Consider the following 57,671-nt stretch of genomic DNA (forward strand, 5'->3'; position numbering starts at 1 on the left):
GGCAAGTCCTCCGGAGGACCCCCCGGATCCGTCACCATCAGCCGCGGGCTCGAACGACTGGCACCCGCAGCAGAGATGCTACGGGTGCTCAGGGAGAATGGGCTCGCGAGATGAGACCAATGCTCAGAACCAGGGCAAGCCCTGGACCTCAGGGGGAAGAACTGCGCGATGCGCAGTTCTTCCCACAGGCCGGTGGCAAGACCAGGAAGGTGCGTTTCACGCCGTCGGCGTCATGGGTCGAGACGTCCGCGCTGCTGTCTTGGTGGGCAGGATCGTCGTTGGTCTTGACCTGGCCTGTTCGATGAACTGCGCATCGCGCAGTTCATCGACCCCGGGTCCAGCGCTTGCGCTGGTCCAGGTCCAGGGGCGGATAGCCCCGGTGGGGCCTGGGGCAAAGCCCCAGCGAAGCGCCTCCCAGATGAGACCAATGCTCAGGCGGATTACGAGGTTCGGCGCGGCCTGAAACACGCTTTCGCGCCGGTCTTCGTCGCGATCTCGTCGACGAAATGCGAGACCGAGTCGGACTCGTCCCTCACGCCGATTTGACGGACAAGGTCGAGAGTTGCTCCTCGATTTGCCCGATCAGCCACCCGATGAAATCCTCTTTTCGCATGACACGCGAGACGTGGAGCCCCGACCAGACCGGGGAGCGGACCGCGGAGGTGTCGCAGCTCTGCACGACGATGGGCAGATCGCGGGTGCGGGCGTCGTTCCGGATCGCGCGGACGAGCTCCACCCCGTTCATCACCGGCATGTGAATGTCTGTGATGACCAGCGCGACCGGGTGCGTCTCGAGCATGGAAAGCGCGTCGCGGCCATTCTCGGCCTCGAGCACCTGGAACTTCGGCGCCAGCACCGATCGATACACGCTACGCAAAAACGAATCGTCCTCGACGAGCAGGATGGCCCCGCCCGTGGCCCCGCCGAGGACGCGTTCCACCACCGCCCGGAGCTCTGCCGCCGTGACCGGCTTCTCCACGTACCCCGAGACGCCCTGGAGGATGGCCTCGGCCTCGCGCTTCACGACCGTGACGAAGATCGTCGGGATGCCGTGGCTCCGGAGGACGCGGTTGACGGCAAACCCATCCATTTCCGACATCAGGACGTCGAGGATGGCGACGTCCGGTTGCCACGTCGAGACGACCCTGACCGCGTCGCGACCGCTCGGGCTCGTGCGCACTTCGTGCCCGACGTCGGCGAGGGCGGCGGCCATCCAGAGCCTGGTTTCGTCGTCGTCGTCCACGATCAAAAGCTTCGCCATGGCCGGTCCTTCCCTCGGTCTGTCCTTCAGGCCGCCAGGGTCCCTGTCGAGGTGGGGGCCTTGCGGAGGCGGAACCAGAACCGAGCGCCTCCCTCGGGAAGCGTGGCGTACCCGATCGTGCCGCCCCAGCGCTCGACGGTGATGCGGCAGAAGTAAAGCCCGAGCCCCGTGCCCGCTTCGGGCCCGATCCCCCGGCCGAAGCGCTGGAACAGGCGCGTCGCGAGCGAAGGTGGCACGCCGGGTCCCTCGTCCTCGACGCTCACCTCGACGCACCTGTCCTCCTCGCGCGCGCGGACGCGCACGCAGCCCCCGACCGGGCTGTGGCGGACCGCGTTGTCGAGCAGGTTCGCGAGGACCCGCACGAGCCTGGGTTCGTCCGCGATGACGAGGCTCGGGAGCGGCGGCACCTCCCGCTCGATGCGCACGTTGCGGCCGCGCGCGGTGAGCTCGTGCTCGGCGACGACGCGGAAGATCCCGGCGCGCACATCGGAGACCGCGGTCTCCTCGTACGTGGTGTCGAGGTCGTCGTGCTCGGATGCGAACACGCTCAGAATCTCGCGGATCATCCCGCGCTGCCGGAGCGCCGCGTCGAGCGCGAGATCGATCAGGTCGCCGTCCTCGCCGGGCGGATTTCGCTCGTCGAGGGACGAGAGCACACCGAGGATCGTCTGGAGCGGGTTCGCGAGGTCGTGGACGATGCAATGCATGAGGATGTCCTTCTGCTCGATCTCGCGGGCGAGCGCGTCATGCGTGATGCGCAGCTCGCGGGCGCGCTGCAGGACCAGGCGCCGCTCGTGGAAGAGATCGTCGCAGCGGGTGATCACGAGCAGACGGCAAGGGCCCACGAGGAGCGCGGTCGCGGAGAGAGGCAGCTCCTCGCCATCGGTGGCGGTTTCGCACCAGAGGTCGGAGTCGAGCCGCGTCAGACCTCCGTTCGGCGCCTGCCAGACGGACTCCGCCTCGGGCAGGAAGACGGAAAGGAACGGGAACACGCTCTCCACGCGGATGGGCGTGTTCGCGTGGCGGACGCCCCGCAGCATGCGCGAATACCAATCGGGCGCGTTGCCACGTTGCAAGAACGTGCCGTCCGGCTGGCGTTCGAGGACGACCTTCCCGAGGAATGCGAGGATCGAGCTGGCAATCGAGGTCTTCATGCAGGCCTGCCCTTCAGCGCTGGAGCAGTGCGTGGCCGAGCGCGCGGAAAGCTTCTTCGACGCCCGCGCCGGTCTTCGCGCTGGTCTCGAAGACGGGCCCGTGCGCGGCGAGCTCACGCTCGTAGGCGTCGTCGAGCTCCCAGAAGGCGCGCAGATCGGCCTTGTTCAGAACGAGGACACGAGGCACGTCGCCCACGACCTCCGTGGCGGCGTGGTGGAGGGCCATCGCGGTCTCTACCGTGGCGCGGCGGGTCCCGTCGGCGACGAGCAGGTAGCCCGCGGCGCCGCGCAGGTACGAGAGGCGGACGCGCTGGAACTCGTCCTCGCCGCTGAGATCCCAGAGCACCAGGACAATCTCGTGATCGCCGTAGGTGAGGTGCTTCGTCTCGATCTTCGTGCCGATCGTGGTCAGGTACTGATCGGAAAAAATGCTCCGGACGAAGCGCATGACGAGGCTCGTCTTGCCGACGCCCGTCGCGCCGAGCAGGCACACCTTCCGCTTCTCCAGCGTGCTCATGACCCCTCGTTCATCGGCGAAAGGTGCACGTGGAAGGTGACCTTGCGCCCGGCCAGATCCGCGTGACCCACGCCTCGCACGGAGAGCCGATCCGTCGCGACGCCGCGCTCGTTGAGCTCGGCCGCCACGCTCGACGCGCGCTCCTCGCTGAGGCGCTGGTTCTTCTCGGGTGTGCCCGTCGCGTCGGCGTGCCCCACGATCTCGATCCGCGCGGTGAGGCCGCCCCGCGGGGCGGCGTCGAGGAGCGCCTGCACGGCGCGCGCCGCGGCGTCGAGGCGGGCGTGCTCGGCGCGTGGCGGCGTTGCCGAGCCGGGCGGGAACGAGATCTGGAGGCCCTCCAGCGTGGCCGCCGCGGCCCTCGCGGACGTGAGGGCCTCGGCCTCGAAGAGGCGCGTGTCGTCGAGCGCCGTGACGCCCGGCAGGCTCGTGGCGAGCAGACGCGCCCGGTCGATCCATGCGCGCTCGGCGACGCCCGCGGCCACGAGCGTCCCGCCTGCGAGGCGCAGCGAGACCCCGGACGGAGGCCGCAGCACCTGGACCGCGCGTCGCTCCGTGATCGGAGGATCCAGCGAGTAGATCGGCTTGAAGCGCAGCTCGACGTCGGACGCGCGCAAGCCGTGGGGCGCGAGCAGGGCGGCGGGGTTTTTCGCGAGCGGATCCCCGAGCCCTTCGACGAAGCGGCGTCCCCCGTCGCGCCCCGTCCGCGTGACCGTCACGCCGGGCTCCTCGCCGAGCGCCTCCACGTACGCGTCGAACCGCGCGTTTCGGTCGTGCACGACCTTCCACCCGATCCCGGCGCCGACCAGGGCGAGGACCGCGATCGCGGCGAGCGCGAGGGTGCCGCGGCGTCGGCTCTCCGGCTTCTGAACGCGCTCCTCCCGCATGCACCCGACGAGCGCGTCGCGGGTCGGCTCGAACGCGGCCGCGTCCCCTTTGAACTGCTCGAGCGGGGCCGCGTAGGTTCGGTGGATCTGCTCCAGCGTCTCGGCGAGCGACGCCGCCACGTCCTTCGTGGCGACGCCGCGGACGATGGCGACCAGCACGGCGCGCGGCCCGTGCTCGACGACGCCCGTGAGCCCACCGACGCAGAAGCGCGACAGATCCGCCTCTTTTTCCGCGTGAAACGCGTCCCGCGCGAAGTCGTCGATGGCCGCGAGCATCGCCGACACCTGATCGGGATCCTCCGCCGCCACGTTCTCCGCCGCGACGTGCTGCAACACGAGCCCGCTCTCGCGATGCACCAGAAACACGTGCTCCACCCGGTAGGCGAGGTTGTGGAGCATCACGACCTCGACGAACGGCCGGCCGGTGCGGGCCGCCTCGATGCGCCAGCGCAGGCTCTCCAGCGTCATCGTCTGCTGCACCATGTCGTCGAGCCGCTGGAGGAGCGCTTCGACCGCGGCGCGGGCGGCCTTCCGGACGGCGGGGCCGATCGACGGGAAGATGGCGTCGGCGAAGAGCTCCGGGTTTTTCCGGACCGTCTCGTGGATGCTCGACAGCATGAGCGGCTGCATCGCGGACGAGAGCTCCTCGCCGCGCTTCTGGCTCACGACGGCGGCCTGGGGCAGCACCTCGCCGATGGCCTCGGCGAGGGCCTCGGGGGTCTCGAGCTTGTGTTCGAGGGACTTCAGCCGCTCCTGCTCGGGCTTCACGAGGAACGGACGCAGGTCGTCGAGGGTGTAGTCGTGTTCTCGCCGCCGCGCCCGCGCTCGCAGGCGGGCGCTCATGACTGCTCGGCGCGAGGCTCCGGGGTGCGTGCGGCCTCGACGACCCCGCTTGCGGGGCCGGCGGCCTCCGAGGGCTCGCCGGTGTACAGGGCGAGTTCACGCTGGAGCGTGGACATGAGCTCGTCCCTGAGGGAGCGTGATTGCTCGACGAACCCCTTGGCCTCGTCGAGGATTTGCTGCCGGAAATCACGCTGCGCCCGGATCAGCCCGTCCTCGAGCTTCTTGATACGCTGGTCGAGCTCGGCGACGGCGTCCCGCGCCTCGCGCGCGACGTTGTTCAGGGCGGCCATCTGGGCGGTGTGGTCGGCTTCCCGCTGCGCGCTCTGCGCGTCCGTTTCGCGCTTCACGTGGGCTTCGAGCACGTCGATCATGCGCCTCGTATCGGCGCGCAGCTCTTCGCCCTGCGACGCGACCAGGCCCTCGATGCGGGCGATCTTTCGCTCAAAATCGCGAACGTAGGCGCCGAACAGGATCTCGCGCACCTGATCGAGGCTGTTCGCCGGCGACGGCGCGGCGTGCGTGGTCCCCCTGCTTTCGAGCTCTGCTCGTGCACTCGGGTTCATGGCTCCCCTCGTCGTGGACGGCCTCTCGCGTGGATTTTGCCGCGAGCGTTCCGGGCCGCCTTGTCGTCCAGATGCGCTGGAATCCATAGGAAAATGACTCCCTTGGCCGCAGCGGATCCATAAAGCGGTGGACGCGCATCGCCACCCCGCGGCGCCGTGCGCACCCAGCCGCTCACCGATCGGCTCGGCCGGCGATCGCCCCTCGAACGATCCCTCCGGCCGCCCGTGGCTTTCGATTGCTCAGAACTGCTGCTCGATCTCGATCAGCCGCTCCTCGAAATCCATCTTCTTACGAGGGGCGGTGGGGCTCGGCGCGGGCGGTGATTGCATCTGCTTGCGCCGCACGTCGAACACGAGCGACGGCGGGTATTCGACCTGGTACGACACGCGGAACTCGCGCTCCTCGCGCGGCGCGAGCGTCACCTTGAAGCGGACGATCCCCTTCGCGTCCGGCTTCTCGTTCGGGGTGATCTTGACGTTGCTCACGCGAATCTCGGTGTTCTCCGAGACGGGGATACGCTCGGCGAGGACCACCGTGACGGGGCGATCCGAGAGGTTTTTCGCTTTGCTCACGAACGAGAGCTGCATGCGGTTTCGCGCGTTGCGCTGGAGCGAGCTCTGGTGTTTGTCGAGCTCCCGCGTCAGCTTGACCTGATCGGCGACGCTGAAGAAAACGGAAAAGTCCTCGTCTTTCGCGACGAACTCGATGTCGGTCATGCCGAGGAACGCGCCGTCCTGGTACCGCGCGACGCTGCCGGGCAGGAGCGGCTGGCTCGTCTTGTTGGCCATCTCCAGGGTGATGGCGGCATTGAGGGATTCCTCCGGGGCGGCGATGATGTGGCGCTGGGCCTTGATGCGGCTCGAGCCGATGCGCAGCCGGATCGAACGACCGTCCGAGCGGACGATCGCCGGATCCTTCGCGGTGAAATGCGCCGTCGTGCCGCGCGTCTGCAGGCCCTGGAAAATTTGCACCGTCTTGCTTTGCACGCGCTCGAGCAGCGCCAGGTTTGACGAATAGGATTGCTCGAACTGCTCGACCTCGGAGATGCGCTGCGACGTTGCCTGGTTCATCCGGTTCCAGTGGCGGTTCTGCTCCTCGAATTTCTTTTGCGCGGCGCTGAACGACGTCACCTGCCGCGTCACGCTCCGGGTTACCTCCTGGGTCTTGCCGAGCGCCAGCATTTCGAGCTCGGGGATGCGCTCGCTGTCGGAGGAAGATTGCGTGGAGAACGAGAGCTCCGCGTGGCTCCAATCTTCGCCCGTCGTCTGCGTGACCACGGCGAACGACGTGAGCTCCACCCAGTCGGGATCGGCTGCGCTCGCGCGCACCTCGTGCATCGGCTCCCACGTGGCGCCGGGCGTGGCGTACGTCAGCGTCAACGTCGCATTGCCGGCGGCGCTGCCTTGCACCGTCACGAGCACGGTCGTCTCTTCCAGCTTGGTCAGGCGGCGGAGCTCTTCGAGGTTCTTGGCGCTCGCCTCCACGTCGGGGGCGAGCTGCTCGCGTGCAGCCTGCACCTCGCGCCGCGACGCGCTCGTCTTGCGCAGCGCCCCGGAGACGAAATCGATCACCTGCCCGTACGTATCGACCTTGATGTCGCGGGTGACGGCGTCCCCTTCGAGCTTCTGCACGGAAAACACCTTGATCGATTCGACGTGCTCCTGCTGCGCGTCCAGGATCGCGAGCTCGTCGTCGAGCGCTTGCAGCTTCCGGAGCAGCGCCTTGTGTTTTTCCTCGACCTTGCGAAACCCTTCATCCGTGGATCGCGCCAGAAAGCGCCGCTCGACGGCCACGTCCACGATCTTGCCGGTGCTCGTCGACGCACGCACGGAGCCTTCATCGACCCAGCCGGGCAGCTTCTTGAAACGGAAGACCGTGGGCTCGGCCGTGAGCGCTACCGTCGCCTCGCGGCTCACGAGCGCCCGATCCGAGTACACGGTCACCTTCGTGATACGCGACGCCACGCCTCGGTCGGCGGGGTCCTCGACCGTATCTGCGACGGTCGCCGCCAGGGCGAACACGGGCGGCGTGCTCTGCGGTGGAGCTTCCGCGCGTGGTGTCACGGGCGAGGGCGTGCTCGTGCAACCGAGGGCCGCGGAGAACAGGAGGGAGAGGGCAATCCACTTCGAAGGGAGGGGCGGCGTCATGGAGATCCCTACTGTACGAACGAGACGCGCCCAGGATCTATCCGAATGTGTGACGTGGCCAGCCGCACCGGGTAGCATGCCGCCATGTTGCTACCGACGCTGCGCTACCAGCTCGACGTGTCGTGGTCGCTTTTGGCCCTTCACCTCGACGGCTTGACCGACGAAATGTGCTTGTGGGAGCCCGCGCCCGGGGCGTGGACGGTCCGGCCGACGAGCGGACGCTGGGTCGCCGATCTCGTCTTGCCCGAGCCGGATCCTCCGCCCACGACCACCATCGGCTGGGTGACCTGGCACATCGGCTGGTGGTGGACGGGGGCGCATGCGCATACGTTCGGCGCGCGGCGCGGCGAGGCGCTCGACATGATCGAGCACGCGAAAACCGTGGACTGGCCGGGCAGCGCCGCGGGCGCCGCCGCGTGGCTGACCCGCTTGCGTGATCAATGGACGCAGGCGCTCGACGGTCTCACGGAGGCCGAACTGGACCAGCATATCGCGTGGTTCGACAAACCCTTGAGTCACGTGATTGCCTGGGCAAACATCGAGCTCATGAAGAACGCCGCCGAGATCGGCCAGTCACGGCTCTTGTACAGAGCGCGAAACGGCCGCGCCTAGTTGGCAAACCAATCGCTCGGCCGCTGCCGCTGGGTCACGACGATCCGCGCTTTCGTCCACGTCCCCGCGGTGGGCGCGATGGTCCCCGAACATTCGATGGGCCGGCTCGACGAATGATCGTACTCGTCCGTGAGGTAAAGCCAAGCGGAGAACCCGTCTCCGCCCTTTCGCTCGACGTCGTGCGCCCCGTAGCCCTTGAGACCGACATCGACCGTCTTCGCGCGGCTCCCGCGGGAGCAGGCAACACTGCCGCTGACCTTGAAATCCGAGCCGCTCGTGGTCCCCTCGTCGACGACGAGCCAGATGTTGTTGAATGCGTACCCCGTGCCGTCCCATTTGAACTGGACTTTGAAAGGTTTGTCCGGCTCGACGGCGACACTCGCGACTTCGGTATCGGGGACGTGCAGCCCGCGACCCTCCTCCTGATACAGGAGATACCCGCCGATGCTCGCCCCGATCAGGAACAGGGTGAAGCAGCCGGCGCCGAGGAAAAGGCCGACCCGGTTCACTTTCCCGGACGTGGCCGGCCGGACGCCTGGAAACGGGGCGCCCTGCGGGCCGGGCCACGGGGTGGCTTGCGGACCGGGGGGCGCTGCGCTGCATTCCGCGGCGGCCGCGGCGAGGAATGCCTCGGGGCTTATCGCGGGGAGATCGGCGCCCCGAATGCGCATGATCCCTCCGCCGGGCGCCTGCCGCCACTCGGCCCAGTAGGCCCGCTGCGCGCCGCCCTCGCCCTCGATTCCCCGCTCCGCCACAAAATAACGAGGCGGCTGGCCGCCCGCGCGCACGAGCGCGACGTAATGGCATTCGGTGGGCGCCTGCGGAGGCGGTAGGGGGATGAGGAGCGCCTCGACGCCGGGCGCGGGGTACATCGGCGTGATCACGAGCGCCGAACCGTCCGCGCGATCCTCGGGCCCGAGGCCCTCGCCGGCGGCGGCCCACGCTTGCTGCAGCATCGCGTTGCCCTGGTTCGCCGCGGCAGCCCACCACGCCGACGGGTCACGCAGCACGCCACTCATCAAGACTTGATGCGCAAAACGGTAATGTTGTTGTCTCACCGCGGACCTCCGCCGACCCGCCCGTCGGCGACCCTGAGGTCTCACGGGCCCGCCGTCGCGTCAATGGTTCCATCGAGCAAAGGGTCAGGGCAACGGCCCTCTGACGGGAATGTGCTCTTTTCACGAGACCGGCGACCTTTTTCCCGACATGGGGCATCCTCCTCGTGAGGAGGGACGCCGTGGGACCGGACGATTCTCCCGAGGATGCAACGAAGCTCGCTTCGCAGGCCCATGCGTGGCTGAGTCCCACCGCGATCACAGGACGAGCATGACGACCGATGAAAAGGTAACTCTGCGCGAGGAGAAAGAGACCCTTCTCCTCACGGTGTACGGCAAGGCGGAAGAGAGCCGCATGCCCGATTCCCTCCTGCGTGATCGTTTCGCCGCGGAGGCCATCCGCCGGGTCGACTACGATTTTTCGAAGCTGAAGGTCCGCCGCGACGACATGATTTCGCTGGCGATACGCGCGCACCTCCTGGATGGCTGGACCCGCGAATTCATCGCCCAGAACCCGGACGCCACCGTGCTGCACCTCGGATGCGGGCTCGACAGCCGGGTCTTCCGGGTCGACCCGCCCGCAACCGTCCGCTGGTTCGACGTCGACTATCCGGAGGTCATCGCGCTGCGCCGTCGTCTTTATCCCGAGCGTTCGGGCTATACCCTCCTCGGCACGTCGCTCACGGATCCGCAATGGCTCGACGCGGTGCCGTCGGATCGTCCGGCGATGATCGTCGCCGAGGGCGTCCTCCCTTATCTCCGCGAGGATGAAGTGCCCCGCCTCTTCGGTCGGCTCACGGCGCATTTGCCGGCGGGCGAATTCGGATTCGACTGCTACAGCCGCCTCGGCGTGCGGCTCCTCCGGCGGCACCAATCGATCAAAGCAACCGGCGCCTCCGTGCACTGGGGCCTCGATGATCCCCACGAGCTCGAAGCGCAGGTCCCGAAACTCGTGTTCCTGACGGAGGTCACGAGCCACGATCCCGCGCAGCTCGCCAGGATGTCGAGGGCGGCGCGCCTGATCTCCCGCGTCTTCATGGCGGTTCCGGTTCTCAAGAAGGTCGGACGGATGGTGCGATATCGGTTTGGATAGACAATCCGTGCCTTACAGCCGCCTCACCGCCCCGGAATTCGAACCACGTCACGGCGTCGATGTTCTCCCCGAAGCTCGTGCGATCGGGCCTCGATGCGAAGACCGTGGTGCTCGCTTTCACGGGCGTGCCGGTAGCGGGGCCCGCGGGCACTTTGAACGACATTCACCTTCGCTTTCTTTTGGATCCGTGGAGCACGTGGCCGCCGGCAGAGGGGACGAATGTCGGCCTGGCCGACGTGCAAGGGCCCTTCGCGATATCCGAGGGGGCAGGCATCCAGGTCGCCGTGCTCCGCGGCACGAGCGTAGGGCCCGTGCCGTATCAGATCATCCCCGAATTCGGCATGGGGGTCCCGTTCTTCCCGTCCTCCGCGCTTCCGTCCGACGCGACCCAGGCAGCCCTCCTGCGAATGCATCCCGGGGGGCACATCATCGGATATGGGCGTCCCCACGCCGGAGACACGATCGAGCTCCTCGTCGGACTCGGCCATCACGACGGGCCGAAGCCCACCGTGGAGGGATTCACGCCCATCGGCTGCACGAAAACCTCCGTGCTGATGGACGCCGTCCATACGGAGAAAGGGACGCTCGTCGGCTTTGCGAGCAATGACGAGCCGGCGAATGCCAAGGGCTGCACGGGCTCGCTCGGCGACGCCACACGGGTCGTCGTCGCCCGCGTCACCGATGGGAATCCGGTCGGCACCGAGCTCGCCGCGACGACGCCCGACAATCCGGCATCGATCATGGGGCTCGCCATGGCAGGCCGCAGTGAAGGCGCGTGGATGACCGTGGGCCACTCGGGGTGGATCGAGGCGACGGCCACGATTCAAGCGCACTTGCTCGACGCGGCAGGGACCTCCGTGGCAGCGCCGTTCAACTTGGCGGGAGCGAGTGATCTCAATCCGGATTCCGTCGGCGCCAGCAGCATGGCCGGCGATCTCGTCGCCGCGTGGTCCTACGGTGCGCTGTCCCCCGACCGTATCGAGGTGAAGCGCGTCAACGCCGCGGGCGCGGTCGTGGCCACGGCGATGATCGAAGCAAACCTCGGCACTTCCCAACCGATCGCTGTCCTTGGATCCCCCACGGGCGACGCCGTGCTCCTCGCATATTCGGCGATCTCGCCGGAGGACCCGACGGCGCGTATTCACCTCCAGCGGCTCGGTTGCGCCCCTCTGCCCTGAGCTCGTCCACGGGCGGACGCATTTTTTGGTATCCTCCTCCTCGGTGGCCGTTGTAGAGAAGCTCCAATGGTCGCGGGGGTGACTCCCGCGGAGCGAGGGACAGCCGCAATGAACACGTTCAATTTCACGCAAGCCGATGGCTCGTCACGGGCCGTCGTCGGATATCGGTATGCGCCGCCCAAGGCCGCGGCGAAGCGTTACGTCGCCGGCCGCGGCAATGTCTCGCGGCTGCCTCCCAAGGTCGACCTCCGGCCGTTCATGTCGCCGATTGAGGATCAGAAGGCCACGAACAGCTGCGCCGCCAACGCGACGGCGGGCGCCTACGAGTACCTCGTCAAGCGCCACCTGGGCGAAGACGCCTACGACGTGAGCCGCCTCTTCATCTATTACAACGGCCGCGCCGTCGACGATCCCGAGAACATCCAGGACGAAGGCAGCGTCCTGCAATCCGTCATCGCGAGCCTCAAGGAGCACGGCGCGTGCTCGGAGGAGACCTGGGCCTTCGATCCCGAGGCCGTCAACGAGCAGCCTTCGGACGAGGCGTACCAGGAAGCCGCGCAGTTCCGCATCGAAGACACCGAGCTCGTCCCGACGAACCTCGAGGCCTGGAAGATGGCGCTCGCGGAGGGCCACCCGATCATTTTCGGCGTCAAGCTCTTCTCCTCGTTCGACAAGCACAAGAAGGCGGGCCTCGTCCCCGTCCCGACCTCGCGGGAGACCGGGCGCGAGAGCCACGGCGGGCACGCGATGCTCTGCGTCGGTTATTCGGACCCGGACCAGGTCTTCATCGTCCGTAATTCCTGGGGACCCGAATGGGGCGACAAGGGATATTGCTACATCCCTTATCGGTACCTCATGAACGAGGAATACAACTTCGGCGACTCATGGATCATCAAGCGTATCGACGTCTTGCCGCCCGACGAGGAGACCTGGTCCGACGACGAGGAGTCCGTGCTGGAGGACGTATCGAGCGTCCTTGCCCAGCTCGACGAGGACGAATATGCGGGCCTCCTCGAGAGCATGGGCGACGTTCCGCTCGACGTGCGGCTCGCGCTCCTGTTCTTGCGTGCTGCCGGCGCGGACGGGGACATCGCGGACGACGAGCTGCGAGCCACGGCCGAGCACATCACGCCCGTGCTGGAGCAGCTCGGCTCGCGGCAAAGCGCGGAGAAGGTGCTGCGTAATGCGCTGCGCCGCCTCGATGACGAGCAGCTCGTGGAGGAGACCATCGAGGTCCTCGGCGAGGTCTTCTCCCAGGAGGTGCTCGCCTCGATCGCGTCCCAGCTCCAGGAGATCGTCGGCTCCGATGACGACGTCTCCGAAGAGGAGCAGGCCTTCGTCGACGCCGTCGTCGAGCGCTGGCAGATCGAGCCCGCGGAGGACGAGGGCGACGAGGAAGAGGGCGACGAGGACGAGGGCGACGAGGACGAGGGCGACGAGGAAGAGGGCGACGAGGACGAGGAAGAAGAAGACGAGTAGCCCCCCGAGATCACGCTCGGCGAAAAGTGAACGCATCGTTCACTTTTCGCCCCTTGACGTCCTCCTAAAGTGAACGTACGGTTCACTTTAGAGAGCGACGACGTGGCACGACAGCTCAACGAACAGGTGCGCGAACGGGTGTTTCGCGCGGCGGCGGAGGTGTTTGCCGAGGCCGGGTACCAGGGCGCGACGATGGCGGCCATCGCCGCCCGCGCCGGGGTCTCGACCGGCAACATCTACCGGTATTTCGAGCATAAGGACGCGCTGTTTTACGCGGTGCTGCCGGACGAGTTCGCGGCGCAGTTCCTCCGGCTCACCCGCAGGCGCGTGCAGGCGCTCGTGCGCGCGCCCGTGCCGACCGAGCTCGACGCGGGCGCGGAGGAGCGCGGCGAGGAGCTCCTCCGTTTCTGGATCGAGCATCGATTGAAGGTGATCACGCTGCTCGACCGGGCCCAGGGCTCACGGCACGAGGGATTCGCCGAGGCATTCGTGCGGGAGCTCATGCGCCCCTCGCTCGCCAAGCTGCGCGTCGATGCGCCGCAGAGGCGGGTGAGCCCCATCGCGCGTTTCGTCCTCCAAAATATCTTCCGCAACACGGTCCGCACGATCGTGTCGATCCTCGAAGCCCACGCGGACGAGGCGCAGATCCGCAAGGCGTTTCAAGGGTTCTGGAGTTATCAGCTCGCCGGTTTGTCCGGCTTTGCCAAATGGGTGCAGTCATGAGCCAAGATCTCTGGGAGCTCGACGCGGTCGGGCAGGCGGCCCTCGTGAAATCGGGCGAGGTGAGCGCGCTCGATCTCGTGGACGCGGCCATCGCGCGTATCGAAACACTCGAACCCGTGGTCCATGCGCTCGCGAGCGTGGACTTCGACGCGGCCCGGGAAAAAGCCAGAGCTCGGCCATCGGGGCCGCTCGGCGGCGTGCCATTCCTCATCAAGGACGTCCTCGCGTATCCCGGGCACAAGCTCACGATGGGCTCGCGCCTTTTCCGCGATTACATCGCGCCTGCGGGGTCGCCTTATACCGAACAGCTCGACGCCGCGGGGCTCGTCACGCTCGGAAAAACGACGACGAGCGAGTTCGGCCTCCTCGGCAGCACGGAGACGCTTCTCGCCGGGATCACGCGCAATCCGTGGGATCTCACGAAATCGGCCCTGGGCTCGTCCGGCGGCGCCGCGGCCGCGGTCGCGAGCGGGATGGTGCCGGTGGCGCACGCGAGTGACGGCGGAGGATCGATCCGGATCCCGGCGTCCGCCTGCGGCCTCTTCGGCTTCAAGCCGGGGCACAAGCGCTGCGTGCCCACAGGGTATGTCGACACGTTCGAGCTCGTCATCGATCATTGCGTGAGCCGGAGCGTGCGCGACAGCGCGTTCTTGTTGTCGCTGACGGAGGACCCGAGCGCGCATCCGCGGGTCGGATACGTGGATCGACCGCTCGATCGAAAGCTGCGTATCGGCGTGTATTCGACGACGCTCCTCGGCCGGGCGCCCGATCCCGAGGTGATGCGTGCTCTCTCGCAGACGATGCGTCTCTGCGCCGACCTTGGGCACGAGGTGGTGGAAGCGCCGCCGCCGCCCGTCGACGGCGTGCTGCTCTCCGAGGCGTTCTTCGATTCGGCCGGTGCCGCAATGCACGAGGTCGTCCGCACCATGGAGAGCATGCTCGGCAGGCCCGTCGGCGAGGACGACCTCGAGCCCTTCACCCTCGCGCTGATCCACCATTCTCGCAGTTTGCCCGAGGGCGCAGAGGCGCGCGCGAAGGCCACGGTTGCCCACGCGTCCGCGCGAATGCTCTCCTACATGGAGAGCTACGACGTCCTCCTGTGCCCGACCCTCCCCGTTGCGCCGTACGACCTCGGCACGCTCGCGCCGCACCTCGATCGTGAGCTCCTCATTCGCCGCACGGAGGTGCTCGCGGGGTACACGCCCATCTATAGCATGGCGGGTGTCCCGGCCATGTCCGTGCCGCTCGGCTCCTCGGAATCGGGCCTGCCGCTCGGCAGCCATTTCGCCGCGCCGCTCGGACAGGAGGCGACCCTGCTCGGCCTCGCTTATCAGCTCGAAGCGGCCGCCCCGTGGCGGCATCGCTGGCCCGCGGTGACGCGCGCGACGCGGGAGCGCGCCTCCGCGTCCGTGCTAGGGTAGGCGCCATCATGTCGACTGCCGCGTTCGAACCGCCGATCACCGCACCCTCCGACCTCGTGGAGACGGTGCGAAGGCAGGGGTTCGCCGTCGCGAGTTCGTCCTGGGCCCAGGGCCTCCCCGGCGCGCTCCACCCGGATTGGGCGGCGATCGCCGCGGAATGGGACGACATGCCGCGCGACCCGTACCTCAAGGACGGCGGGCACTACCGGCGGCGCCGGCACGCCTCGTTCATCGTCGACGAGGCGTCCTGCCGTCTCGTCCCCCACCGCGCGCACTTTCAGCCGCTGCAATACAATGCGCTCCACGGCGGCATGGAGCGCTGGTTCGAGCCGATGCGGCAAACTCTGATCGGGCAGCCGTTCTGGTCCGACTTGCTCACGGCCCTCGCGCGGGTCTGCTCCGAGATCAAGAGTTCCTTGCCCTGGTACGTCGAAGCACACCAGTTCCGGATCGACACGAGCGAGGGAATCGGGCGGCCCACGCCCGAGGGCGCGCATCGTGACGGCGTCGACTTCGTCGCGCTCTTCCTGATCGGGCGCCACGGGATTCGCGGCGGTGAGACCCGCGTCTTCGATGCGCGCGGCCCGCAGGGGATCCGCTTCACGCTCACCGAGCCCTGGTCCTTCCTCTTGCTCGACGACGAACGCGTGATCCACGAGTCCACGCCGATCCAGCCTCTCCTCGGCGGAGAATCGGGGGCGCTGCCTCACGGGCATCGCGACACGTTGGTCCTCACGTACCGCAGAAATGGGTTTCAGGACCGGTGAACCCGCGCGCGCCTCTTGACAGGGGCGGCCCTGTTCGATTCTCTTGCGTGCATGGGCGCGGGTAACGCGAGCGGAGATCTGCCGGCGGCGTATGCGCTGCACCTGGTCGATCTCGCGGCGCGGTGGGGCGTCGCGCCCGACGAGCTGCTCTCCGGGCTTGGGCTCACGCGTGATTCCCTGACGAACCCGGCGGCTCGGATATCCCTGGAGACCACGGGCACGCTCGTGAAACGGGCGACGGCGCTCACCGGAGAGCCGGGGCTCGCCGTTTTCATGGGCCTACAGATGCGCCTCTCGTCGCACGGATATCTCGGCTTCGCCGCCATGACGGCCGGGACGATCCGCCAGGCGATCGAGCTTGCCATTCGTTTCGTCCCCACGCGCACCACGGCGCTCGGCTTCCATCTGCACGTCGAGGGCGAAACGGCGTCCCTCGTCTTCGAGGAGCGCGCGCCGCTCGGCGAGGCGCGGGAGTTCATTCTCATCGCGCTCATGATGGGCATTGCCCGGATCGGCCGGGACATCACGAAGCAGGAGCTCGGCGGGGACGCGTACTTCGCGTTCGCCGAGCCCCCTTATTTCCAGCGGTTTTCCCACCTCGCGCCGGGGCGGATTCATTTTGGTCAGCCCTCGAACCGCATCGTCTTCGCCTCCTCGGTGCTCGATTTGCCCCTCGACATGGCCGATCCGGTGGCGATGCAGCTCGCGCGCGAGCAATGCGAGCGGGAAATGCAGGCCCTCGGGCGGGATGATCGGACGGCGGCGAAGGTCCGTGAGCTCTTGCCGCTGCCGGAGGGATATCGCTCCCTCGAGGAGATCGCGCAGCACCTCGGCGTCTCGCCGCGCACGCTGAAGCGACGCCTCGCCGATGCGAATACCTCTTATTCCGAGATCCTCGACGAGCTCCGGCAGGAGCGCGCCATGCTCCTCCTCCGGGACGAGAGCCTCTCGCGCGAGCAAATCGCCGAGCGGCTCGGCTATTCCGACGCGGCGAATTTCGCGCGGGCCTTCCGGCGCTGGACCGGACGAACCCCCGGCATGCTCCGCAAACCGTGACGGTTACGGCGAGGTCGCGGCTCGATACGAGGCCTTCCAGCGATCGAGCTCCTCGCGGTTATCCATGTCCCAGGGATGGAAGCCGGGCCGGTAGTAATCGAGGTAGTGCAGAAACAGCTTGAACATGCCGCCCGGACGGAAGAAGAGGAAATCGACGAGCGATATCCATTCCCGGACCGAGAAGAGAATCCCGTTTTCGTGCATGAGCCGCGCCTGGTGCTCGATCACCTTCGCCCAGAAGATCAGGGTCGTCGGGATCATCAGGGCACAGCGCTCGAACGCGTTGCCGCCCGACGCGAGGTAGACGTCGAACGCGACGGCCTTGTGCTCGTTCTCCTCGGCGGCATGCCAGCGCCAGAGCGCGGCCATCTCCGGGTGCGCGCCTTCGAGCAGGCGCGGATCGCCGAGGATGAAATGCCCCATCAGCGCGGTGAAATGCTCGAGATTACACGTCACCGCGAGCCGCCAGCGCGGCGGCAAAAGCTTCGTCGCGCGGCGGAGGATGCGCTCGACTCGCTTCTCCATCGCGTCGATCGGATACCCCTCCTTGCGTAGCATCTCGTTGTATCGGTCGTGCTCGCGGCCGTGAATGCCCTCCTGGGCGACGAAGGCTTTGATCTCCGCGAGGAGCCGGGGATCTTGGACCCTGTCCCGATGGGCCTTGACGGCCGCAATGAAGAATCGCTCGCCTGCCGGGAAGAAGATGGAGAGGTTGTCGAAGAAGAGCGTGACGGCCCGCCGCTCTCCGTGCCAAAAACGCGGGATCCGCTCGTTGGTCTCGAACCGCAGATTCCGAACCTCGATCGTCGGGGAAACGGACATGGCTCACCTCGTGCCGGACATGCGGATCGTGACACGATGCGCCAAGCGTCGGCAGGTTCGCGCGTGCCAGATCCGTGTCATCTGGGGCCACGGCAGGAGGCCGGCGGCGGCTGGCTTGCGAGGCGGAGCGGTCCGCGAGGGTTTCGTGCTACGGTCGCCCGCACGGAGGTCTTGTCATGAGATTGCTTGCGTTCGCCATTCCTTTCGCCGTTGCCCTCGCCCTCGCCCCGCGCGCCGCGCACGCCGGCTGCCCCCAGGCCGCCGGTGATGGATGCGATGCCATCATCAAGATCGAAGCGCGCCTCGAAGGCGCGCCCGCGTGCGCCAGCCTCGATCAGATCGAGCCCGAGAACGGCTGCGTTTGTCACGGCACCGTCTCCTTCGTGAACAATTGCGCCTTCGAGATCGTGGCCCAGGATTTCTCGTTCGGCAGCGACAAGACCCTGGTCCTTGCCGGCGAGACGGCCTTCCTCGACGTCGAGGGGAGCCCCTCGGGCGACGCCGTGGGCGGACCGCCGGGCGTCCACCACGACGAGCTCAACCTCCAGGGCGACGGGCAGGCCTTCAAGCTGATCGTCGATTACACCGTCGAGCACCGCGTGCTCGAGACCGGGTGCAGCATGTCCGGCGCCGATCGGCCGGGCCTCGCCGGCGTGGGTCTGGGACTCGCCGCGCTTCTTTTCGCGCGCCGTCGCCGGGCTCGTTGAGGCTGCGGAGGAAGGACGGAACGATGCGAATCGGAATGCGCATCTTCATGAGCGCGCTCCTCCTCGTCGCTGCGCGGGCCACAGCCGGCTGCTCCGGCGGCGGGGAGGGCGGAACCGGAGCGGGCGGCGCCGGAGGAACAGGCGGCGCTGGTGGAATGGGCGGCGCGGGCGGCGCCGGAGGAATGGGCGGCACCGGAGGAACGGGCGGCGCTGGTGGAATGGGCGGCGCGGGCGGCGGTGATCCCGGGCCGAGCGTCGATACGACGAATCCGCAGCTTTACAAGGTCTCCTTCAAAGCGGACCAGGCGGATGCGGCCGCGACGCAGGCCCTCGGCACGCAGCTCGCGCACCTCGATACGCGGGTCACGTCGCGGGGGCAGCTCGTCGTGTATCTGCACGGCGCGGGCGCGCCTTCCACGTGTGGATCGAATGCCCACGGCGAGGTGCTCGCGGGCCTCGGCTTCCACGTGTTCGGCCCCTGTTACCTCAGCGATTACGGCGTGGGGAACTGCGGCGACGACATCGAGGGATGCCGCCTCGAAGCGTTCGACGGCACGGATCACCACCCGTTCGTCGACATCACCCCGCCGGACAGCCTCGAGACGCGTATCGTCAAAGGGCTCGCCTATCTCGCCGAGCAAAACCCCCAGGGCGACTGGACGTATTTCGTCGACGGCGACAAACCCCGCTGGGACAAGATCGTCATTTCGGGGATTTCTCACGGCGCGAGCACGTCCGCGGTCATCGGGAAACACCGGCTCGTCCACCGCGTGGTGAGCCTCTCCGGGCCGCTCGACAGCAACCAGGCCTGGCTGAAGGCGCCTTCGCTCACGCCCATCGATCGGTTTTACGCCCTCACCCACACGGCCGATTCACAGCACCCGGGGCACCTGACATCGTTCGAGGATCTCGGCCTCCCCGGCATGCCGACCTCCGTCGACGGCGCCATGCCGCCCTACGGGGACAGCCATCGCCTTCGTTCGTCGGCCGAGACGAGCGACGGTCACGTCTCCACGCAGGCCGGCGGCCCTTCGCCGAAGGACGCGGACGGGAACTACGTGTTCCTGCCGGTCTGGATCTACCTTTATACCGGATCGCTCTGAGCGCTTCTTCCACATCGACGCGCTTCGCCCGCCCGCGTCTCCAGTGCGAGGCAGCGGCGAAGCGCCTCGAGGAAGTATCGATCCCCGAAGGAGAGGGATTGCTGCGGCCATCCGTAGGAGGTGGATCCGCGTGCCAGGATGCCTCGATGGGGAGAATCCACCGCGAGATAGGCGAGCTTGCCGTCGGGGGCGCGGAAGGTGAGCAGGGAATGCAGGATGTTCTCGGCGGCGCCGAGATACCGCTCCCGCAGGTTGGGGTCGTCGACGAGCGTGCCGAGCTCGAGCAAACCCGACGCTGCAATCGCGGCAGCGGACGAGTCCCGGGCCGTGAACGCATGCGTGCCCGGCCGCCGGTCGCCGAGGACGCCATCGCCGTTCGCGTCGTTCCAGGGCCCCTCGGGCTCCCCGAGCGCTGCGTCGAAATCGCTGGGCGGCACGAAGTCGCCGGGAACGTGGTTATAGGGATCGCGCGTATCGTTCGGCAGGTGATCGATGAAATAGTCGGCGACGCGTGAGGCGGTTTCGAGGAACCGGACCGGCTCGACCGAGGCATCGTCCCTGGTGAAGCGGTAGACCGTGGTAAAACCATGAAGGGCCCATGCCTGGCCGCGCGACCAAGTGGATTCCGCAGCAAAACCTTGATCACTTATCTTCTTGTGGATCCGACCCGCCCCCGGCCCCGCGCCCTCCTCGTGCTGGACGATGTGGTAGGTGCTGCCGTCGGAGCGAACGTTCTCGGCCATCACCGTCATCGCGTGGGTCACCGCGTGCTTGTAGAGGAGGCGCAGGGGCCCGGACCCGGGACGATCGGCGAGGTCCCAGGCGAGCAAGGGGAGCTCGACGTTCATCATGCTGTCGATGTACACGGGATAAGGCGCGAGGTAATCGTTGGAGAGCGGAAAAGCTCGGTAGGCCCCCACCGGCGTGGAGCCCGCATTGAACAGCCGATCCAGCGAGAACGCGCTCCGCTCGATCGCGGTCCGCGCGCGTCCGCGCCAAACCCCGCCCGGATCGTCGCCCTCGTCCAGCACGGAGAGCGCCTTGCCAAACGTCGAGAGAAAACGAAAACCGAGATCGTGGTCGCTCGCCGTATTCTCCAGCGTCGCCATGTGCGAGGTCCATGCGAGCGCGGCTTGTCGCATCCGCGGATCACGCCCGTGGCGATAGAGCTCCCACACCACACCCGGGAAAAAGCCGCTGCGCCAGTCCTCGACGGGCTTCTGCACCCAGCTCCCGAGGTTGGGCGGCGAAGGCTTGGTCACGACCGGGTAAAGCGAGGCGAAATGGTCGGGATCCGCGCCCGCGAGCTCGTCGATCGTGGCGCGCGTCCGTTCTTGAGCGAAGACCAGCGCGTCGTCGATCCGTGGGCGAAGCGGAGATGCGGCGGATTCGCTCGGCGGCTCCTCGGGCGCACACGTCGGGAGCGTGAGGCAGAGCGCGGCGATGACGGGGAAATTCCGACGAAGCCGGTTCACGGGCGCGTGCATGCCCTATGTCTCGTGCCCGCGAGGGTCGACGTAAAGCCGACTTACGGCTCGGCGAACGCAGGCGCGGCGCTCTGCCCGGAGCCGAAGGAATCCGCCCCTGCGCGCCGTGCCGCGTGCGCGAGCCTGTGCTCCCGCGGGCCTTGGCCGTGGGCGCGCGTAAAAGCCCGCGTGAAGGCCGCTTCGCTATCATAGCCGACACGCGCCGCGATCACCTTGATGGGCAGCGTCGTTCCCGCGAGCAGCGCGGCCGCGCGGTCGAGGCGCAGGCGACGCACGTAGCTACCGAGCGGCTCGCCGAGCAGGGCGGTGGCGCGTGCCGCGAATGCCGAGCGCGAGAGGCCGACGCGCCGCGCGAGCTCCCCGAGCTCCCAGTTCTCCTCGGGCGCGGCCCGCACCTCGGCGAGCGCGGCCGCGATGGGCTCGTCCTGCAGCGCCTCTCGGCCGGGAAGCGGCGAGGCCAGCGTGCGGAGCGCGCAAGCAAAGAGCGTGTGCCCGAATGCCTCCACGATCCCGTCGCGCAGCGGCGGCGAGAGATCAGGCGCCTCGGCGAGCAAATGCAAGGTCTCGCCGAGCCACCGGGACAAACCCGGATTCGAGCCCTGGAGGTGCACGAGCGAGGGCAGGAGCGAGATCCACGGCGCGCCCGCGGCGTCGAAGCGCAGATCCACGACGACGAGGCGCGTCTCGGGCGGCGCCTCGGTGCGTATCGAGGTCGGGCCCGTGGGCCGGAGGGCCTTGCAATAAACGTCGGAGAAGCCGCAGAGCGAGGTCGTGGGTTTGTCGCGGATCGAATGCGCGTCGCCGCGGGGCAGGAAGACGATCTCGCCCTCGCGGAGCGCGAGCCGCTGGTCCTTCTGGCCGACCCAGCCACCCCCGCGCAGCGCCGCGTAGACGCGAGCCTTGCCTTGCGAGGGGAGCTGTTTTCCCCATCGATCGCCGAGATCGGCCTGCTGCACCTCGGTTCCTTGCAGGCGGAGCGTCCGTGCCAGCTCGTCGAAGGCTGCCGACATGCCCGGGAGTCTAGCGTGGCGGGCGCTTGACGTCACGTGTGGACGCGCGGGCGTGTGATCCGGACGCGCGGCAAAGCCCTCTGCCGTTACCTTCTGGGCATCCCTCGAACGGAGGAGGTATCCCATGACGAGCACAGGACATCGTGACGCTGCGCAGGCCCTCGACGAGCACCTCGCGCTCATTTCCCAGGACATCCAGCGCTGGATCGAGCTCTTCGCGGACGACGCCGTGGTCGAGTTCCCTTACGCCCCGCCCGGGCTGCCGGCGCGCCTCGAAGGCAAGGCGGCGATCGACGCGTATTTCCGCCCCACGCCGCAGACGTTCGTCGGGCTCACGTTCAGCAACCTGCGCCGGTATGTCACGACGGACCCCGACGTGGCGCTGGCCGAGGTGCACGGCACGGCGTTCATCCCCACCACCGGCAAGCGGTGCGAGCAGGACTACATCATGGTGCTGCGGACGAAGGCGGGGAAGATCGTTCATTATCGCGAATACTGGAACGTCGGGCTCGCGCTCGAATCGTTTGGCGGGACAGACGAGGCGCGCAAGGCGGTGGGTACGCCATGAGCGGCCATATCTTGATCACAGGCGGGACCGGCAACACCGGTCGTCGGATTGCCGCGCGCCTCGGCGAGCTCGGTGTGTCCGCGCGCGTGGCGAGCCGCGCGGCCAGCGGCAGCGATCACGTGGTGTTCGATTGGGCCGACCCCTCGACACACGCGCCCGCGCTTTCGGGCGTGGATCGGGTGTATCTGATCGCGCCGGGGATGGTCGAGGATCCTTCCACGCTGATGCTGCCGTTTCTCGAGCGTGCCCTCGCGAGCGGGGTCGGGCGGTTTGTCCTGCTGAGCTCGTCTGCCATTCCCGAGGGCGCACCGGGCCTCGGCACCGTGGATCGATTTCTGCGCGAGCGCGCGCCGGGCTTTGCGATCTTGAAGCCCTCGTGGTTCATGCAGAACTTCGTCGAGCCGCGGCACCCGCACGCCGCGAGCCTGATCGGCGAGGGAAAGGTGGTCACCTCGACGGGCGCGGGGCGGGTCGGATTCGTGGACGCGGACGATATCGCGGAGGTCGCCGTGCGCGCGCTCGTCGACGAGACGTCACATGATACGGCGCACGTGATCACCGGGCCGGAGGCGCTTACGTATGCGGAGGTGGCGGCGATCCTGGAGCGCGTCACCGGCAGGCCGATGCGGCACGAGCACGTGGACGACGACGAGGCCCGGCGCCGCCTCACGGCCGCGGGCATGCCGGAGCCGTATGCCGCGCTGCTGGTCGGGCTCGACATTGCAATCCGGGACGGCGCGGAAGATCGCGTCACGGATACGGTCCTCCGCGTCACCGGGCGCGCGCCGCGTTCGTTCGAGGCGTTTGCCCGGGCGCATGCGCGGGTCTTTCGGGGGTGAGCCACCAGGGCGGGCGTTCGCGCCCGACCGCCGCGCCGGCGTCCGGCGCCTCACTTTCGCCGCCGCGCGCCGGCCCGACGTCCCGCCGCGCTGAGCCATACGATGATCGCGCCGGCGAGCGGAGCGAGCGGCGTCGGCCCCTGATCTGCCGTTTGGCAGGTGCAACCGCCGCCCACGGGGATGATACGAGGCTCGTCCTCCCCGCCGGCGCCCGTCGTTGCGGCCATACCACCGGCGCCAGCCATTCCGCCGCTGCCGGTTGCACCCCCACTGCCGCCTGCGCCGCCGGAGCCACCCATTCCGCCGGAGCCACCCATTCCGCCGGAGCCACCCATTCCGCCGGAGCCACCAGCACCTCCAGCGCCGCCCATTCCGCCGCTACCGCCCGCGCCGCCGCTGCCGCCCATTCCACCCGAGCCGCCCATGCCACCGGCACCGCCCATTCCCCCAACTCCGCCCGCGCCACCGCTGCCCGTGCTCCCCGTCCCGATCCCCTCGTTCAAGCAGATCCCGCTCACGCACTGGCCGCCGCTACATTGTGCGTCCGTCGTGCACGACGTGAAATCGATGATCCGCGCCTGAACCCGCGCGCTGCCGAACGGAGCTTCGAGGTGGAACGTCGAATACGTGACCAGCACCTTGCCGCCGTTCGTCGACGCGAGCGACGGGATGCCTTTTGGCATGTCGTCCGTGGTGATCGGCAAGCTCGTGATGACCGCGAGATTGCTGTCCAGCACGACGGCCGCTTCGTCGGTCAGTGTGGGGCCGCAAGCCCGGTAGGCGACGACGAACCGGTCGCCGTCTCTGATCGCGCCGCGTTCCTCCAGCCCGAGGTAGGCGCAGCCGGGATGGCTCGCGAGCTCGATCGGCGCCGCGTCCACGAGCGTGCCGGCCGGGCTCACCCGTACCCCGAGGAGCTTCTTTGCGTCGCTGTCGATCCAGAACACGACATGGTTCGTCCCGTCGAACACCGTCGACATACCGGCGACGCCGCCGGGGCCCGTGAGCGCGAGCGGCGATGGATCCACCGGCGCGCCCATCGAATCGACGCGCGCCGCGCGCAGGCCCGAATCATACCACACGACGAGGTGGTTCGTCCCGTCAAACGACGCGCTCACGACCGAGGATACCGCTCCCAGCGCGACGATACTGCCGGGGGAGACCTGTCCCCCGGTATCGATCGTCTGCGAGGCGAGCACGAGGTCCCCGATGCCATTGTCATACGTGGGGCCCACGAGGAGCGTCCGGCCCGCGCCGACGGAGAGCGCCACGCGCTGGGTCATCTCGTTGAACGTCGGCAGCGCGATCGAGGGGGAATCGATCACGACGCCCTGCGTATCCATTCGGTTCACGAGGATCGCGCAGTTGTCGAAATCATACCCATGGGTGCAGCTCGAAAAGCCGAGGAACGTGCTCGTCCCGTCGAACGCGGCGCTCGTGTACTCCACGTCGCCGACTCCATCCTCCACGAAGATCCCGTTCGGATCGAGGGAGACGCCTTCTGGGGTAACACGCGCTGTATAGAGGTTCGTGCCCTGTCCCAGCACGAAATCACGCGCGTCGGACCACGCGACGACGAAGTTCTGCCCGTCGAAGGCCGCCGACGGCGACCGCTGGTCGTTCGCGCCGCCCGAGACGAGGAGCGGCGACGCGTCGAGCGCCACGCCGGTCGGCGCGAACCGCCGCGCCTGGATCGAATAACCGCCGGGGTTGAAGCCATCGAAGTACGCGTTTTGCCACACGACGAGCGCCTGCGACCCGTTCGAGGCGCCTTGCCCGTACGCGCCGAGGTCCGTGTACGTCACGCCGCCCGGATCGAGCACCGCGCCCTGCGGGGACACGCGCGCGCGGCGCAGCGGATACGCGACGAAGTCGGTCACGTAATCGCACCACGTCACGACGGCGTTCGTCCCGTCCACCGTCACGTCGATCTCCGTCGCATCGTACACCGGCGCGCTGATGGTGATCCCCGCGGGATCCAGCACCGTTCCCTGCTGCGCGTCGAAGCGCGTGCCCATGATCGTCGTCGCATACGTGTCGTCGTCGTATTGCCCGTACGCGATGAAGTAATTTTGCCCGTTCCACACCGGCACCGGATCCCACGTGGAAAGGACCGGCGCGGGCGTCATGATCTCGATGCCCGCCACATCGACGAGCGCGCCCTGCGTATCCACGCGGTGCGCATACCCGACCCCGCCCGACTCGCGCAGGAGGAGCGCCCCCGCGCCGTTCGATGCGACGTCGAGCCGGTAGCTCGGGCTCACCGCGATCCCGCCCGGATCGAGGGCCTGCCCGGCCGGCGAGACGCGTCCGTATCGGCCCGTGCCATTGTCGACCCACGCCACGAGGTAATTCGCGCCGTCGTACGCGACCCGCGTCTTTTGCTGGATCTTCGTCGACGTCGAGAGCGTGATCGGCGCGCCCACGGGCTTGCCGTCCCCGTCGAGGCGCTGGCCGTAAATGCCCGTGTTATAGATCATGTTCGCGGCGCCCTTCTGGTATGTCAAGAAGAACCCGCTCCCGTCGCTCGCGAGCGCGGGCTTGATCGCGCCTGCGTCCCCCACGACGGGAAAACCCGTCGCGTCGAGCACGGTGCCGTCGGCGGCGATACGCGCCGCGTAGATGCGGTTGTCCCCGGTCGGATCGAGGTAACGATTCTCTTCCCAGGCGACGAGGTAATGGATGCCATTCCACGCGACCGCCGGCCGGAACCGCCGCCTCCCCGCGGGCAGGCCCGCGATCGGCGTATCGATCCCGAACTCCGGCGTGAGCCATGGATCCAGCACCGCCGGATACGCCGACGACGCGACCACGCGCTCGGGCACGCGCATCACGAGCCGCCCCTCCTCGACGCGCACCGGGGTTCGCGTCTTTTTCCCGGTCGCGTCGATCCATGTCGCCCGGCCAAACCGCACGCCGAGCCCCGTGGCCGCGTCCATGAAATGGTAACCGCCCGACGTCTCGCCGACGAACGGCTCGCCCCCCACGTCGAGCGTCACCAAAAGATCGCCCGCGCCTTCGGGCGCGTGCGCGAACGAATACGAGAGCTCGACGCCGCCGTCCCGATTCTCGAGGTGCTCTTCCACGTCCCCGCGCGAAACGACGAGGTGCCCATCCCTCTCCACGCGCCCCGCGCCCGCTCCGCGCCCGAGCGTGGTCCCGCCCCGCGTGATCCGCGCTTTTTTCAGCCGCAACGGCGCGCCCGCCCGCGGCGACGTGTTCGGCGACGCCGCCGGCGCGACCGGCACGATCTCGAACCCGTCCACCGTCGCCGCGATCTGGTGCGCCGACCCCGCGCCGAGAAAGCGTCCGTTCTCGGCTCGGAACCTCGCGCGGGACGCGCGAACGCTCGCGTCGAGGTCGAACGAGGGCGACATCTTCACGCCCGCTGTCTCGCGCCCGAGCGGACGGCTCTCGGCGGGCGTGGGGCTCGCGCCGCGCGAGCATCCGGCGAGTAGCGCAACGGAGAGGAGGAGGCTCGATCGCTCGGCGAGGAAACGGAGGCGCGAGAAAGTCCGGGGCATCATCCCATATCGATTACCACGAAGCGGACGGGGGCGGGAAGAGGCGTCACGCCCGTGTTTGAGCCCGGACTCGCGCAGTCGTCAAAGCCTCAGGCCGCGTGAAACACGATCGGGAGCGAGCCGGGGCCACGCACCAGAAGCGTGCGGTGCCAGGCCATCGGCTCGGGGCCGGGCGCGATGCGGCGTGCGCGATCGAAGAGCGCCTCCAGGGCGAGGCGCCCTTCCATGCGCGCGAGCTGCGCGCCGAGGCAGAAGTGCACGCCGTGGCCAAAGGGTAGGTTTTTCGGGCCGGGTCGCTCCAGATTGAATTGGTCGGGGTCCGGGAATTGCGATTCGTCGCGGTTCGCCGAGCCCGTCATAACGAGCAGCGGCGCGCCTTTGGGCAATTTCACGCCGCCGAGCTCCACCTCGGCGGTCGTCGTGCGTGGCACCGCGTGGAGCGGCGGCTCGTACCTGAGCACCTCGTCAATGAACGCGGGGATCCGCGAGCGATCCGCGCGGAGTTTCTCCCAGAGCTCCGGCCGTTCGAGGAGGACCACGAGCGAGGCGCCGAGCATGTTCACGGCGGTCTCGATGCCGCCCACGAGGAGCAGGGTCATGAATGCAATCAGCTCGTCCTGCGTGAGGGCCTCGCCGTCGACTTTGGCCGCGAGCAGGTCACTCACGAGATCCTCGGCGGGCGCGCGCCGGCGCTCCTCCAGGAGCTCGCCGAAATACCGCCGCAGGTCCGCCACCGCGCCCCGCGCGAGCTCTTTGCGATCGTGTTCGTCCGGACGCACCGTGGTCACGCCGCCGGTGATGAGGTCCGCCCATCGCTTGAGGCGCGCGTGCAGCGAGGGCGGGAGCCCCATCAAGTCGCCGATGACGAACGCCGGAATTCGCAAGGCATAGGGCGGCATGACGTCGACGGGCTCTCCGAGCGGCAACTCGGCGACCGCTTGCTCGGCAAACGCCCGCACACGCGGCTCCATCCGCGCCATGGCAAACGTGCCGAAGGCCCGCGAGATGAGGGCTCGCAGCCGCCCGTGCTGGGGCGGATCCATGGTGATCATCGAATCGGCGAACGGGTTTCCGCCGAGCCACGGCGGGTTCACCGCCAGGCCAAAGCCACGTGAGGAAAAGAGCTCGGGATTCTTGAGCACGAAGAGGACGTCCTCGTGCCGCGTGACGGCCCACATGCCGCCCGGATCCACTTGACACACGGGAGCGTTGCGGCGCATGTCCGCATAAACCGGATAAGGATCGTTCCTGAACTCCGGGGAGAACACGTTGTAACGAACGGTCATGAAGTCCTCCGAAGAAGCGGGGCCCATGATACCCGCGCCCGGGTGTTTTGGGTCGGCGAAAACGTGCGTTGCGAGGGCATGGGCGCGCGCCCACGTGGTTCGGAAGGGGAGCGGGGCGCTACGCGTTGGCGCGGCGATGATCGAGCCCCGCCGGACCGGAGATCCCACGAAGACGCTCATCGCGCTGGCCGCCGCGTTGGCCCTGACCACGTCCGCCTGCTCTCGCCCCGCGACACGAGCTGACGACGTCGCAGCCGCGCCCGAGCCCGTCGCGTCCGCGGAGGTGCCTGCGCCTTCCGAGGTCTCTTCGAGCGCCGTCGCGCCCCCGCCGAGCGCCTCCGCCGCTGCGGCAGCGCCGCCGTGCGCGGGCGTTCCGGCGCGCCCCGGCGTGGAGGCGCACGAGGGCAATATCTATTTCTGCGCGCAGGATGGAGCGGCGCGCAAGCTGACCGCGTCGGGGAAAGACGATTCGCCGGCGCTTTCTCCGGACGGCAAGCGCGTGGTCTTCGTGCGGGCCGAGGGGATTGCGTCGGTGGAAGCGGACGAGGCTCGGGTCACCGACAACCGCATCCTGCTGTTCGATCTTGCGTCGGGACAAACGCGCGAGATCGCGAAGAACGGCACGTGCCTGAGCTTGTGGTCGCCGGTCTTCGCGTTCGACGATTTCGTCTTGCTCGATGCGCGGGGGTACGAGATCCCGCGGTATACCTACACGAGCGTCTGCGGCGTCGACCTCCGGAAAAAAACGCCGGAGGTGAAAACCGTCGCGAGCGGGACTGATTGCGTGACGGCCATTCGCTCCGGGCCCCATCGAGGTCACCTCTACGCTGAGGGCTATCGCAGCCCCGGCCCCACGGAGTATTTCGCGATCGTCGACCGCTCCGGCCACATCGTCCGCGAGCTCGAAGCTTCGGCCATGACCGAAGATCCCCCCGAGGGCCCGGTCGCCCAGACCGGGGCTTTCTGTCGTCCGTCGCGGCGGCTCGATTTCCGGAAGAAGTGAGCCCGCCGTGATAGAGTGCGGACGATGCTCCGCCACCATCGCCTCCTTCTCGGTGCCGCGCTGTCCGCATTTTGTTTGAGCTGCAACGTCATCTCGCCACCGCCGCTCTTGCCGAACCTCGCGCGGATCGCGCCGAACGAGCCGGGCGACACGCGGATCATGCTCGTCGTGGGGCTCGGGGCGGGGATCTGGGTCGACGGAGGGGTCGGGGCCGAGCTCAGGGTCGAATCGCAAGTGAACGAGTGGGCGACGGTAGGCGGCGGACTCTCGGGCGCGCTCAATCTGGATCACGACGAGCCCGAGCCCGGATCGAGACGCGGAGCGCGGGATAACCATCCGCGCTGGCTTTATGGTCTGCGGACGTGGGGGCGGTTCAATCCCGGCGAGCTCGATTGGCTCGCGCTGAAGGCAGGCGCGGGGATCGCGGGCACGAACAAGGGGACGGTCGCGCTGACGCTCGATGGCGCCCCGCTGTTTGGCCATTCGTTCGAGGTCGGCGGCGAAGCGGGGAGCGCGCCCTGGCTCGTGAGCCCGTATGGCGGGCCCGTCGTGGCCCTGTCAGTGCCTTTGCGGCAGGGAGAAAACATCATGGACCAGCAGATCAACTTTGGGCTCGGGCCCGATATGCATACGACGAGCCATATGGAGCCCATCCCCTTCACCACGACGTTTTTCGTGGGTGCGCAAGGAGGGCTCGCCGTCGACGCGCCCGGCGCCCCGGCCTGGACAGGGGCGCTGGAGCTCCTCACGTTGCTCGGGATCTCCGATACCCATGCCGCGGTGCTTCTTGGCATTGCCACGGGGCAGGGCGTGCGTGTGCGCCCGTGAGCGGGCGAGCCTTCACCGCTTCGGCCGGCCCGCCACGGTGCGCGCGAGCGCGAGCACGCGGAGCGCGACGATCGGCGATTCGCTCTGATCCTGCTGCGGCAAGGCCTCGACGATGAGGCGGGCCGAGAACCTCGAAAAGAGCGGCAGCTTTTTCGAGAGCTCGATAGGCAGGTAGGTCGGGATACCCTTGTCCGCCATCGGGCCGTGGAGGAGCGCCCGGATCCATTCGGCGCCCGAGAGCTCGCGTTTCTGGTACTTGCGTTGCTCGAGCAAGACACGCCGTGAATGCACGTCGAGGTAATCGGGCGGGAGCATGCGGTTCGCCTTGGCCCACGCCTCGCGCACGCGGAGCGAGAAATTCGCCGCCACGTCGGCGGAGCTCCCGAGCGGCGTGCCGAGCGCCTCGTTCGCGAGATCGAGCGTCTCCTTGAGCTTCTTGTCGCCCACGGCGAGCGGCGCGGCGGCGCTCGACAGGACCTTGAGGACCTCGATTTCATCGAAAGGCAATTCGAGCTCCCCCGCGACGACGAGGAGCGGAGGTTCGAGCACGCCGTCGTCGTTGACCGCCGAGAAGAGCGCATTCTCCACGTCGAGCGTGGGGATTCCGCGCGTGAGGACCTTGGAGACGCGGGATTTGTCCTCCTTCGCTTTTTCTTCCGGGGTCTTTTCTTTCTTGCGCTCGGGCTTCTTGCGAGGTTTCGGCGGCGGAGCTTCCGGGTCCTCGTCGTTCCACGGGTCTTCGGAGGCTTCGTCCGCGGGCTCTTCGGGCACCGCGGGCGCCGTCGGCTCGAAGAGCGGCTTCCATGTTTCGTTTTCGGGGAGCCGCGGGGGAAGCTCGGGGGCGAACCACAGGAGATCGACGAGAAAACCCACGGGCGCAGGTGCCGCGGCGGGCGTCGTGACGGTTGGTTTGTCGCGCCGCTCCTTTTCGCGATCGTCCTCCGTGGGCGCCGTGGCGGCGGCATGGGAGGCCTCGGCCGCGCCGAGGAAGGCAGCCGTGGCGAGGACGCGTGGATCACTTTTCCCGGGGCGGGAACGATCCTTTTCGAATGGCGCGGGCGGTGCGGCGGGCGGCTCGGGGCGAGCCTTTTGCGCGGCGAGCACCGCCTCTTGCCCCACCGTGGTCCCGGATGGCCGCGTGACGGGCGGCGGCTGTATCGGGAGGGCGGGCGCGGGCGGCGCCGAATGCGGGACGACGACGCCCGGGAGCGACGGAACCTGCGGGCGTGGGGGCGCGGGCGCGAGGGGCGCCTGCAGCGGCGTCGGAATGGGCGGAGGCGGCGCGGCAATGGGCGGAGGCGGCGCCACGATGGGCGGCGGGGCCGGGGCTGCAGGTTCGGCCGGGCGCCGGAGCTGCGTCATGGGCGGCGGCGCGACGGGCATGGCCGGCGGCGGCGCGGCCATGGCGGGCGCAGGCGCAGGCACGGGCGCGGGCGGGTTTTTCTTCCCCGCGAGCCACGCGGGCATTGCATCGCGCGGGATGGTCCCGACAAACACGGCGGTGTCGTTGGCATCCTCTTCGGGCGGCGGCCGTGGGCGCGGCGGCGCCTGCGAGGGCGGCGGCTGCGGCGCGGCCGCGCCCGGCGCGAACGGCAAGGCAGGCGAGGCCGCAAAGGGCAGAGGATTGACGCCGAGGCCCCGGAGGCTGTCGGCTGTCGTCTGCGTGAGGTCGAGATCGTCGTCGTCCTCGTCGATCGCAGGCGTCGGTTCGTGCGCGGAGCGTGTCGGCTCGGGGAACCGCACGGACTCGCCGGGGTATTCGACGCCAATGAAGATGCGGCCCGGCTGATCGCGGCCGTCGAGCGGAATCTGGGCGCGGAACGTGAGGCTCGCGATCGCGCGGTTCGTGTCGATCCACAGGGTATCGGGGACGAGATCGGGCTCCCAGGGCGGCAGGCCCTCGATCTCCACGCGCATGTGCGGCTTGATTCCCGGCAGCCGCGTGGAGAATCGTTCGATCTCGGGGTGCATGTTTTCGAGCAAAATTGGCTCATCCGGCCGCAGCTCGGAGACGAGCTGATCCGATGGCGCGCTCTGGAAATACGAGCCGTCGAAATCCATCCCGAGCGGCGTCTCGGCCCACGTGCCATTCGCGAACGCCCCCACGAGCGCGCCGAGCTTGGCGCTGCGCACGAGCCATCGCGAAGCAATGGGCCCGAATCCGACGGTGGGGATCGGGCGGGGGACGTCCGCAGCCATCATCCCGGGGGGCTGCAGGTTTGGCAAGGTACGTCGCCCATATGCATCGACGACGGACGGGTCGATCCCGACGGGGTTCCACGACTCATCGCCGCCGGCGGCCCGCTCGTAGCGGAGAGGCATTTGCGTCCATTTTTGCGCCTCCGAGACGGCGCCGTCCCGCGCGACCGTGCGCGCGCCGAGGACCTCGATCGATTTGTCGACGTCGGCGACGACGAGCCGCGCGAAGAGCGATCGCAAAGGCTCACGGCGCGGCGCGAACGCGCTGCCGACGAGCAAGACCTCCGGCCGGGGTTTGTAGGGCGCGAGGTCGCTCGGGGCATAGACGCATTTGCCCGGATCGTCGTCCCAGTGGTTGTCGCGCTCGTTGACGCCCTCGGGCTCGGTCGCCACGATCGACGTGCCCGGCTTCAGCGCGTACGTCACCTTGCAGACGACCGTGAGCGACCATTGCCCCGGTTGCTCCTGCCACGTGACGGAGCTCGTGAGGAAAGGCGGGATGGTGATGATGTCCATGAAAAATGATTCCTGCCCGCCGCTCAGTCCCACTTCAGGCGCTTCGAAAAATACCGCGCCCGCGCCCATACGTCGCGCGAGTAATCGTCGCCGGCCGAGCCATCGTCGAGCTTGGCCCAGCTCGCCGCGTCCTTCGGCTGGGTCCGGACGTTGCCCGGGCCGAAGTTGTATCCAGCGATGGAGCCCGCGAGGAGCTGCTCCCGCGTCCAGTTCGGGTGCGCGGCCTTCACGGACTTGTACGTATCGCTCCAGATCTTCATGGCCTGCTCGGCGTGATCCATGCTGAAAGGACCACCTTTCGGTTTGTGGAACTCCTTGTCGACCTGGAACATCCCATACCCGTCTGGATCGTACTTGCCGTACCCGTCCGCGCGGAGGTGCCTGCCGAAGCCGGATTCGCGGCTCGCGAGGCCGAGCAGGAGCGCCGGGGGAATGCCGTATTTCGCGCCGAGCTTCTTCGCGAGCGGTACGAGCTTTTGCGCCCGCGCCCGGTCCATCGGCGCCTCCACGCTTGCCCGGGGCATCTTGCCAGGCTTCATCTTGAGCAGGACCTTGTTTTGCCGCTCGGCCCGGTTCGGGCGATCCTCGGCCTCCTCCGGCTTCTTCTTCGGCGTCTTTTTCCCGCCGGCATACAGGGCCATGCTGCCGGTCTTCACGACGCTGCCGCAGTCGAGGCAATCCCCGACGCGGACGACGGCCTTGCCATTGACGTAAATCTCGTCGGATCCCTCCTCCGCCACGCTGTCGTGGTGCGGGTGGTCGGGGCCGTCGTGCGGCTCCCAGAGGTCGCCGACACGGACGACGGCGTATCCGTCGAGGAAGACGTCGGGGCTACCCTCGAGGGCCTTGCGCGGCGGGCACCCGTCGTGGCCGCTGCATTCGTCGATGCCCTTGCGAGCTACCAGTGTCATCGACCCCTCCCGTCACCACTTCAGGTTCTTCGAATACCACTGCGCCTCGGCCCAGACGTCGCGCGAATAATCGTCGTGCGCGGTGCCGTTGTCGAGCTGCGCCCACGCCGCCGTGGACGAGGGGCGCGTTTGCGCGTTGCTCGGGCCCGAGTTGTAGGCGACGAGGCCGGCGGCGAGGTACTCCTCCTCGCTCCAGCCGGGGTGCTTGTCCTTGATCTGGCCAATGTATCCCTTGTAGATGTCCATCGCCTGATCGATGTGGTGCCAGTCCGAAGGGCCGCCTTTCGGCGTGTGATACCGCTTGTCGACCTGGAACAAACCAAAGCCCATTCCGTCGAACTTGCTGTAGCCGTTCGCGTCGAGGAACTCGCCGAACGCCGATTCGCGGTTCATCCAGGCGAGCGCGAGGGCCGGCGGGATGTCGTACCGTTCGCCGATCTTCTTCGCGAGCTCCTTGTAATGTTCGGCCTTCGCTTTGCGGGCCGCGGCGATCTGGTGGTACTTGCCCGCGGGGCCGGGGTTCATCTTGCCGAGCAGCTCGTTCTGCTTCGCGGCCTTCGATTTCCCGTGGTGCTCCTTGTCGTGGTCGCGCTTCGGGTGCTCTTTTTCTTTCTCGTGCTTGGGAGGCTCGTGCTCGCGTTTCGCGTGCTCGTGCTTCGTTTCGTGCGGATCGTGTTTCGCGTGCTTCTTTGGCCCGTGCCCGCCGAGCTTCTTCGGCTTGCGCCCCGCGGGCACCTCCACGGGTGGGTTGAGCTGGATCTTCGGACCGCCCTTGACGACGAGCTCTTTGCCGGCCTGGATGATGACGTTTCCCTTCGCCGAGAGAATGAGATCGCCCTCGACCGTGACGTGCCTATTACCCTTCGTCTCTTCGAGCTCGTCTTCCTGCACGACCTTGTGCAGGTCCTTCGTGGCTTCGACGTAAAAAAGCTCCCCGTCCGCCTTGTCGTCGAACGTGATCTCGTTGCCGCCGTTTTTCGAGCTCGATTTGAGCGTCGTGCGGGTCTTGTGCTCCGGGATCGAATAAGGCACCGGCGAGATCGTTCCGAACAGGCGGCCCACGACGACCGGTAGGTCCGGATCGCCATCGAGGAACGCGACGAGCACCTCCTGCCCGACGCGCGGCAGGGTGACCATGCCAAACCCGGGCCCCGCCCAGGCCTGGGAGACGCGCACCCAGCACGAGCCCTTCTCGTCGCCCTTCGCCTCGCGATCCCAGGGGAATTGCAGGCGCACGCGGCCATGCTCGTCGCAATGGATGTCCTCGCCCGGAGGCCCGACGACGACCGCGCTCTGGACGCCGTGGATGCGCGGCTTGCTCGCCTTGGAGAGCGGCTTGAACGCGCCGTCCTCGCCGCTCCGATGCGCGTCGCCGTGGCTCGTCGCGGTGAGCAGGGGCCGGTAGGGCTTCTCCGCCGAGATGGCCTCGCCGCCGGCGTGCCAGTCGTCGTCGACCTCGCCCGAGATGAACGACGAGAGGACGAGGAGCTTCTTGCCATTCTTGAGATCCCGGTGCGGATGTCCCTTCATCGAAAAGACGGTGCCAGGCCCGACGTCGGTCGCCGACGTGGAGAAGCTGATGCGGCTGGCCGCGCCGCGCATGGCCTCGACATGCCGCTGCGCTTTCTTCGTGGCCTCTTTTTCGTTGTGCCGGTAATTGCCCTCCGCGTCGCCGACCGGGGTGCTACCATCGCCGTCGCCGGCGACGTGGCTCGATCCGGGGAGGAAAAAATACTCTTCGAGCAAACTGTCCGGACCGTCGTCGTCCGCGCTGTGCGCGCCGGCGAGCGGGAACGTCGGGCGCCGGAAATCGAAATCACGCACCACCGCGCGCCCCGGCCGCACGTCGTGCCCGATGCTCACGTCCGTGATGTGTTCCGATTTCTCGGCCAGGCTCGAGGAGCGCACGAACGGCAGCGCCTTCTCGCGTGGCTCCGAGGTGGTCGGCGCGTCGGTGAGGATCATCTTCGTCTCCTTCTCGCCTTCTGGCGTGGTGAAGAAAAACGAGATGCCCGCGTCGACGAGGAGGCGCCGCACGAAATCGTGGTCCGTCTCGCCGTATTGCACCTTGAATTCGCGCTTCGGGTAATCGTCCTCGTCGATCCGGAATTCGAAGGGCAAATGCCACTCCTTCAGGACCTTTTTCACGATCTGCGGCACCGATGCGTGCTTGTAGACCCGGTGGTTGCGGCGGTGGGTGAGCAGCCAGAACGCGGGGACAATGCGGAGCGCGTACGTCGAGAGCCCGTCGGATTCGACCTCCGTCTGCGCGATCCTCGCGCAGACGCCCGTCCAGATGCGCGGGCCGCCGTGGCCCACGAGCCCGAACGACGCGGGGCGGCCGCTGATCTTTTTCAGGTCGACGTCGTCGTCGCCGAGCGCGATCACGTCGATCTGAAACGAAGCGCCGAGCGCCTCGTGCACAGCGAAGCTGCGGACGTCGAGATGTTCCCCGGATTCCAGTGAGATTTTCACGTTGCTCATGGCTTCATCGTTCTCCGCGAGGGTGTGTCCGAGGAGCGCTCACTTGAACGTCAATCGATAAAGTTTGTCGACGAGCTTCGTCGGGTTCTTGAGGGCGGGGTGCCTCCGATATGGGCCGCTCATCTGCGTGAGCGCCTGGCCGCGCGCCCGCTCGCCGAAGAGCTCGAAATGGATCATCGACATGCCGAGCGAGTCGAGCAGGCCGACGTACGCGATGTGCTCGCCGCACTTGACCTTTTGCCCGGCCCGGACGGGGACGCGCTTGCTGCTCGAAATCTCGCCATACCGGACGACGCCGACGCCCGGGTGGAAGACCTCGAGCGCGTTCGTCCCGTCATAGAAGAAATACGGGGGGCGGATGATGACGCCGTCGGCGATCGCGCGGATCTTCGAGCCAAACGGCGCATACAGGTCCACGCCACCGTGCTTGCGGCCGCCAGAGCGTGGGCATCCGAAGTACCGGGGACCGTCTTTCCAGCTCGCCGTGGGTTTTTTCCAGAGCGGGAAGATGAGTTTGCGCTCGGTCTTCGAATCCTTGTCGTCGTCCTTGTCGGCAGCGGGTTTCTTCGACGGCGGCTTTTTCGGCGGCGGTTTGGGCTGGCTCGGCTGCGGGGAGGCGCCGCCGGTGCCGCTCGACGCGCCGGAGAGCTTGATCTGCTGCCCGACGGAGATCTGATTTGGATTCGTGATCTGCGGGTTCGCCTTCAGGATCGCGCTGACCGTGGTGTCGTGTTTCTCGGCGATCGCGCCGAGTGTATCGCCCGACTTCACGGTGTACGAGCCCGGCGCTTTCGCCGACAGCGCCATCATCTTCTGCGCCTGCGCGGGCGCGGCGGGCGCCGGCGTCTCCGGTACGATCGCTCGCGCGGCGAACGCGACGGGCGCAGGCGGCGGCGCGCCGGCAACGGGGCCGGGAGGCGGGATGAAGATCGGAGGCGGCGGCCCGAGGTCGAAAGGCGTGTCGTCGTTCGACATGAGATCTCCGGCGCAAGCAAGGTCGTTGCCAACGGCGCGTCCTCGACAAATACGCGAAAGGACGTCGGCTGAAAATGGCGGGGAGGAGGCAGGGGTGGATCGACCCTGATCCATCCCTGGGGTTTGCGTTCCCCAGGACGGCTCGGCGCGCGGAATTGACGGGCGGGGCGGGGCTCTACCCCGCGCACTCCGCGCAGAGCTTGCCGAGCGTGCGAATCGCGTGATCGAAGAGCTCCGACCACGGGTGCCCGCACGAGAGGCGGATGTACCCCGAAAAGCGCTGCTTCGCCGAGAAGAGCGGACCCGGCGCGATGGAAATGCCCCGAGCGAGCGCACGTTCGAAGAGCAGGTGCGCGCTCGTGCCTGGTGGCAGCTCGACCCACAAGAGGAACCCGCCCGCCGGACGCGAAATGCGCGTCCCGGGCGGGAAGTATGCGGCCACGGCCTCGCTCACCCGCTCGACCTGCGCCGCGAGCTTGCGCCTGAGCGCGCGCAGGTGGTGGTCGTAGCCGCCATTATCGAGGAAATCCGCCACGGCCATCTGCGGCAGGGTCGCCGTGGCCACGCTCTGGGCGAACTTGAGCTGCTCGACCTCCTCTCGGAAGATGCCGGGCGCGGCCCAGCCGACGCGATACCCCGGCGCCAGCGTCTTCGAGAACGAGGAGCAGAGCATCACGAGCCCGCGTTTGTCGAAGGCCTTGGCCGGCCGCGGGCGCTCGTCGCCGAAATGCAGGTCGCCGTAGATGTCGTCCTCGATGAGCGGGATCTCCCGGCGCCCGAGCATTTCCACGAGCTCTTCCTTCGCCTCGTCCGGCATCAGGGAGCCGAGGGGGTTGTTGAAGTTCGGGATGGCCATGACGGCGCGAATGCGGTGGCGTCCCATCGCCTCGGCGAGCGCGGCGAGGTCCATGCCCGTACGGGGGTGCGAGGGGATCTCGATGACCCGCATGTTGAGGCTCGCGAGGAGCCGCAAGAGCCCGTAATACGCGGGGGATTCGACGGCCACCGTGTCGCCCGGCCGCGTGGCGGCGCGCAGGCAGAGGTGGAGCGCCTCGGCCGCGCCCACGGTGGTCACGATGTCGTCGGCCGAGAGCGCACAGCCCCATTCGATGGATCGACGCGCGATCTGCCGGCGTAGTGCGAGCAGGCCCGGCGGCAGGTCATACGAGACGCCCGCGCCGCCCGCGCTCCGGGCAATGAGGCTCGCGGACCGGTTGATGCGCTCGGTCGGCAGGAGGTCGGGATCGAGGAAGCCTGCGCCAAGCGGCACGATGCTGGGATCACGCCCGGCGCCGTAGAGCTTCGCGACCATGCTCTCGATGCTCGGGCGGCTCGTCGTCGTGCACGCGCGCGCCGCGCGTGGCTCGGGCGGGAGCGGGGCGCGGCGGGCCCGCACGTAATGCCCCGATTGCGGCCGCGCCTCGATGATCCCGCGATTCTCGAGCTCGAGGTACGCCTGCAGCACCGTCGCGATGCTGACGCTCTGCTGGCGCGCGAGCCTTCGCACCGAGGGGATCCGATCGCCGGGGCGGAGCGTACCCCGCTCGATCAGCTCCTCGATGTGCGCGGCGACGCGCTCGTAAAGAAGCCCCTGCTCCACGGCGACGGTTTCTTGCTGCACGGGGATGAAGGATACCGCGTGGAGGCCTCCCGTGCACCGGTACAGTTGCGGCAGGGGGCGACCGGTACAGTGCGGCTACGGGCCAACTGTACCGGTCGCACATGCCGAGCAACTGCATCTGTGCTGGGTACCTGTCCGAGGTCAAGCTCCAGGCATGATGACGACCGTGCCAAGGTTCCGCGCGGGCGTGGCGTCCTTCGCGCCGCGCCCTTTCGAGCTCGATCTCGCCAAGGGAGCGCTGTGGGCGCAGCGTCTCCGGGGGCCGTTCGCCCTCGCGTGTACGAGCGGTTCGGTGTGGTTGACCCGCGAGGGTGATCCGGACGACGTGGTGCTTTCAGCGGGCGGCTGCTACCGTGGCGCCGATCAAGGGCTCGTCGTGGTCGAGGCCCTGTCGCGAGCGCACATCACGGTGTCGAGAGAAGGTTTTTCAGGGAAACTCCGGCGGCTCCTCGCCGTGCTGAGGCAGCAGTGGCTCGTTCTGGTCTCGCTGTTCTCTCTGTACGTCATCTGGGGCTCGACGTACCTCGGGATGCACATCGCGCTGGAGACGCTGCCGCCGTTTTTCATGGGCGGGACGCGGTTCGTGCTCGCGGGCGGCATTCTGTACGGGGTGCTCAGGCTGCGCGGCGAGGCGGCGCCGTCGCGGAAGCAATGGGCCGGGGCCGCGCTCGTGGGCTCGCTCCTGCTCGCGTGTGGTAATGGGTTTCTGGCGATCGGGCAGCAGCGAGGGTGGGTGAGCTCGGGCGTGGCCGCGGTCGTGGTGACGACGATGCCGCTCTGGATGGCCGTGCTCGGGAGCGCCGCGGCGTTCGTGCAGCGCCGCATGGGCCGTGAAGGGACGTCGGCCGCGCCTTCGGCCGGAGAATGGACGGGGCTCCTCGTCGGCTTCACGGGCGCCACGCTCTTGCATCTCGGCGGCGCGATGGGCGGATCGGGCGGCGGGATCTTGCTGCTGATGCTGTCGCCATTCGCCTGGGCGCTCGGCTCGCTGCTCAGCCGCTCTTTGGACCTGCCGAAGGGGCTCATGGCCTCGGCCGCGCAGATGATCGCGGGCGGGGTCATCATGCTCTCGCTCGCGCCGCTGCTCGGCGAGCCGCTGCCGCTCGCGCCCTCGGCCCGCTCGCTCGCGGCGCTCGCGTATCTGACGGTGTTCGGCTCGATCGTGGGTTTTTCCGCGTACGGTTATCTCATCCGGAACACGCGGCCGGCCATTGCGACGAGTTATGCGTACGTGAACCCGCTCGTCGCCATCGCGCTCGGGATCTGGCTCGGCGGTGAGGCGGCCTCGGCGACGACGTGGCTCGCGGCGATCATCGTGATCTCGGGCGTCGTGATCGTGTCGATGGCGCGGGCGCGGCCTTCGACTTCGTGATCGATTTGGCCTCAAACCTTCGGGGCGCAGCCGCCGTGCGCCCCGCTGTCGCACGTGCAATCGATGCAGCCGTGCTCGGCGCATGTCCCGCACGAGAGGGCGACCTGCTTCCGTAACGCCTCGCGCGCGCGGAACACGCGTACGGCCGCGTTCGAGGGCGTGATCCCCTGCTCCTCGGCGAAATCTTTCACCGCGATACCTTCCACCTCGATGCGCTCGAGCGCGGCGCGGTATTCGGGTTTGAGCGTCTTCGCCAGGCGCGTGACGCATTGGCAGATGGCGCCGTGGACCTCCTGGTTCGGCTCGGCGTGATCTTCGACCTCGGAGGCGAAGGCGTCGAGCGCGCGCCGCGCGGAGCCCTGGCGGCGGCGGTGATCGACGACAGCGTTGCGCAGGAGGCGATAGAACCAGGCGATCGCGGATTCGTCCTTCTGGAGCGTGTCGAGGTGCTGGAGCCCGCGCGTGAAGGCCTCTTGCAGGATGTCCTCGGCGAGGGCGCGGTCGCCGAGGCGGCGCTCGAGGAACGCCAGAAACTCCCTGTGGTTCTCGACGAGGACACGCGCGACGTCGCCCTCCACGGGCAAGGTGGCGGTCGTCTCCGAGGTCGGGCCAGGATCTGCCATGGGCTCGTTTGTCGCCTCCGCGGGCGCTCCTGTCAACACGGCGCGCGTGCTCATCGTTTGGTTCCATAGGAACGAAGCCGCAAGGAGCTGAGGAGGACGGACACGCTCGACAAGCTCATGGCCGCGCTCGCCAGGACCGGCGAGAGGAGCCAGCCGGTGAGCGGAAAGAGGGCGCCCGCAGCGATCGGGATGCCGATCACGTTGTAGACGAAGGCCCAGAAGAGGTTGCGACGGATCGTGCGCAACGTGGCGCGCGCGAGGCCGAGCGCCGTGGGGAGCGAGGCGATTCCGCCGCGGAGGAGCGCGATGTCGGCCGCCGCGACCGCGATGTCGGTGCCGGTCGCGACGGCGATGCCGACGTGGGCGCCGGCGAGCGCTGGAGCGTCGTTGATACCGTCGCCGACCATCGCGACGATGCGCCCTTTCGCGCGCTCCTCGGCGACGATACGGGCCTTGTCCTCGGGGCGGACGCCCGCGTGGACCTCGTCGATTCCGAGGGATCGCGCCACGGCGCGCGCGGTGGCCTCACGATCGCCGGTCGCCATGGCGACACGCACGCCGAGCGCGTGCAGGGCGGCGATGGCTTCTTTGGCCTCCGGCGTCGGCAGATCGGCGACCGCGACGAGGCCGGCGAGTTGTCCCTCGATGGCGACGAACGAAGGCGTGTTCCCGGCCTCTGCGAGCGCTTCCGCAGCGTCTTCGAGCGGAGCCGCATCGATGCCGTGCTCGGCGAGGTAACGCGCGGTGCCGATTCGAACCTCGCGCTTCGCGACACGCGCAAGCACGCCGCGCCCTGCATCCGCGCGGAATTCCTCGGGCGAAACGAGGGCGAATCCACGCGCGCGTGCTCCCTCGACGAGCGCCTTCGCCACCGGATGCTCGCTGCCGAGCTCCGCGGATCCCACGAGGTGGAGGACGTCTTCCTCGCGGAAGCTCGGCATGGTTTTCACCGCCGAGAGCGTCGGGCGGCTGGCCGTGACCGTGCCCGTTTTGTCGACGATCACCGTGTCCACGCGGCTCGCGGCTTCGAGCGCGGTGCCGCCCTTCACGAGCACGCCGAGCTCGGCGCCGCGGCCCGTGCCTACAGCAACGGCGGCCGGCGTGGCGAGGCCGAGCGCGCAAGGGCAAGCGATGACGAGCACCGCGACGAACCGCTCGACCGCGGCGGCGAGGCCCGTCGTCGTGGGATCGGCGATGAGCCACGCGGCAAACGCGAGGGTCGCGATGCCGAGCACCACCGGGACGAACACCCCGCTCACCGTGTCCGCGAGGCGCGCAATGGGCGCCTTCGAGCCTTGCGCTTGCTCGACGGCCGAGGCGATCTGCGCGAGCGCTGTCTCCGCGCCGGTCTTCGTGATGCGCACGGTGAGCTGTCCGCTCCGGTTCAGCGTGCCGCCGAAGACAGCCGAGCCCGCGGTTTTGTCGACCGGAAGGCTCTCGCCGGTGAGCATCGATTCGTCGACCGCGGATGCGCCCGCGATCACGTCCCCATCGCTCGGGAGGCGTTCGCCGGGACGAACCCGTACGACGTCGCCCGGCACGAGCTGCGCGAGAGGGATCTCCTCCTCGATGTCGCCGATGCCGCCGCGGAGCCGCCACGCCGTCTTCGGCTGGAGCGCGACGAGCCCACGCACGGCGTCCGTGAGGCGCTTTCGCGCGCGGGTTTCGAGGAGCTTGCCGAGCAGGACGAAGCTCACGATGGCCCCGACGGCCTCGAAATAGACGTGCGGACGCAGGCCATGCGCGGCGTGCGGGAAGAGGCCGGGCGCGAGGACGGCGATCGCGGAATAGACCCACGCGGCGCCGGTCCCGAGGCTCACGAGGGTGTTCATGTCGGCGGCGTGGTGCCGGAGCGCGATCCACGCGAGGCGAAAGAATCGGCGGCCGGGGCCGAGGATCACGGCCGTCGCGAGGGCGAGCTGCACGAGGCGGCCGAGCGTGCCGTCCGCGCCGGGGATCCGGCCGTGTGACATGCCGAGGACGAGCAATGGGACAGAGAGCCCGAGCGCAAAGGTGAAGTCGCGCCGGAGCACGCGGCGCTCGTGGTCGAGGCTCGCGTCGGCTGCGTGGGTTCGTTCAGCGGGCGCGGCGGCGGAGGTTTCCGGGGCGGCTGCTTGTTGCGGGACGCTGTAGCCCGCGCGTTCGATGGCCGTGATGAGCGGTTCGGTTCCGGAGGCCGTGGGGTCGTACGTGATCGTCGCGGTGCGCGTGACGAGGTTGACCTTGGCCTCGCGGACGCCTTCGGTCGCGAGCAAGGCGCGCTCGATGCGTCGCACGCAGGCGGCGCAGGTCATGCCTTCGACGGGCAGGTCGATGCGGCGAGCCGCAGGGGCGGCGGTTTTCTCGGGGAGGAGAGCGGGAGTGGATGCGGTCGACATGGGAACCTCGCTTCGACCGCGCAGACGCATCACCGCCCGGCGCATTACACCGGCTGGCGGGGTGTAATGAAGCGCGGCGGCTGCGTCTTCAGGGGTGCGAGCGGCGAACGGGCCGCTCCCCGGAAAGGAAGGACGCCATGAAGGAAACGTTGCTCCATGTCGACGGGATGAGCTGCCCGTCCTGCATTCGCCACATCGACGGCGCGCTACGCGGGATCGCCGGCGTCGAGAAGGTCGACGTGAAGCTCCGCGAGGGCACCGTTCTCGTGAAGCACGATCCGTCGAGCGCGCCGACGAACGTCCTCGTCGAGGCGCTGCGCGACGCCGGCTACGAGTCACGCCCCCGCGCCGCCTGAAATGGGGGCGAGCGCCGGAGCTCTCGGAGATTCCCGCGAGCTCCGGCGCTTCGGGTTTCACCCGCAAGAACCTTCCCCGCAGCTCATCTGCGCGCCGTGCTTCTGCGCGGCCGTCGGGGCCGGCGCGGGTTTTTCGGTGGGCTCGGACGGCGTCGCGGTCACGGGAGACGGGGCGGGAGGCGCTGTCGTCGAACGTGGCGTCGCGGTGGGTTTGGCTGCGGCTTTCGCTGGGGCCGCGGAGGGCGCGACGGCCGCGCTCGGGGGCGCTGGGATGGGGGCCGCGGGCGTCGCGGCCGCGGGTTTTTCGTTTGCCGGTGGAGGCGGCGCGGCGGGCGTTTCGGCTACCGGTTTCACGTCCGGGCCGTCCGGCGGCGCCGGGGACGTGGTGCAACCGGTGATCAGGGCGCCCGCCCCGAGGGCGGCCAGCGCCTCGTAGATACGCTTTGCATTCATGACCAAGCTCCTTCGTGGTTCTCCGTCGGATCGACGGAAGGGGTACGACCCTGCCGACGCAGGGGGGCGCCGCCCATTACAGTCGTCGATCGGAATTTTCGCGGCCGGGCGGGCACGGGGCGAGGCCCTTTGAAAGCAGGTCCGGACGGTGTAGACATGGGCCATGGCGCGAAGGGAGAGCCTGTTCGTCCGGCTGACGGTTTGTCTGGGCCTGCTTCTCCCCGGGGGCTGCGGGGGCGCGCCCGCGGCGAAGGCGAGCGCCGTGATGGGGGACGCGCCGGAGGTACATTATTCGTTCGTGATCGATGCCGAGCTCCGCACGCTTTCGGCCACCGTTTGTCCCCGCGATCTGAGGCTCGCGCGGCTGCGCATGACGGTGCCCGAGCTCCTCGAGCGCGTGCGCCGGCCGCGCATCCTGCGGGCCGCCGGCGACGTGCCGCTCACATTCGAGGAGGATGCCGTGCCCATTGCTTCGGCGACGGACGGCGCTTGTATCGGCTACGACGTCGACCTCGGTCCGCCGGGGGAGGGTTTTTGGATCACGCACGGCGATGCCCACGTGCTCGCGGCGCCCGACGTGTGGCTGCTCGCGCCCGAGCCCCGGCCCAGAGGGACGCATTTCACCGCGAGCTTCACGCTCCCGCCGGGCGTTCGCGCCGCGCTCCCCTGGCCCGAAGATCCACGAGGGTATCGGGTGCCGACGTCGGCCTTCACGATGCGGAGCGCGGGTGCGTTTGGTCAATTCGAGCGAGAGACGCTGCGCGTGGGCGGGGCCGAGCTCGATGTCGTCGCGCTCGGCGGCGGGTTCGGCGAGCGGGCGCCCCTCGTGACGGAATGGCTGCAAAAGAGCGCGTCCGCGCTGACCCAGCTCCACGACGGGTTTCCCGTTCCGCGGGTGATGGCGCTGCTCGTCCCGCATCCGGGGTCGGAGGTCGGATTCGGCATGGCGCTGCGTGGAGGCGGGCCGACGGTGATGATCATCGTGGGGTCGTCCGTCACGCCCGAGGCGCTCGACGAGGACTGGGTCGGCGTGCACGAGCTTTTCCATCTGTCGGCGCCGCGGTTTCTTCCGAGCGACGCCTGGCTGTCCGAGGGGCTCGCGACGTATTACACGGACATCCTGCGGGCGCGGGCGGGGGCATTGGATGAACACCGCGCCTGGGACGATCTCGTGGACGGCTTTCGGCGCGGGAGCCGGCGCGGGACGGGGCGGACGCTCCGGCAAGAGAGCATCGACATGCACGAGACGCACGCTTACCAGCGGGTGTATTGGGCCGGCGCGGCGCTTTCGCTCCTCGCGGACGTGGAGCTCAGGAAGCGGGGCGTGGAGGACGGCCTCGATGGGCCGCTGCGTGAGCTCGCGCGTTGCTGCGCGCGATCCGAGGAGGCGTGGTCCGCCGAGCAGTTCGCGAAGTTCGTTGATGAGAAGACCGGTCAATCCGTCGTGCAGCCGCTGTTCGAGCGGTACCTCGATCGAGCGGATTTCCCCGATACCACGGAGGTTCTCGCGGCGCTCGGCGTGAACGGGACTGGGCGGGAGATGACGCTCGCAGCGGAGGCCCCGCGCGCCGGCGTGCGCAGTGCGATGATGGCGCCCCGCGCCGGGAGCACGAGACGCTGAGTTTGTCCGGGCTCAGGCGGTTTCGGGCTTCGGCGCGGCCTCTTCGGGCGCGTGGCGCTCGATTTTCCGGCGGAAGACGAGCATACAGACCGGCGCCGCGATTGTCATGAGCCCGATGACGAGCCACATCTGCCGCGAGTCCCGCGGGCCGGTCGGTGGGCAATACACGGAGAGCAAATACCCGCTGAGGAAACCCACGAAGGGTTTGGCGAGGAACAGGGGGATCTCCGAGAGGCCCATGTAGCTCGCCTCGCGTCCGGGCGGCGCGATCGTCGCCGTGTATTCGTAGAGCCGCGGCGACCAGAGCGCCTCGCCGATCGAGAGCAGGACGATGAACACGATGCTCGCCGTGACGGTCGTCGAGACGGCCATCGCGAGCACCGAGAAGGCCGTGATCGTCGCGCCGATCGAGATCACCGGGTAAGGCGGGTATTTGCGCGTGAGCGCGGTCGCCACGGGCGTGAGGACGATGATCATCGCAGGGTTGATCGACCAGTAATAAGCGAACGGGAAGTCCTGTCCGAACTCGCGGAGCGTGTACTTCGGCCAGGTCAGATGCGCGTGCTGGAGGACGAGGCGGACGAACGTGAGGAGCGCGACGAACCCCAGGAAGATCCAGAAGGCCGGCTCGCGCAAAACGTCGCGGGCAATCGCGAGCGGGTTTTTCGTGGGTTTGTCCGAGGTGGCCGGCTTCGCCTCGCGCATGGAGAGCGCGAGGATGACATTGATGCAGGAGGCGACGAACCCGACGAGGAAGACCAGCTGGCTCGACGAGAACGTGATCCCGGCGATCGTCGCGCCGCTCTTGAACCACTTCCGGAACTCGGTGATGAGCGGCCCCTGGGCGAGCGAGCCGACGTTCATGAGCACGTAATAAAATGAGAATGCGAAGGAGACCGTCGCGGGGGTCGTGTAGTTGCGCACGGCCGCGTTCATCGTGGGCTTCATGCAGGCAATGCCCCAGACGGACGCGGCGAGCGCCGCATAAATGGTCATCTTGTCGCCCGCGAACGCGAGCATGCCCCGGCCGATGGCCGTGGAGAGGGCCGCGATCACGAGCGCGCGGCGGACCCCGAGCCCGTCGGCGATGAAGCCAGCGAGGAACACGACGAGGCTGATGACCGTGAGCCAGGTGCCCGCGACGGAGCCGGCGGCGGTATCGGAGAAGCCGTGATCGTCCGACAAGAAAATCACGAGAAGCGACCAGATGGCGAAATACGCGACGGACTCGAGGAGCTTCATCGCGTACACGGTCCAGAGCTCGCGCGGGGAGGCGACGAGCGCGCGCAGATCGGCGGAGAGGGAGCCATCGGCGCGTGCTTCGGGAGGGGCTGCCATGGGCGAACGATACACGCGCTCGGGCCGGGATCCACGGGGATCAGAGCCCCGGGCGTCGCGAGGAGCACCGGGCTCCCGTTGACAGAGGGCCTTTTGCTCTTCTATACAGCGCGTTGCTTTTTCGGACGACCCCGATGCGCGCTCCTCGATCCAGGCTCCGCCGGCCCCTCCTGCGCATGGGGCTGCTCGCTGTCGTCGCCGGGGCGTTCGCCGTGCCGGCGTGCCCCGTCGCGTGGGCCGACGAGGTGGCCCAGGAGGGCGAGAGCGGGGCTTCGCTCTACGCGCAGATCCTGAAGCTCGTCGAGGCGGGCCGGTATCCCGAGGCCGTGCGCCTGGCCGATCGCGCGGTGAAGCTCCTGGAAGATGCCCCGAACGATAATGGGCATTTCCCTTTTTTGCTCGGGAGCACCTACACGCTCTACGGCGATTATGCGCGGGCCGAGCCGATCTTCGTGCGCCTCTTGGCAGCCCAGGATCCCCGCGAGCCGAATCCGGCGGTGTACGAATCCCTCGGTCGCATTCGATTCGCTCTCGGTGACCTGGAAGGCGCGGCGCCGCTCCTCCGGCGCGCCGTGGCTATTGCAGAGGAGCGTTTCAGCGCGGAATCGCCGTATGCCATCGGCGCCGTCGAAGCGCTCGCCGCGCTGCATCGGCGCCGGGGCGAGCGAAGGCGCGCCGAGGAGCTCCTCCGCGATCTCGAAACCCGCGTCCGCAATGCATCGAGCATTTCCCGTGATGTCCTGAGCTTGCCCGCGCTGCGTCTGGGCGAGCTCGCGCTGGATCGAGGGGAGCCCGATGTGGCCGAGCCACTCTTGAAAGCGGCACTCGCGGGGGCGGAAGAGTCCCTCGACGAAAACCACGTGCAGCGCGCGGAGTACCTCCAAGCGATGGGGCTTTTGCTGGCCCGTCGAGGAGACTTCGCCGCCGCCGAGGCGCGGATGAAACGAGCGCTCGAATTGCGGGAAGCCGTCTTCCACCCGGACCATCCCGACATCGCTCGCACGCTCCGCGACCTCGGGGATCTTTACGTGGCCCAGGACCGCATCGAGGACGCGGTGCGCGTGCGGGCACGCGCGGCCGATCTCGCGGACCGCGCCGCGCGCGTGCATCTTGGGCGTGGATCCGAGGACCAGAAACGCGCGCATGCCGCCTTGCTCCAGGAGGATACGGACGCGCTGGTCTCGCTGCACATCCAGGTCGCGCCAAAGCATCGCGCGGCGGGCCGCCTCGCTCTGACCGCGATCCTCCGGCGAAAGGGAATCGTCCTCGACGCCGTGGCCGGGAGCCTCTCCGCCTTGCGGCAATCACTCGATTCGGCGGGGCGCGCGCTTTTCGACGAGCAGGCCCAGGTCGATGCGCGCCTGTCTGCAGCCGTCTCGCGCGGGCCCATCGACGTGCCGCCCGAGGAGCACCTGGCCGAAATCGAAGCCCTGGAGCGGCGCCGCCGCGAGCTCGATGCGCGCCTCTCGGCCCATCCGCACGCCGTCCCCGACGGCGGCCCTTCCGCGCTGCTTTCGCTAGAGGACGTGCAGCGAGCCATTCCCGCGGGCGCCGCGCTCGTCGAGCTCGTCGTGTATCGCCCGTACGATCCTTCGGGTCCGCCCGTTCGTCCCACCTGGGGCGCGCCGCGTCTCGCCGCGTACGTCCTCCGCCGCGAGGGCGAGGTCGCGTCGATCGATCTCGGCAATGCCGAGGGCATCGAAGAGGTCGCGGCGGGACTTTTGCGGGATCTCGCGACCACCCGTCGTGATCCGCGCCCCGCCGCGCGGTACCTCGATTCTCTGGTCACGGAGCCGCTCCGTGGTTTGCTCGGGGATACCCGCTGGATCCTCCTCAGCCCCGACGGCGCATTGAACCTCGTGCCCTTCTCTGCGCTCGTCGACGAAAAAGGGACGTCGCTCGTCCGGCATACGTCGTTCACGTATCTGACGAGTGGTCGCGAGCTCGTCCGCCTCGCCAAACCTCCGGCCGAAGCCCGCGAAGCGCCGCTCGTGGTCGTCGATCCGGCATTCGGGGCACGCGGCGAAAGCGCGTCGGCAGGGGAGGGGCGCGGCGCGCGGTCTGCGAGGATGACACGGATCCGATTTTCGCCGTTGCCAGCGACGCGGAGAGAGGGCGCCGCGGTGAAACGGATGCTGCCCGGCGCGAGGCTTCTGGAAGGGACGGCAGCGACGGAAGAAGCGCTCATGGCGGCTCGGGGGCCGCTCGTGCTGCATGTCGCGACGCATGGGTTTTTCCTTCCGGATCAGCATGCGGCGGGCGGGCGGGACGAGGGTGAGCGGGGAGGGGAGCGGTCGGCGTTCGTCTCGGAAAACCCGCTCCTCCGGGCGGGGCTCGCGCTTTTTGGCGCGAATGGGCGGCGGAGCACGACGGACGCCGCCGACGGCGTGCTCACGGCGCTGGAGATTTCGGGGCTCGATCTGCGCGGCACGCGGCTGGTCGTGCTCTCGGCGTGTGAAACGGGCGTGGGCGAGGCGCTGCGTGGCGAGGGGGTTTTTGGGTTGCGCCGCGCGCTCGCCCTTGCAGGGGCCGAGACGCAGGTCATGAGCCTGTGGCAGGTCGACGACGAGGCCACGAGCGAGCTCATGACGGCCTATTACGCAGGCCTCGCCGTCGGCGGGGGGCGGAGTGAGGCGTTACGCGCGGCCCAGATCGCCGTGCGCGAAAAACATCCGCATCCGTATTACTGGGCGAGCTTCATCGTCTCCGGCAATGGGGCCGCGCTCGACGGTCATTCCGTCCCGCCCCGCTTCGAGGTCGCGCGCGGGCCTCGCGGGTGCGCTTGCCAGGCCGCCGGGGCGCCCTCCGAAATGGGAATCGGGGCCGTCGCGCTCGCCGCGGGCGCCCTCGGCCTCGCGAGGCGGAGGCGCCGCACCTGGAACGTTCATTGAAAGGACCTCGCGTAGATCGCGACTCGCTCCCGAGGGAAACCGTTCGAGGGTCGCTTCGAGATTGGAGATTGTCATGCATCATCCCAGATTCGCCGCCATCCGTCCGCTCTTCCTAGGCCTCGCCGCCGCGCTCCTCGTGGCGTGTGGCGGCGCGCAGCAGCCCCCCGCGGAGTCCGGCGCCGGCACGGCATCCGCGGAGGTCACGTGCACGACGCCCGAGGTCACGGACCCGAACACGCCGCCCGAGTGTCCGAACCCCGAGCAGTGCGAGTGGAGCGCGGAGAACAAGAAGTGCCAGCCGAAGCGCGGGATCATCATGGAGGACGCGAGGCCGAAGCCCCCGCCGCCCCCGCCGCCGCCCGAGAGCTGACGCTTCCCCGCCCCCGACCCACCTCACGTCCCGCAGCCGGGCGCTCCCCGTCCGCGCCATCCCCTCCACCACCCATCCACCGATACACGGCGCCCGTCGCGGCCGTCCCCTGGCCGCTCGCGTCCGTCCATCACGCCCGACGTCACCGGTCGGGGACACTGTCATCAACTGGCGACATCGAGCAGGGACCCTGTCCACGGGTGGTGACAGCGATCGACGCCGGCTGGCTACAGCAGCGTCGCGCCCTCGTCGGTCTGCGTGAGCCACGCTTCGGCCTCTCGCAGGAGCCGCCTTGGCAAGGCGCCGAGCGACATCTCCGCCGCGCGTCCTTCCTCCACCACGCGCGCGAGCTCCGTCCGCGCGACCTCGCCCTGCTGCACGAGGCGCAAGACCTCCCAGAGCTTCGCGCAGATCTCCATGCTCCGATCGTGGTGCTTCTCGGCCACCACCCGCGCCGTCCGCGCGTCCGCGATCGCTTCGGGCATCCGTCCCATCAATCTCAGGATCTCCGCGCGGCGGAGGAGCGTCAGGGCACGGCTGCGGGTGCCTCGCTCTCGTTGGATCGTGTCCGCCTCGTCCGCGCTCTCGAGCGCGTCGACGAGCGCGCCGACCTCGGTCAGGGCCGCCGCGCGGAGCGACAGCGCCGTCGAGCGCAGCACCGGATCCCCGGCTTGCCGTGCGAGATCCGCGGTGCGCGAGGCCGTCTCGGCCGCCTCCCGAGCGCGGCCCTCGCGCAGGAGCATCACCGCGAGGTTTTGCAGGAAGAGCCGCTCCTGCCCGCGCATGCCCCGCTCGTTCGCGCGCGCGGCGAGCCGCTGGACACGCTCGATCGCGGCATCGATGCGCCCCGCCTCGGCCTCCAGCACCGCCAGATCCCCCTCGATGTGCACCTCGTGCCACGCAGATCTCGTCGACGAAGCGATCGCCACGGCCCGCCGCAGATCCTGCTCGGCAAGGCCGAGATCCCGTGGATCGAGCGCATAACAGAGCTCGCTGCGCAGCACCCGCGCCGCAAGCTCCATCGCCGGCCCCGCGCCCGCCGCGAGATCCACGGCCTCGGTCACGACCGCCATCGCGCGCTCCGGCAAGAGCACGCCCGCCACCGCGAGGCGCGCCTCGCAGCGGAGCCGCACATCCGCGAACGCGTCCGCATCCGCGACGAGCGTCGCATCCGCAACGCCGCTCTCCCGGAGCCCGCGCGCCACCTCGAGCCGCGAGACGCGCCGCCACAGATCGAACCGGCGCGCTTCCGGCCCGTCTCCCGCGAGGATCGGCAGCCGATCGAGCCTTTGCTTCGCCTCCTCGAACTTGCGCCCGCGGATGAGCATCCGGACCCCTTCGAACGCGAGCCGCGCCTGCGTCTCGGCGTCGTCCGTGATCGCCGCGAGCCTGTCGCCGAACGCCGCCGCCTCCTCGAAGAGCCCCGCCGCGCCCGCCTTCTCCATGGCGCGGCCGAGCCAGACGCGTGCCTCCGCGAGCGCGCCGAGCCGCTCGTACCCCGTCGCCAGGAACGCCGCGTCGAGCTCTGCCGGCGCGCCCTCGGCCATGCCGTCGAGCAGCGCCCGGTGGAGCCTGTGAAACCACGGGCGCGGCCTGAGCAGGTTGAGCGCCGCTTGTCGCACCATCTCCTGCGCGAACCCGTACTCCTGCCGCTCGCCGTGCGCCGTCAGGATCCCCGCTCCGACGAGCGCTTCCAGCGCCTCCTCCGCGCGATCCGCGTCCCCGGCCACCCGCAGCGCGAGATCCACGTCGAGCCCTCCGCCCGCGAGCGCCACCGCCGCGAGGACACGCAAGAGCGTACGCTCGGAATCGCTCCCCGGCGGGAGACACGCGCCGAGCCGCGCCTCCAGGAGATCGGCCACGCCCGGCACGTCGCCTCGCAGGATTTGCTCGTTCGCCGCGCGGTAGGCGCCGTCTTGCCAGACCATCGCACCGCCTTCGCGCCACGCGACGAGCGCGTGCACGAGGTAAAACGGCACGCCCGCCGCGCCCGCGACCACAGCCCGCTCGACCTCCTTCGTGATGGGACAGACGCCCTGCGCGAGGCGCGCCGCGGCCGCGGGTTCGAGCGGGCCGAGCGAGACGTACGTGAGCCCGGGGCTCGTGCGCGCCCGCGCCTCGCCGAGGAGCTTGCGCAAGGGCGCGCCCGCGACGGGATCCGGCCGCGCGGCGAGGGCCACGAAGAGCCGCCCCGGCGCGCCCGCCGCCGCGCGATGCACGAGGAGGCGCACGACCTCGCGCGTCGGCGTGTCGCTCCACTGGAGGTCGTCCACGAGCACGAGGAGCGGCGCCGAGGCGCTCACCCGCACGAGGCCGTCCTCGATCGCCTCGACCGCCTGCGCGAGCTCGTCCGGGCCCGGGACGAGCCCCGGCGAAAAGGCCCGCGCGAGGGCGCGCGCGAGCGGCTCGAACGAAGGCGCGATCTCGGGCGGGAGATCCTCGACGGCGCGGCGGAACGGGTAGAGAGGGCTCTGCTGCTCGGGCGGGCAATGGACCCTGAGGATGCGCGCGTCCTCGAAGGTCCAGCGCTCGGCAGCAGCATCGAGGAGGCGGCTGCGGCCGATGCCCTGCGGCCCCGTGAACACCACGACCTGGCAGCGTCCCTTCTTCGCCTCGTCCGCGGCGCGCTGGAGCGTCGCGAGCGCCTCGTCGCGGCCCACGAGCGGGGGGCACGTCTCGGGCGCGGGCGCGGCCTTGCGAGCGGGCGTGGAAACCGGCGCGGGTCTGCGGACGGAGAGCGGCGCGATCGACGTGACGGGCGCGAGGACCGCGGGATCGAGCCGCGCGAGGAGGCGTTCGAGTTCGCGCGCGACCCATTCGGCATGGCGAGGTCTGAGGAGCGGATCGAGCGCGAGCAACCGATCGACGAGGAGCGAGAGCTCGGCCGTGATCACGCTCCGCGCAGGGACGCTCGTCACGAGCGATGGCGCGGGCCCCTGGGGCATGGGCGTCTCGTGTGGGAGGCGGCCCGTGACGAGGTGGAACATGGTCACGCCGAGCGAGTACAGATCACTCGCGGGCGTCGGGAGCTGCGAGAGGCACTCGGGCGCGAGGTAGCCGAGCGTGCCCGCGACGCGGAGGCCTGGGCGGGCGCCGGGGCCCGGCGCTGCCGCCGCGATCGGCGAGGCCGTCATGGTCATCGTCTGCGTGTGCGTGTCCGGATCACGCGGAGCGGCCGCCGCGGGCGCGGGAGGCGGCTCCGCGCGCGTCGTGTCCGCGGCCGCGAGCTCCGCCACGGTCGCGGGCGTCGCGGCCGCGAGTTCCGGGGCCACCGCGATCCCGAAGTCGATGAGCTTGTAGCCGGAGGGCCCGCGCACGATGTTCGCGGGCTTCACGTCGCGGTGCACGAGCCCCGCCGCGTGCACCGCCGCGAGCGCCCAGGCCACGGATCGCGCGGCTTCCAGCACGACCCGCTCGTCGAGCCGCCCGTGCGCGCCGGCGAGCATGTCGAGGCTCGCGCCCGCGACGTGCTCCATCACGAGGCCGATCCGCGCGGACGCATCGTCGCAGAGCAGCGCGTAGAACCGCACCACGTTCGGGTGCTCGACGCGGCAGAGGGCGCGCGCCTCCTCGATGATCTCGTCGCGCCACCGGCTCACGTCGTGGCCCCGCGCGGCGGCCGCGTCGAACGCGAACAGCTTGATCGCCACGTGGCGCAGCAGCTTGCCGTCGTACCGCTCCTCCGCGAGGAAGACCGGGGCGAACCCGCCCTTCCCGAGCTGCTGCACGAGGAGGTACGGCCCGATCTGCGGCGCCACTCCGGGCGGAAGACGCGCAGCGAGACGCGAACTCGGGGGCATGCAGCGCGGATGATAGCGCGGCGAAGCGGGCACGCCGGGCTTGTCTTGACGAGCTTTCGAGATCTGCAACGATGCGCGGGATGACGCGGGCGGAGGAGCCTGGGTGCACGCTCTCCGATGTCACGGACAACGCTGTGCTCCTGCCGGCGCTCCGGGTCCGCGTGACCGCGCCCGACGGCACGATGCGCGAGGCCCCGCTCGGCATGGAGACGCTCGTCGTCGGCACGAGCGCCGAGTGTGATCTCGTCGTGTCGGATCCGCGCGTCTCGCGCCGGCACTGCGAGCTCCGTCTCACGCGGAAAGGCGTCGTGCTGCGTGACCTCGGCAGCAAGAACGGCACGCTCATCGGCGATCTCGCGGTGATGGAGGTCCTCCTCCCGCTCGGCACCGTCGTCACGCTCGCCGGCTCGCGCCTCTCGACGCACCTCGCGGGCGCGCCTTCGATCGTGTCCTTGTCGACGTCCACGCGGTTCGGCGAGGCGATCGGCGAGAGCCTGCCCATGCGCGCGCTTTTCGCCGCGCTCGAGCGCGCCGCGGCGTCGTCGGAGACGGTGCTCCTGCTCGGCGAGTCGGGCACGGGCAAGGAGGTCCTGGCGCGCGCGATCCACGCCGCGAGCCCACGCAAGGACGGCCCGTTCGTGGTCTTCGACTGCAGCGCCGTCGCGCCGAGCTTGATCGAGGCCGAGCTCTTCGGCCACGCGCGCGGGGCCTTCACGGGCGCGGTCTCCGCGCATGCGGGCCTGCTCGAACAGGCCGATCGCGGGACCTTGTTCATCGACGAGCTCGGCGAGCTCCCTCTGGATCTGCAGCCGAAGCTTCTCCGCGCGCTCGAAGCGCGGCAGGTGCGGCGCGTGGGCGCGGTCGAGTGGCGCCCCTTCGACGCGCGCATCGTGGCCGCGACGCACCGTGATCTCCGCGCGCGCGTCGCCGAGAAATCGTTCCGCGAGGACCTCTACTACCGGCTCGCGGTCGTCGAGGTGAACATCCCGCCGCTGCGCGAGCGCAAGGACGACATCCCCGCGCTCGTCGAGCGATTCCTCGCGGCGCAAACGCCGAAGCGCACGCTCGCCGATCTGCCGCCGCACGCGATGTCCTTGCTCCTCGCGCACGACTGGCCCGGCAACGTCCGCGAGCTTCGCAACGTGGTGGCGCGCCTCTGCCTCTTCCCGGACTTCGCGGTGTCGGCGCTCGGCGCCCAGGCACGCAAGCCGCCCGCGGCCGCCGCGCCCGAACCTGCGCGTTCGCCCGAGCCCGCCGCTGCGGCGCCTGCGGCCGCGCCGGAGGCGCACGAGGCTCCGGCGGGGGAGGCCGAGGAAGGTGATCTCGGCGGGCTCCTCGGCCTGCCGCTGCTCTCGGCGCGCGAGATGGTGCTCGAGCGCTTCGAGCGGCAGTACCTCGCGACGAAGCTCCGCGAGCACGGGGGCAACATCTCGCGCACGGCCGAGGCGATTTCCGTGTCGCGACAGTTCCTCCACAAGCTCGTCGACCGTTACGGGCTCCGAAGCTCCGCGCGGTAGCCCCGCCCCGCGCCCGATCGGGCTTGGCACGGTTCGCGCAATGGCTCCTCGCGCTACCGGACGACAATCGAGTCGCCGTCCGGACGAGGGAGCCAATTGTCATGACACACCAACGAAGCCAGAGGTTTGCGCCCTACCGCCGCATGTGCGGAGCGACGCTCATGGCGCTCGCGCTCACCGCGGCCCTGGGCAGCGGATGTGCCGAGGGCGAGCTGCGCGACGTGAACGAAGAGGCCACGGCGGAGGCCGAGCATGCCATCAAGAACGGCACGGTCTGGGACCCGTGGACGCAAAATACCCAGACCTGGACGCGGAATGTGGTTCGGCTGCCGGGCTGCACGGGGACCCTACTCAACCGCGAATGGGTGCTCACCGCCGGCCATTGCTTTCCGGATGGGACGGGCACCGATCCCGCGACCATCACCGCGCGGCTGACGGAGGACGACGGCAGCGTGACGTCCTCCGTGGGCGTCGAGCTCCTCTTCCACCCGCAGACCGCCGCGGGCGTGGACGTCGCACTCCTCCGCCTCGCCAATCCGATCGACCCGGGAAACGCGTCGCTGCCGCTTTATACGGGCACCACGGCGTCGCTGATCGGCGATACCGTGTTCTGCGCCGGGTATGGCGCGATCAACTCGGGCGCCGCTTGCTCCGCGTCGATGCCGTGCCCCGCTGGCCAGTATTGCCACGACTGGGGCGTATGCCTGACGCCGACGGACGGCAACTTGCGGACCGCGTCGTTCAGCATCATCGAGGACCCGATCGATCCGGTCATGTGGTATCGGTTCCAGGTCCCGAACGCACTCGGTCAAATGGAGCTGCCGGGGGACTCGGGTTCGTCCTGCTGGAACGGCTCCGGCCTGACGGGCGTGATGAAGGCGGGCAACACGACGAATTACAACCGCCAGACGAGCGTCGAGGCGTTTCGTGACTGGGTGAACGGCATCGTCAACCCGACCGTGGTCAAGCAGGTGAACCAGGCGGGCACGTATTGCCGGCCCGTGGGCAGCGCGCTGGTCGATCACGGCAGCGACGGCGAGGCCTTCAATTCGAGCGTGTGGTCGGGCCAGGTGGTATGCCCCATGCAACGGCCCGGGGGTGAGGACGGGTATCCGAACGTGGTCGACGTGCCGCGGCTCTTCGTGCTGGATCGCCACGCGAGCCAGGACGTGTGCTGCAAGCTCCAGTCGAAGAACCCGACGGGGACGCACATCGAGACGACGACGGTCTGCTCGAGCGGCGCGAGCGCGGATTACCAGACGCTTCAGCTCCCGTCTCTGTACGACCCGTACACGTGGAGCCAGTTCAGCCTGAATTGCACGCTGCCGGGAAGCGCCGCGCTCGGCCTCTCGGGCATTCAGGGGTACCGGTCGCGCCAGTCGATGCGCTGAGCGCCGAGCGACCGAAGAGAAACCGAAGATTCAAACGTAGATAGATACGACGATTCGAAAGCGAAGGACGAAAGCCATGATGAACAAGAAGCACTCCCCCCTCAAGGGTCTCCTCATCCTCGTCGGAGGGCTCCTCTACGCTGGCGTCGCGCTCGCGGCCTCGACCCAGAACGCGCCCGGCTCGGCTTGCGTGGCCACGAGCGGCCAGGCCCTCACCGCGCGCGCCGACGGGGAGGCCGAAAATCAGTCCGCCTCGCTGGTCACGGCGATCTGCCCGACGGAGCGTCCGATTGGCACGGGCGTCACGACCACGAACCTCAGCGGCACGGTCTTCGTCGTCGACCAGAACGCGGGGGCGAACGTGTGCTGCCGGGCGGTCTCGAAGAACCCGGACGGCACAAAGATCAACGGCACGTGGTCATGCTCGAGCGGTTCGAGCTCGAGCTACCAGACCTTGAACGTCGCGTCGATCTCGGACACGTACACGTTCAGCTCGTTCTATCTCGAATGCCAGGTGCCGGCCATCAGCGGCGGCAATGCCTCGCGCATCCAGATGTACCGCGCGATTCAGAACTGACCCACGCCGCCGCTCATCGCAAACCGTCGCGCCGGGGCGCTGCCCCGGGCCCCGCGGGGGCTGTTCGCCCCTCGACCCGAACCAGGGCAAGCCCTGGACCGATTGGGGAAGAACTGCGCGATGCGCAGTTCTTCCCACAGGCCGGTGGCAAGACCATGGAGGTGCTGGCGACGGGCACGTTGCCTGTTGAATCGTCAACGACGCGGTTTTGATGGGCAGGGTCGTCGTTGGTCTTGACCTGGCCTGTTCGATGAACTGCGCATCGCGCAGTTCATCGCCCCGGGTCCAGCGCTTGCGCTGGTCCGGGTCCAGGGGCGGATAGCCCCTGGTGGGGTCTGGGGCAACGC

The 57,671-nt window shown here is 68.9% G+C and carries 44 protein-coding genes; 22 read left to right on the top strand and 22 right to left on the bottom strand.

Translation table 11 applies throughout. The features are described 5' to 3' along the window. Window positions 1-532 precede the first annotated feature (532 nt). From KEG57_RS45815 to KEG57_RS45840, 6 genes are all read right to left on the bottom strand, one after another. The gene (locus KEG57_RS45815; protein ID WP_272427395.1) at window positions 533-1,261 is read right to left on the bottom strand and encodes a response regulator; all 729 of its coding nucleotides are present in this window, start codon (window positions 1,259-1,261) and stop codon (window positions 533-535) included. Between the two features lie 26 nt (window positions 1,262-1,287). After that, entirely contained in the window at window positions 1,288-2,415 is a 1,128-nt protein-coding gene (locus KEG57_RS45820; RefSeq protein ID WP_272427397.1) for a sensor histidine kinase, read from the bottom strand. 13 nt (window positions 2,416-2,428) lie between these two features. Continuing rightward, on the bottom strand, window positions 2,429-2,932 hold the full coding sequence (locus tag KEG57_RS45825; protein WP_272427399.1) for a Rab family GTPase: 504 nt from the start codon (window positions 2,930-2,932) through the stop codon (window positions 2,429-2,431). Next, window positions 2,929-4,659, bottom strand: coding sequence for an OmpA family protein (locus KEG57_RS45830; RefSeq protein ID WP_272427401.1), 1,731 nt, complete (start codon window positions 4,657-4,659; stop codon window positions 2,929-2,931). The genes KEG57_RS45825 and KEG57_RS45830 overlap by 4 nt, the downstream gene beginning before the upstream one ends. Next, window positions 4,656-5,222, bottom strand: a complete 567-nt coding sequence (locus tag KEG57_RS45835; RefSeq protein ID WP_272427403.1) for a hypothetical protein — start codon at window positions 5,220-5,222, stop codon at window positions 4,656-4,658. The genes KEG57_RS45830 and KEG57_RS45835 overlap by 4 nt, the downstream gene beginning before the upstream one ends. A 240-nt stretch (window positions 5,223-5,462) precedes the next feature. Further along, window positions 5,463-7,370: a mucoidy inhibitor MuiA family protein gene (locus KEG57_RS45840; RefSeq protein ID WP_272427404.1), complete on the bottom strand. Its 1,908-nt coding sequence runs from the start codon at window positions 7,368-7,370 to the stop codon at window positions 5,463-5,465. 84 nt (window positions 7,371-7,454) lie between these two features. Between KEG57_RS45840 and KEG57_RS45845 the strand changes: the two genes are divergently transcribed. Further along, entirely contained in the window at window positions 7,455-7,982 is a 528-nt protein-coding gene (locus tag KEG57_RS45845) for a DinB family protein (protein ID WP_272427406.1), read from the top strand. On the opposite strand, the gene KEG57_RS45850 is transcribed toward KEG57_RS45845, so the two are convergent. Beyond that, the gene (locus KEG57_RS45850) at window positions 7,979-9,001 is read right to left on the bottom strand and encodes a hypothetical protein (RefSeq protein ID WP_272427407.1); all 1,023 of its coding nucleotides are present in this window, start codon (window positions 8,999-9,001) and stop codon (window positions 7,979-7,981) included. The two genes, KEG57_RS45845 and KEG57_RS45850, sit on opposite strands and share 4 nt — an antisense overlap. A 307-nt stretch (window positions 9,002-9,308) precedes the next feature. On the opposite strand from KEG57_RS45850, the gene KEG57_RS45855 reads away from it, so the two are divergent. From KEG57_RS45855 to KEG57_RS45885, 7 genes are all read left to right on the top strand, one after another. Then, window positions 9,309-10,130 carry a class I SAM-dependent methyltransferase gene (locus KEG57_RS45855; protein ID WP_272427408.1) on the top strand — a complete coding sequence of 274 codons (822 nt, stop codon included), beginning with the start codon at window positions 9,309-9,311 and terminating at the stop codon, window positions 10,128-10,130. A gap of 59 nt (window positions 10,131-10,189) precedes the next feature. Then, a complete protein-coding gene (locus KEG57_RS45860) occupies window positions 10,190-11,308 on the top strand; it encodes a hypothetical protein (protein WP_272427409.1) in 1,119 nt (372 codons plus the stop codon). Window positions 11,309-11,416: 108 nt separating this feature from the next. Then, window positions 11,417-12,787 (top strand): C1 family peptidase, encoded by a 1,371-nt coding sequence (locus KEG57_RS45865; protein WP_272427411.1) that lies wholly within the window; start codon window positions 11,417-11,419, stop codon window positions 12,785-12,787. A gap of 102 nt (window positions 12,788-12,889) precedes the next feature. Beyond that, entirely contained in the window at window positions 12,890-13,510 is a 621-nt protein-coding gene (locus tag KEG57_RS45870; protein WP_272427412.1) for a TetR/AcrR family transcriptional regulator, read from the top strand. Then, on the top strand, window positions 13,507-14,931 hold the full coding sequence (locus KEG57_RS45875; RefSeq protein ID WP_272427415.1) for an amidase: 1,425 nt from the start codon (window positions 13,507-13,509) through the stop codon (window positions 14,929-14,931). Before KEG57_RS45870 ends, KEG57_RS45875 begins: the two co-directional genes overlap by 4 nt. An 8-nt stretch (window positions 14,932-14,939) precedes the next feature. Beyond that, window positions 14,940-15,698, top strand: coding sequence for a 2OG-Fe dioxygenase family protein (locus KEG57_RS45880; RefSeq protein WP_272427416.1), 759 nt, complete (start codon window positions 14,940-14,942; stop codon window positions 15,696-15,698). 51 nt (window positions 15,699-15,749) lie between these two features. Further along, on the top strand, window positions 15,750-16,754 hold the full coding sequence (locus tag KEG57_RS45885; RefSeq protein ID WP_272427418.1) for an AraC family transcriptional regulator: 1,005 nt from the start codon (window positions 15,750-15,752) through the stop codon (window positions 16,752-16,754). Between the two features lie 3 nt (window positions 16,755-16,757). Here KEG57_RS45885 and KEG57_RS45890 read toward each other — a convergent pair whose 3' ends face one another. Continuing rightward, window positions 16,758-17,576, bottom strand: a complete 819-nt coding sequence (locus KEG57_RS45890; RefSeq protein WP_272427420.1) for a metal-dependent hydrolase — start codon at window positions 17,574-17,576, stop codon at window positions 16,758-16,760. Window positions 17,577-17,752: 176 nt separating this feature from the next. Here KEG57_RS45890 and KEG57_RS45895 point away from each other — a divergent pair, with 176 nt between their 5' ends. Together KEG57_RS45895 and KEG57_RS45900 are read left to right on the top strand one after the other, a co-directional pair. Then, on the top strand, window positions 17,753-18,283 hold the full coding sequence (locus KEG57_RS45895; protein WP_272427422.1) for an MXAN_0125 family MYXO-CTERM protein: 531 nt from the start codon (window positions 17,753-17,755) through the stop codon (window positions 18,281-18,283). Window positions 18,284-18,306: 23 nt separating this feature from the next. Further along, window positions 18,307-19,386 (top strand): BPSS1187 family protein, encoded by a 1,080-nt coding sequence (locus KEG57_RS45900; protein ID WP_272427423.1) that lies wholly within the window; start codon window positions 18,307-18,309, stop codon window positions 19,384-19,386. On the opposite strand, the gene KEG57_RS45905 is transcribed toward KEG57_RS45900, so the two are convergent. Then, window positions 19,368-20,861: a hypothetical protein gene (locus tag KEG57_RS45905; RefSeq protein WP_272427425.1), complete on the bottom strand. Its 1,494-nt coding sequence runs from the start codon at window positions 20,859-20,861 to the stop codon at window positions 19,368-19,370. The two genes, KEG57_RS45900 and KEG57_RS45905, sit on opposite strands and share 19 nt — an antisense overlap. Window positions 20,862-20,914: 53 nt before the next feature. Further along, window positions 20,915-21,883, bottom strand: coding sequence for an AraC family transcriptional regulator (locus tag KEG57_RS45910; RefSeq protein WP_272427426.1), 969 nt, complete (start codon window positions 21,881-21,883; stop codon window positions 20,915-20,917). A gap of 124 nt (window positions 21,884-22,007) precedes the next feature. On the opposite strand from KEG57_RS45910, the gene KEG57_RS45915 reads away from it, so the two are divergent. Both KEG57_RS45915 and KEG57_RS45920 read left to right on the top strand, forming a co-directional pair. Next, the gene (locus KEG57_RS45915) at window positions 22,008-22,451 is read left to right on the top strand and encodes a nuclear transport factor 2 family protein (protein ID WP_272459694.1); all 444 of its coding nucleotides are present in this window, start codon (window positions 22,008-22,010) and stop codon (window positions 22,449-22,451) included. Beyond that, window positions 22,448-23,290 (top strand): NmrA family NAD(P)-binding protein, encoded by an 843-nt coding sequence (locus KEG57_RS45920; protein ID WP_272427428.1) that lies wholly within the window; start codon window positions 22,448-22,450, stop codon window positions 23,288-23,290. The genes KEG57_RS45915 and KEG57_RS45920 overlap by 4 nt, the downstream gene beginning before the upstream one ends. A 50-nt stretch (window positions 23,291-23,340) precedes the next feature. On the opposite strand, the gene KEG57_RS45925 is transcribed toward KEG57_RS45920, so the two are convergent. Next, window positions 23,341-26,817: a hypothetical protein gene (locus tag KEG57_RS45925; protein ID WP_272427429.1), complete on the bottom strand. Its 3,477-nt coding sequence runs from the start codon at window positions 26,815-26,817 to the stop codon at window positions 23,341-23,343. An 86-nt stretch (window positions 26,818-26,903) separates the two neighbouring features. After that, on the bottom strand, window positions 26,904-28,100 hold the full coding sequence (locus KEG57_RS45930) for a cytochrome P450 (RefSeq protein WP_272427430.1): 1,197 nt from the start codon (window positions 28,098-28,100) through the stop codon (window positions 26,904-26,906). 136 nt (window positions 28,101-28,236) lie between these two features. Between KEG57_RS45930 and KEG57_RS45935 the strand changes: the two genes are divergently transcribed. Then, on the top strand, window positions 28,237-29,103 hold the full coding sequence (locus KEG57_RS45935) for a hypothetical protein (RefSeq protein WP_272427431.1): 867 nt from the start codon (window positions 28,237-28,239) through the stop codon (window positions 29,101-29,103). 24 nt (window positions 29,104-29,127) lie between these two features. Beyond that, entirely contained in the window at window positions 29,128-29,931 is an 804-nt protein-coding gene (locus KEG57_RS45940; RefSeq protein ID WP_272427432.1) for a hypothetical protein, read from the top strand. A gap of 12 nt (window positions 29,932-29,943) precedes the next feature. Here the strand turns inward: KEG57_RS45940 and KEG57_RS45945 are convergent, their stop codons facing one another. The 5 genes from KEG57_RS45945 to KEG57_RS45965 form a co-directional block, all read right to left on the bottom strand. Further along, window positions 29,944-32,646 carry a DUF2169 family type VI secretion system accessory protein gene (locus KEG57_RS45945; protein WP_272427434.1) on the bottom strand — a complete coding sequence of 901 codons (2,703 nt, stop codon included), beginning with the start codon at window positions 32,644-32,646 and terminating at the stop codon, window positions 29,944-29,946. Window positions 32,647-32,669: 23 nt separating this feature from the next. Beyond that, a complete protein-coding gene (locus KEG57_RS45950; protein ID WP_272427435.1) occupies window positions 32,670-33,557 on the bottom strand; it encodes a PAAR domain-containing protein in 888 nt (295 codons plus the stop codon). Window positions 33,558-33,569: 12 nt separating this feature from the next. Continuing rightward, a complete protein-coding gene (tssI, locus tag KEG57_RS45955) occupies window positions 33,570-36,041 on the bottom strand; it encodes a type VI secretion system tip protein TssI/VgrG (RefSeq protein ID WP_272427437.1) in 2,472 nt (823 codons plus the stop codon). A gap of 39 nt (window positions 36,042-36,080) precedes the next feature. Then, window positions 36,081-37,016, bottom strand: a complete 936-nt coding sequence (locus KEG57_RS45960; protein WP_272459695.1) for a LysM peptidoglycan-binding domain-containing M23 family metallopeptidase — start codon at window positions 37,014-37,016, stop codon at window positions 36,081-36,083. Window positions 37,017-37,191: 175 nt separating this feature from the next. Continuing rightward, complete coding sequence (locus KEG57_RS45965; RefSeq protein WP_272427440.1) at window positions 37,192-38,637, bottom strand: aminotransferase-like domain-containing protein; 1,446 nt, start codon at window positions 38,635-38,637, stop codon at window positions 37,192-37,194. Between the two features lie 154 nt (window positions 38,638-38,791). On the opposite strand from KEG57_RS45965, the gene yedA reads away from it, so the two are divergent. Then, a complete protein-coding gene (gene yedA, locus KEG57_RS45970; RefSeq protein WP_272427441.1) occupies window positions 38,792-40,009 on the top strand; it encodes a drug/metabolite exporter YedA in 1,218 nt (405 codons plus the stop codon). Between the two features lie 11 nt (window positions 40,010-40,020). Here yedA and KEG57_RS45975 read toward each other — a convergent pair whose 3' ends face one another. Continuing rightward, window positions 40,021-40,632, bottom strand: coding sequence for an RNA polymerase sigma factor (locus KEG57_RS45975; RefSeq protein ID WP_272427442.1), 612 nt, complete (start codon window positions 40,630-40,632; stop codon window positions 40,021-40,023). Window positions 40,633-40,682: 50 nt separating this feature from the next. Next, complete coding sequence (locus KEG57_RS45980) at window positions 40,683-43,010, bottom strand: heavy metal translocating P-type ATPase (RefSeq protein WP_272427444.1); 2,328 nt, start codon at window positions 43,008-43,010, stop codon at window positions 40,683-40,685. A gap of 137 nt (window positions 43,011-43,147) precedes the next feature. On the opposite strand from KEG57_RS45980, the gene KEG57_RS45985 reads away from it, so the two are divergent. Then, entirely contained in the window at window positions 43,148-43,366 is a 219-nt protein-coding gene (locus KEG57_RS45985) for a heavy-metal-associated domain-containing protein (protein ID WP_272427445.1), read from the top strand. A gap of 57 nt (window positions 43,367-43,423) precedes the next feature. Here KEG57_RS45985 and KEG57_RS45990 read toward each other — a convergent pair whose 3' ends face one another. Beyond that, window positions 43,424-43,819 carry a hypothetical protein gene (locus KEG57_RS45990; protein WP_272427447.1) on the bottom strand — a complete coding sequence of 132 codons (396 nt, stop codon included), beginning with the start codon at window positions 43,817-43,819 and terminating at the stop codon, window positions 43,424-43,426. 163 nt (window positions 43,820-43,982) lie between these two features. Here KEG57_RS45990 and KEG57_RS45995 point away from each other — a divergent pair, with 163 nt between their 5' ends. Then, complete coding sequence (locus KEG57_RS45995; protein WP_272427448.1) at window positions 43,983-45,440, top strand: M61 metallopeptidase family protein; 1,458 nt, start codon at window positions 43,983-43,985, stop codon at window positions 45,438-45,440. 12 nt (window positions 45,441-45,452) lie between these two features. Here the strand turns inward: KEG57_RS45995 and KEG57_RS46000 are convergent, their stop codons facing one another. Then, complete coding sequence (locus KEG57_RS46000; protein ID WP_272427450.1) at window positions 45,453-46,778, bottom strand: MFS transporter; 1,326 nt, start codon at window positions 46,776-46,778, stop codon at window positions 45,453-45,455. 176 nt (window positions 46,779-46,954) lie between these two features. On the opposite strand from KEG57_RS46000, the gene KEG57_RS46005 reads away from it, so the two are divergent. Together KEG57_RS46005 and KEG57_RS46010 are read left to right on the top strand one after the other, a co-directional pair. Beyond that, complete coding sequence (locus KEG57_RS46005; RefSeq protein ID WP_272427451.1) at window positions 46,955-49,669, top strand: CHAT domain-containing protein; 2,715 nt, start codon at window positions 46,955-46,957, stop codon at window positions 49,667-49,669. A 73-nt stretch (window positions 49,670-49,742) separates the two neighbouring features. Continuing rightward, a complete protein-coding gene (locus KEG57_RS46010) occupies window positions 49,743-50,039 on the top strand; it encodes a hypothetical protein (RefSeq protein ID WP_272427453.1) in 297 nt (98 codons plus the stop codon). A gap of 227 nt (window positions 50,040-50,266) precedes the next feature. On the opposite strand, the gene KEG57_RS46015 is transcribed toward KEG57_RS46010, so the two are convergent. Continuing rightward, window positions 50,267-53,839 (bottom strand): serine/threonine-protein kinase, encoded by a 3,573-nt coding sequence (locus KEG57_RS46015; protein WP_272427454.1) that lies wholly within the window; start codon window positions 53,837-53,839, stop codon window positions 50,267-50,269. A gap of 80 nt (window positions 53,840-53,919) precedes the next feature. Between KEG57_RS46015 and KEG57_RS46020 the strand changes: the two genes are divergently transcribed. The 3 genes from KEG57_RS46020 to KEG57_RS46030 all read left to right on the top strand — a co-directional run bounded on the left by KEG57_RS46020 (window position 53,920) and on the right by KEG57_RS46030 (window position 57,324). Beyond that, window positions 53,920-55,356 carry a sigma 54-interacting transcriptional regulator gene (locus KEG57_RS46020; protein ID WP_272427455.1) on the top strand — a complete coding sequence of 479 codons (1,437 nt, stop codon included), beginning with the start codon at window positions 53,920-53,922 and terminating at the stop codon, window positions 55,354-55,356. A 101-nt stretch (window positions 55,357-55,457) separates the two neighbouring features. Continuing rightward, window positions 55,458-56,747, top strand: a complete 1,290-nt coding sequence (locus KEG57_RS46025; RefSeq protein WP_272427456.1) for a trypsin-like serine protease — start codon at window positions 55,458-55,460, stop codon at window positions 56,745-56,747. A gap of 76 nt (window positions 56,748-56,823) precedes the next feature. Continuing rightward, entirely contained in the window at window positions 56,824-57,324 is a 501-nt protein-coding gene (locus KEG57_RS46030; RefSeq protein ID WP_272427457.1) for a hypothetical protein, read from the top strand. Window positions 57,325-57,671: the final 347 nt, after the last annotated feature.

This window comes from Polyangium jinanense, from assembly GCF_028435365.1.

Excerpts from the sequence above, each read along its gene's own strand:
- KEG57_RS45815 (WP_272427395.1), bottom strand. The coding sequence starts at position 1,261 with ATGGCGAAGCTTTTGATCGTGGACGACGACGACGAAACCAGGCTCTGG.
- KEG57_RS45820 (WP_272427397.1), bottom strand. The coding sequence starts at position 2,415 with ATGAAGACCTCGATTGCCAGCTCGATCCTCGCATTCCTCGGGAAGGTC.
- KEG57_RS45825 (WP_272427399.1), bottom strand. The coding sequence starts at position 2,932 with ATGAGCACGCTGGAGAAGCGGAAGGTGTGCCTGCTCGGCGCGACGGGC.
- KEG57_RS45830 (WP_272427401.1), bottom strand. The coding sequence starts at position 4,659 with ATGAGCGCCCGCCTGCGAGCGCGGGCGCGGCGGCGAGAACACGACTAC.
- KEG57_RS45835 (WP_272427403.1), bottom strand. The coding sequence starts at position 5,222 with ATGAACCCGAGTGCACGAGCAGAGCTCGAAAGCAGGGGGACCACGCAC.
- KEG57_RS45840 (WP_272427404.1), bottom strand. The coding sequence starts at position 7,370 with ATGACGCCGCCCCTCCCTTCGAAGTGGATTGCCCTCTCCCTCCTGTTC.
- KEG57_RS45845 (WP_272427406.1), top strand. The coding sequence starts at position 7,455 with ATGTTGCTACCGACGCTGCGCTACCAGCTCGACGTGTCGTGGTCGCTT.
- KEG57_RS45850 (WP_272427407.1), bottom strand. The coding sequence starts at position 9,001 with ATGAGTGGCGTGCTGCGTGACCCGTCGGCGTGGTGGGCTGCCGCGGCG.
- KEG57_RS45855 (WP_272427408.1), top strand. The coding sequence starts at position 9,309 with ATGACGACCGATGAAAAGGTAACTCTGCGCGAGGAGAAAGAGACCCTT.
- KEG57_RS45860 (WP_272427409.1), top strand. The coding sequence starts at position 10,190 with ATGTTCTCCCCGAAGCTCGTGCGATCGGGCCTCGATGCGAAGACCGTG.
- KEG57_RS45865 (WP_272427411.1), top strand. The coding sequence starts at position 11,417 with ATGAACACGTTCAATTTCACGCAAGCCGATGGCTCGTCACGGGCCGTC.
- KEG57_RS45875 (WP_272427415.1), top strand. The coding sequence starts at position 13,507 with ATGAGCCAAGATCTCTGGGAGCTCGACGCGGTCGGGCAGGCGGCCCTC.
- KEG57_RS45880 (WP_272427416.1), top strand. The coding sequence starts at position 14,940 with ATGTCGACTGCCGCGTTCGAACCGCCGATCACCGCACCCTCCGACCTC.
- KEG57_RS45885 (WP_272427418.1), top strand. The coding sequence starts at position 15,750 with ATGGGCGCGGGTAACGCGAGCGGAGATCTGCCGGCGGCGTATGCGCTG.
- KEG57_RS45890 (WP_272427420.1), bottom strand. The coding sequence starts at position 17,576 with ATGTCCGTTTCCCCGACGATCGAGGTTCGGAATCTGCGGTTCGAGACC.
- KEG57_RS45895 (WP_272427422.1), top strand. The coding sequence starts at position 17,753 with ATGAGATTGCTTGCGTTCGCCATTCCTTTCGCCGTTGCCCTCGCCCTC.
- KEG57_RS45900 (WP_272427423.1), top strand. The coding sequence starts at position 18,307 with ATGCGAATCGGAATGCGCATCTTCATGAGCGCGCTCCTCCTCGTCGCT.
- KEG57_RS45910 (WP_272427426.1), bottom strand. The coding sequence starts at position 21,883 with ATGTCGGCAGCCTTCGACGAGCTGGCACGGACGCTCCGCCTGCAAGGA.
- KEG57_RS45915 (WP_272459694.1), top strand. The coding sequence starts at position 22,008 with ATGACGAGCACAGGACATCGTGACGCTGCGCAGGCCCTCGACGAGCAC.
- KEG57_RS45920 (WP_272427428.1), top strand. The coding sequence starts at position 22,448 with ATGAGCGGCCATATCTTGATCACAGGCGGGACCGGCAACACCGGTCGT.
- KEG57_RS45925 (WP_272427429.1), bottom strand. The coding sequence starts at position 26,817 with ATGATGCCCCGGACTTTCTCGCGCCTCCGTTTCCTCGCCGAGCGATCG.
- KEG57_RS45930 (WP_272427430.1), bottom strand. The coding sequence starts at position 28,100 with ATGACCGTTCGTTACAACGTGTTCTCCCCGGAGTTCAGGAACGATCCT.
- KEG57_RS45935 (WP_272427431.1), top strand. The coding sequence starts at position 28,237 with ATGATCGAGCCCCGCCGGACCGGAGATCCCACGAAGACGCTCATCGCG.
- KEG57_RS45940 (WP_272427432.1), top strand. The coding sequence starts at position 29,128 with ATGCTCCGCCACCATCGCCTCCTTCTCGGTGCCGCGCTGTCCGCATTT.
- KEG57_RS45945 (WP_272427434.1), bottom strand. The coding sequence starts at position 32,646 with ATGGACATCATCACCATCCCGCCTTTCCTCACGAGCTCCGTCACGTGG.
- KEG57_RS45950 (WP_272427435.1), bottom strand. The coding sequence starts at position 33,557 with ATGACACTGGTAGCTCGCAAGGGCATCGACGAATGCAGCGGCCACGAC.
- tssI (WP_272427437.1), bottom strand. The coding sequence starts at position 36,041 with ATGAGCAACGTGAAAATCTCACTGGAATCCGGGGAACATCTCGACGTC.
- KEG57_RS45960 (WP_272459695.1), bottom strand. The coding sequence starts at position 37,016 with ATGTCGAACGACGACACGCCTTTCGACCTCGGGCCGCCGCCTCCGATC.
- yedA (WP_272427441.1), top strand. The coding sequence starts at position 38,792 with ATGATGACGACCGTGCCAAGGTTCCGCGCGGGCGTGGCGTCCTTCGCG.
- KEG57_RS45975 (WP_272427442.1), bottom strand. The coding sequence starts at position 40,632 with ATGGCAGATCCTGGCCCGACCTCGGAGACGACCGCCACCTTGCCCGTG.
- KEG57_RS45980 (WP_272427444.1), bottom strand. The coding sequence starts at position 43,010 with ATGTCGACCGCATCCACTCCCGCTCTCCTCCCCGAGAAAACCGCCGCC.
- KEG57_RS45985 (WP_272427445.1), top strand. The coding sequence starts at position 43,148 with ATGAAGGAAACGTTGCTCCATGTCGACGGGATGAGCTGCCCGTCCTGC.
- KEG57_RS45990 (WP_272427447.1), bottom strand. The coding sequence starts at position 43,819 with ATGAATGCAAAGCGTATCTACGAGGCGCTGGCCGCCCTCGGGGCGGGC.
- KEG57_RS45995 (WP_272427448.1), top strand. The coding sequence starts at position 43,983 with ATGGCGCGAAGGGAGAGCCTGTTCGTCCGGCTGACGGTTTGTCTGGGC.
- KEG57_RS46000 (WP_272427450.1), bottom strand. The coding sequence starts at position 46,778 with ATGGCAGCCCCTCCCGAAGCACGCGCCGATGGCTCCCTCTCCGCCGAT.
- KEG57_RS46005 (WP_272427451.1), top strand. The coding sequence starts at position 46,955 with ATGGGGCTGCTCGCTGTCGTCGCCGGGGCGTTCGCCGTGCCGGCGTGC.
- KEG57_RS46010 (WP_272427453.1), top strand. The coding sequence starts at position 49,743 with ATGCATCATCCCAGATTCGCCGCCATCCGTCCGCTCTTCCTAGGCCTC.
- KEG57_RS46015 (WP_272427454.1), bottom strand. The coding sequence starts at position 53,839 with ATGCCCCCGAGTTCGCGTCTCGCTGCGCGTCTTCCGCCCGGAGTGGCG.
- KEG57_RS46020 (WP_272427455.1), top strand. The coding sequence starts at position 53,920 with ATGACGCGGGCGGAGGAGCCTGGGTGCACGCTCTCCGATGTCACGGAC.
- KEG57_RS46025 (WP_272427456.1), top strand. The coding sequence starts at position 55,458 with ATGACACACCAACGAAGCCAGAGGTTTGCGCCCTACCGCCGCATGTGC.
- KEG57_RS46030 (WP_272427457.1), top strand. The coding sequence starts at position 56,824 with ATGATGAACAAGAAGCACTCCCCCCTCAAGGGTCTCCTCATCCTCGTC.